Origin of the sequence: Candidatus Thiopontia autotrophica, assembly GCA_014384675.1 — a bacterium.
Taxonomy (GTDB): Bacteria; Pseudomonadota; Gammaproteobacteria.
In genome coordinates, this window is sequence record JACNFK010000030.1 from 1 (window position 1) to 42348 (window position 42348).

The following is a 42348-nucleotide window of genomic DNA, read 5'->3' on the forward strand; positions in this document are numbered from 1 at the left end:
TGGCGCGCCCGGAAGGATTCGAACCTCCGACACCTTAGTTCGTAGCCAAGTACTCTATCCAGCTGAGCTACGGGCGCATGAGCGGCGTATTATATAGAGGGAATGAATCTAGTCAAGCGATTTGACCCGACCGCAATGACGGCCGGGGTTCTGTTGCGGCAAGGTTATTCAGTTACAGCTCTTGCCTCTTCACGTTTTTGGGCAGCCGCGGCGCGGCGCTCTTCAACTGCCTTCCGATGTGCTTCATAGCCGGCTGTTGGGTTGTAAGCTGGGGCAGATGCATAGTAGCCATACTGATAAGGATAGGAGTGGGTGTTCCATCCGGTATCACCGTAATAGTCACCTCTCCAGTCACCATCAATATCACTCTTCATATCTGTGTGAGCACGTCCGCTGGCATTGATGGTCATGCTGAATGAACCATCCATGTCGGTAGATCCGCGTCCGTGACCACGACCCCGACCGTCAGAATAACCGTAACCATCCGTGTTACCCCAACCACCCCAACTATCATTGTCTCCGCCAAACCAACCAGAAGCGCTGGAGGCAACCAGTGTCAGTACGATGACAGCGATTACTTTTCTCATAACTCTTCTCCTAACCTTGTTGACAAGAAACCACATCTAACGCAACTTGATAATATAAGGTAATACCAATATATCAAATTAGTTTTATTTGTAGCCGGTGGTTAGTGATAAGTTAAAGTAATCAGGGAGCATATTTAGGCTCCCGGCCAGAATGGCTTGTGGTGTTATCTCAGTGAGAGTGAGATATGGATCTCTCTTCTGCCCTGTCGATAAGAATATCCTTAATGGCAAGATAGATGCTACGACCCAACCATAGCAGTGAGATGACCCCTATGGAGCCTATGATGACTGCGTCTAAATTGTGTTGAATGATGCTCATAATATGTCTCGGTAGCTATTTCTATACAGGTAAATCCAGTACCAAAGATATTACAGAGCATCTGGTTGTGAATAAATACGTAAAAATACGTATTTTTATGTGGTTACAGAAACTCTTTTGTTTTAATTGTATACATTAGATACATAACATATCATGCTGATTTATTAAGTATAATGCTAATGGATTTATAACATGCAGCCTGTGCGACTGCTGAGGTCACAGCCACACTTGACCCATACCCAAAGGCACAGTCAAGAGATAAACCCGGAACACCAGGTTTGGAGTAAGAGACCTCCCCTTCCGCCGATGGATAGCGCTGCTGTTCAGTTGAGTAGACACATGGAATACCGAAACTACGGGTGGGGTTTCTTGAAAAGTTGTAGTTTCTACGTAGTTCTGACCTGACCTTTGCAGCCAGTGGATCATTTGCAGTTTTGGCAAGATCACGTATGGTCACCTTTGTTGGATCAAGCAACCCACCCGCTCCACCGGTTGTCACGATTTTGATCTTGTTGCGTTTACAGTGGTAGATCATCCTGGCTTTTACATTAATTCCGTCAATGGCATCAATTACGCAGTCATATCCACGCTCCAGGATATCTCTCATGTTGTCGTGATCAAGATCCTTCTTAACCGCATCACACCAACACTGTGGATTTATCTCCATGATACGTTCACGCATCACCTCAACCTTTGGGCGATTCAGCGTACTTTCCAGAGTGTGAATCTGACGATTTGAGTTGCTTCTGGCAATTATATCGCCATCTACCAGGGTAATCTTGCCAACTGCAGAGCGCGCAAGGCTCTCGGCAACCCATGAACCGACCCCACCAATTCCAACCACACAAATATGAGAGGTAGTAAGCTTCTCTAGCCCGCGTTCACCGTATACCCGCGATAATGCACTAAACCGTTCTGAAAAATGTGACATACAACCATGTTTCTGATGATGATCTGAGAGGATACCTGATCTTTCTCTTAAGAGGTGGTTTGATGACGAGATCTCTCTGGTATAATTTCGCTCAATATGAGAATTAAATTCAACCGTAACGACAAGGGTGAGCTATCTGATGGCGACATCCTTCAGGACAAACACCCCATCAAGGTGCGGGTAACCGATCTGGATATATCCTTCCTCTCACTGGTGTGGCTAGTAATGAAATTCATGGTTGCATCCATAGTTGCCACAGCCATTATCATGGTGATTTTAGTGGTTATTGGAACCGGACTAGATCTGGATTTCCACTCGCTGCAATCATTCCAGTTGATTCAATCAACGGCACCATGATGTTGTGCTAACACAAAAGCAAAGACTCTACGCTTTTACTACCCTCCTGCTTCTGCTACTGACTGCCATCTTCCTTGGCAGTCTTGTGTTGTCTGCCGTCTCTATTGCCGGGTTAGTTACGGTCTATTTTTTCGCCCCTAAAAAAGAGGAGACAATAGAGTCGACCAAGCCACCGGACAGAGGGAATTTATCAGAAGAGATGATGGTAGATATCTCTGAAGATGTCGCGGAGGATGCCGATAAGGATGCCGATGAGGATGCCGATGAGGATACCGACGATGTTACTGACGATACAGTTGAGAACATTGCTGAGGAGTCCTCACTTACAGAAGATCCAGAAACCTTTGCTGCTGACGAAGTTGGACAAGAAGATGATGACCGGTGGCTCTCCACCAGAGAGCGGGCAGATGCTCTGTTTGAGATTTGCAATATCCATGACCGTTTCCGCCTGACCCCAACAGAGCTCCCCATATCTCTGCTGATTGGGCCAGTCGAGCCTGTTGATGTTGAACATTTAACTGGAGAGCAGCTTGGTGAGGCTATCTCATTCAAGGAGGATATGGATACACTCTCCTCTACTTTTGGGTTTGCCGATCCGCAGATGCTTTTTGACCACCTTCTATATGGGAGCATCAGCCAAGATCGAGACAGGCGTATTAAAGAGCTGCTCAACAGCATTACCCCAAGAGTCATCGAGAGCAAGTCCATTCAGAATAGAGAGACCAGAGAGATAGTCTACAGCTCAATTTTTGATGAACTGGTAGCAGCCGGAGAGTTTCTCCCGTCCGAACGGAATGATGTTGTTGAGAAGTGGCACCAGGAATTTGTGGATATTCCACCAGGAGACGAGACGGATGAAGACCCAGACAATGGTGATTCTGCTGAAAAGATTGATACCGCGCTGGATAGCATCGACAAGAGTATGGCAGGTGATCCTCCCTCCCATACCCCGCAAAAAATAGAGAAGAGGCCTCAAAAAAAGGCTGTTAATCCAAGAGTAAAAAAGATAGAGAAGGCTCAAAAACTTGCGAAACGGCACGGCATCACTCTGGAAAATCTGATTCATACAGAAGAGACAAGCGAAGAGGAGAGTGACAGACTGCTGGATCTGATTATCTCAGCACGAGGGGATATTGGTGAGGAGTACTCCGGATATACCAATGACAGTGCTGCAGACCTACTGATTGAATCACTGCTCCGAGTCCAGTTGCAAAACAGGACAGTTGACCTCTACAAGAGCTACCAGCATCTGTCTGATTACGAAACCATAGAGCAGAATGTGATGGACTCTCTGGTTCAGGAGTTTGGCTCCGTTGTTATTAACAACCACCGCTCCTCTATTGAACAGAACCTGGAGTGGGCAGCCAACGATGACGGTTAGAAAAAAAATGGTTACCGCATTGCTGGTTGGGTCCATTGGCGCAGTTGGTAGTGGCCTCTATTACATCACCTCTCTTCTTGGAGAGGTCGCTCAGCTAAAGGGTTATAAGCAGAGCGCAGAACGACTACTTAAAAAAAACAGAAAACTGGAATCAAAACTGGAAAAGAGTCGTGGAGATCTGGATAGAGAGAGAAGACGGTTAGCAACAACAGAAGAGCGACTTAATTCCACCAGAAAAGATCTCGACAAGGCACATCACAAGCTTGCGAAGATTGAGGCCGATAAACCGAAGGGAATCAGAAAGATTGCCAAGGGCGCATCAAAAATACCGATTGTAGGATCTATCGCTTCGGTAGGCTTGATTGCTGCAGATGCTGCTCAAGCAGCGGAGGAGTGCTACAAGGATCCAGAGCAGTGCAAAAAGGACGCCTCCGCATTCTATGAAGAGAGCAAGAAAAGCGCAGACAAGGGCGCCGAGAGCGCCAATGTCTGGATTTCAGAACAGGTGGAAGATGTTAAGAGCTACTTCTCTGAAGATGCAGGAGCCAGATAGCACTGGCCTGAGAAGGTTGTCTCTTTCTCTTTGTGACCACGAATCCTCAGATATGGTGATGGATCATAATGAACAGCACCCATAACTTTTCCGCTTGAGGCTTCAATAGAGCTGGTCTCAATCTTCAGCACATCACCATCCACAATTTTGCGATAACGATAATTTGAATGGGTAGGAGTGATCTCCCACTCTTCGATAATGCGGTCACTGTTGTAGTAGGTGAGCGCAGTCACGTTCTTGCTGCTCTGGTCTGGAACAGTGACAGTTACATTGTCAGTATGCGTAACCTCGCCAGTACCCTTGTTGATCTCATCCATACTGCAGATTAGATCGGTTGCCATAGCAGTTGTGCTAAAGGAGCCAATTGTTAAAATTAGTACACTAGCTGTTTTTCTCATTTTTGCTCTCCTGATAAAGTTCATCCTCAACACCTTGAGGATAGTCCACATCCTGCTGTTTTGTCCACATCTTATAAGCAAATAGAGCAGAGACACCCATCTATCCCCTGCTGCTGATAGATCCACCCAGAGAGCACAGTGCCCACCAATATCCCTCCCGCATTGGCCATGTAGTAGCAGCCAACATTCATGGCCCCTTGTCGTGATCAGAGAGTGCCAAAATCATAAAATCTAAACAGAGTCTATCTGTTATATTCCTGTAACCGCCATGAAAACGAGTATACTTTGAAGGTCTATCAATAATGACAAGGAGATAACAGGGATGAGTTATACGCAGGAGCTGGTCGACGAACTTAATCTTCTAATGCAATTTGACCTGCACTCTACACAAGAGGGAATAAAGATCCACAATAGTGCCGGGGTAGGCATGGTTAAAGCGGCAGAGCGACTTCACAAAAAAGGGATAACCTCACAGAAGGATGGCGGCTACCTGACGGACTTTGGTATTGAGTGTGCCGAGAGAGCACAGACACTACATGACATGCTCTCCTAGGAGCACAACCCACAAGGGTTACTAACTCCCCACTGGGGTGGTAGCAGCGCAAGATCCTCTTCGATATCGATATCGGACAGTGGAGAGAGCTCAGCCCACTCCAGCCCAGACCTGTCGAGAACCATGCGGGTCGCCTCCATCACCTGGTCACTGCCCCACTCTATCCCCCTGAACAGGGTTGGCAGGTGGTCCAGAAAAGCTCGCCTGAGCGCAATCAACACATAACCACCATCCAGCGCAGGAATCACCACCGCCTCTGAGCCCTGCAGTGCGGCATGGACCGCCTGAAACTGCTTGGCATCCAGCTGCGGGCAATCTGTACCCACCAGGATAGCCATCTCACTCTCTTTCAGCGTCTGCTCAAATCCATGCAACATCCGCTCACCAATATCCGCCCCCTGTTGTCTGCATATCCCCAGGCCATGGTCCTGCTGCAGCTGCTGAAAGAGTGGGTGATATGAATCTGGGGCGCAATAGAGGGTAACCGGCCCCACCCCAGATAGCCGCGCCTCTTCGACTACATGGTTGATCATACGCTGCTGTAGTGTGGCTGCCCCCTGCTCACCCAGTGCCGGAATCAGACGGGTTTTTGCGTATCCTGGAACAGGAGCCTTGGCGAAGATAAGCAGTGGAGAGCTCATCGATACATTCTGGCTAGTCGCTGTGGTGAGACTCCCGCCCAGTAGCCAAAACGGAGACCCCACATCAGTAGGATCGTTTTTATCACCCCTCTCTCCTCCCAGCGTCGGCTGGAGGTCACCACCCTCTGCCGAATGCAGAGTGGGCGTCCCCTCTTTCTCAGCTCTCTGCTGATGGCAACATCCTCCATTAACGGAATCTCCGGAAACCCTCCAAGCTCCAGAAACAGGGAGCGCGAAAGAAATATCCCCTGATCCCCGGTAGCGATCCCGCTCCAGCATGAGCGCAGATTCATCATCATCTCCACTAATCTCAGTAGCATCCTATCTCCGCTCAGGCGCACATTAAAGCGCCCCCATAACTGTTTTTGGAGTGCCTGCAGTATGGTCTGATCACTCTCCTCCGGTACCTGCGTGTCTGCATGAAGAAACCAGAGCACCTCCGCTCTGGCCAGTTCCGCCCCCCTGTTCATCTGCAGTGCGCGCCCGACAGAATCCGATTTAACCCAGCGGTCGATATAGGGCAGTGAGAGCTCTCTGGTCTGGTCACTGCTGCCACCATCCACGACAATAATCTCAACTCCCCGCTCCCGCATCGGTTGCAGTGGCCTGAGTGTTTTCTCAATTACTGTAGCCTCATTCACTACCGGAATGATGATTGAGATTGAAGGTAAGCCCAATATCCTACCCTTGGCTAAGCGCCCCGCCACAACTGGATCCCTGACCAGCAGTACAGCCGTAGCAGTGCCCCGCAACCCGTATGGAGAGCTCTGAGAGATCATCATCCAGCAGATCCTCAATATGCATAACCTGCTCATCCCCGCTGCGCAGTGGAAGTTTCAGCATCTGGTTGAAGTCACAATCATAGATCACCCCCTGCCAGTCAACACTGACGAGTGAACGGCACATCACTGTAGATAGATTCTCATCTCGATGTGCGCTCTGCAGCAGCTCCATATAACCATCAAACTCTCCCTTAGAGAGGAGTCGGCTGCCAAAACGGTGGATAGGCAGATTGGTGATAGTTAGCAGCTGGTTGAAGATAATCCCATAATTATCATGCAGATGTTTTTTGTAATCCGGCTCCAGCGCACCCTGTGAAGGTGGAAGGTGTGCCCCCTGCGGGTTGTATACAAGATTCAGGATCTTGCCACCGGCATCGTCACCATACCCCAGTCTATTCAACCGCTGGAGCCCCCTGATATTTAGATTGAATGTACCCTTGCCTCTCTGTGCATCTACGTTTTCCTCTAGATAACAAGGCATTGAGGCAACTATCTCAACTTGATTGTCTGATAAAAACTGAGCCAGTTCATGCTGCTCAGGCTCCTCCAGTATAGTGAGATTACAGCGATCAATCACCCGTATGCCGAGACTGGTTGCCGCCATAACCAGCTTACGGAACCAGGGATTCATCTCAGGGGCACCGCCTGTGAGGTCAAGAACCTTAACCCCCCCACTCTCCAGCACCTGAATTACCCTGTCGACTGTATCCCCATCCATCATCTCGGTACGGTTGGGACCGGCATTGACATGGCAGTGGGTACAGCTAAGGTTACAGCGGTAACCCAGGTTAACTTGCAGGGTCTCTAGTGGACTGCGCTGAATTGGAGGGAAGGGGATCTCCTTCAGATGGGGATAACTATCGAGCATAATCTATCAGCAACAGCTTCCCTCGGAAGCATGCTCTCCACTACCATCTTCATCAAACGGCATAGCGGTACCACAACCATTGAAGATTCCGTAGTGGGTATCCCCGCTGCCAAAAAATTCGAAGTGGTCGGCAAAGCGGCTATCACGCAGCATTCTCCAACTGTTGCCGCAGACTGGCTCCACCTTGCCCGTCTCGAAACGGTGCCCCTTATCGAGCTCAAACAGATCTGGATGGTTCTCTACCGTCCCCTTGTAGATAACAGCCTGACCGTAATCCTCACAGCTCCCCTCCAGCTCCGGAATCTTGAAGAGTCGGTAGGTTGCGGAGTAGAAACGGTGTGTCCCCAGCATCTCCTCAATCTTCGGATTGTCGATAGTTAGTGGGCGATCCTCCACCAGACGCGGATCTGCAAAGCCATTGTTTTTGGCCAGGGTCAGAAAATCATTCCAGTAAAGGGCCCCACTGAGACACTCCCCATATAGCAGAGGATCCTTTACCAGCTCCTCCGGCACCCTGCGCTCCGAATAGACATCAGAAAAGTAGAGCTCACCACCTGGCTTCAGCACCCGCCACGCCTCACGCAACACGGCATCCTTGTCAGGGGAGAGGTTAATGACACAGTTGGAGACAATAATATCGAAGCTCTCATCCTCAAGCTCGAGCTCATCCAGTCTCTCGATATACCCTTTGCGGAACTCCACGTTTGGAGTGGAGTAACAGTAGCGGTCGGCATGCCACTGAATATGGCGCTTAGCCACATCCAGTTGCTCATCAGTCATGTCGACACCCACCACATATCCATCCTCACCGGTAAGGCGCGCCAACAGGTAACAGTCTCGCCCCGAGCCACTACCGAGATCAAGAATCCTGGCCCCCTCCAGCTGTTGTGGTGCCACCAGACCACAGCCGTAATACTTGGCTGATACCTCATCGTGAATATCAGCCATTGCCGCTTTTAGCCATGGTGGCATCGATGCATCTGTACAACAGGCATCAGTCTGTAGATCACTGCTGGTAACCAGAATCTGACCGTAATATTTCTTTACCTCATCATGCATAAAAACGTGCCCTTAAATTACGTAACAACCATTTCAGAATAGCCGTTAATCATAAAAGATGCGAGCGATCAATACCCCAGAAAAAATGATAAAAATGGTTTTACATGCATAAATCTCATCAATTAAAATGCAATCTCTACTAAACAAAGAAACGACTTAACGATAGAAAATATACCCAAGGAGGGTAACTAAATGGGAAACTATTTTTCCGGAATATTTGCACGATCACCGATCAATCCACTACAGACTCACATGGCCAAGGTTCAGGCCTGTATCTCGGAGCTAGAGGCGCTGTTTGAGGCGGCCATAGAGAGAGATTTTGATAGCGTTGCCGCCACACAAAAGAGAATCTCCGACCTCGAACATGAAGCTGATGACATGAAAAAAGAGCTCCGTATCCACCTCCCCAAAGGGATGTTTATGCCGGTCTCCAGAGGCGATGTACTGAATGTACTGGCGATGCAGGACCGTATTGCCAACCGCTCCAAGGATATTGCAGGAATTATCACCGGACGCAAGATGGAGATCCCCGAAGCTATGGGCCCACTTTTCATTAAGTTCATAAGCCGTAGTGTTGATGCCTCGGCACAGGCACAGGTCGCAATCAATGAGCTTGACGAACTGGTAGAGACCGGCTTCCGTGGCGGTGAGGTCAGACTGGTGGAGAAGATGCTGACTGAGCTGGATGCCATCGAATCAGACACCGACACAATCGAACGTGAGATTCGCGCGATTCTATTTGGCATTGAGAATGAGCTACCGCCTGTGGAGGTTATGTTCCTCTACCAGCTGATTAACTGGACCGGTGACCTTGGTGACCTTGCTCAGCGAGTCGGTAGTCGTCTGCAACTAATGCTTGCTCGATAAGGGAGAATGTAATAATGGATTATTCATCAACTTATCTGATTCTGGTTGCCATCTTTGGTCTCTTTATGGCCTGGGGAATTGGTGCCAATGATGTAGCCAATGCAATAGGAACCTCTGTTGGATCTCGTGCGCTTACACTTAAACAGGCAGTTGTAGTTGCTGCCATCTTTGAGTTCCTGGGTGCCTACCTTGCAGGTGGTGAGGTAACCAAAACCATCCGTAAGGGGATCATCGACTCCAATATGCTGCAGAGCATGCCAAATGGGGCAGAGATTCTGATATTCGGGATGCTGGCAGCGCTATTGGCAGCCGCTATCTGGCTACTGGTTGCCTCATACTTTGGCTGGCCGGTCTCTACTACTCACTCCATTGTAGGTGCCATCGTCGGTTTTGCCGCTGTAGGAATCGGTGTAGATGCGGTTCAGTGGAGCAAGGTTGGATCTATTATTATGAGCTGGTTTGGCGCCCCCATGCTGGCCGCATTGCTATCCTTCACCATATTCCGCTCGGTACAAAAACTGATACTCGATACCGACAAACCTTTTGAGAATGCCAAACGCTTTGTCCCCATGTATATCTTTCTGACTGGATTTGTCATCTCACTGGTGACCATCGTCAAGGGGCTTAAACATGTAGGACTACACTTCACCACTGGCACCAGTTTTCAGCTCGCAGTGCTGGCTGGGGTTGTGATCATGGCTATAGGTATCTTCTTTATTCGCAGAATTGAGGTTGATGAGGAGGCTGACAAGGATTTCCACTTTGCCAACGTGGAGAAGGTCTTTGCTGTTCTGATGGTTGTTACTGCATCAGCAATGGCATTTGCTCATGGCTCCAACGATGTGGCCAATGCAGTTGGGCCTATTGCTGCAGTGGTTGGCGTGGTTCAGAGTGGAACCATTGAAACCAAATCAATTATGCCAAGCTGGGTGCTGCTACTTGGTGGTATTGGTATTGTGATTGGACTGCTTACCTATGGTGCCAGGGTTATGGCCACTATAGGACAGAAAATTACGGAACTAACCCCCAGTCGCGGGTTTGCTGCCGAGCTTGCCGCAGCCTCTACCGTTGTTATTGCGTCTGGTACTGGCCTCCCGGTATCGACCACCCAGACCCTGGTTGGCGCTGTTCTTGGTGTTGGCTTTGCCCGAGGTATTGCTGCACTGGATATGGGCACCATTCGCACCATCTTTATGTCCTGGGTAGTTACACTCCCAGCCGGGGCGCTCCTCTCTATCCTCTTCTTCTTCTTCCTGAAGGGGGTCTTTCTGTAATTGTTAACGTTACTGGATCACAAAAAACCGCTCCTGGCTTGTGCCGAGAGCGGTTTTTTTATTCATACCTTTCCACTCCAGATCCGCACCAAACGGATCAGCAACAGGGTAATCGGGGTGCCGTGAAGGAGGAGGTCAAAGATATCCAGCGGTTTCACAAGCACTCCGTCCGCCAGCATCTTTAGTTTTTCTACCAGATGTGGTTCAGGGTGAGGAGGGAAAATTGCAGGCATAACCGCCAGCATCAATGCAATCAACACTAGATGACCTAGTGGTATCTTATCAATCCATTTCATTTTTTATTCGATATATCAATTAGTTATTTATCTATATTCCAGTATTTTAGAGCGTATGCGGATGAAGTCACCATCTAGTGCCGGCTGCCCGTGCCACCACTGAAAATCTGGGGAGTGGTGAACAACTCCAAGGCGGAGATTGTGCCTGTGTCTCTTCACCGAATCTAGTAACTCTTTCTGCTCCTGTTGAGGGAGATCTCCCCCCTTCCACTTGAGAAGCCATTTCGCCTCCAGCACCTTCATCTCACCCACCTCCTCCATCGCCTCTCCACTGGAGGCCAGGGTCTTCAGGTAACGGGTAGAGTGGCACTTGCCACATATCTTGGGATCACCATCAGCCTTGGGTTCCATAGCATGGTCTCCATCCGATAGATGGCAGTAGGCGCATCCCGGGGTACGGACTGAGACCGTGGCAAGCGGTTTGGTGAGATCCCAGCTGGACTCCTCCAGGGTGAGGATAACGCCATGTTTGGAGGTCTCGTAACTTCTCTGCTCTACACCAGTGTGACACTGGGTACAGCTCTGGTTAGCTCTGGAGCGAGCCAGGGAATCGCTATGGCTACTCCCATGACAGTCGCTACACCCTACACTGCCCGAGCCATGTCTGCCCTGACGATGAGTATTCACTATCTTTGCGGAGACCTTATGGTGGCACTCGACGCACTCCTGTTCGCCATATACCTTGTCCAGCAGGAACTCCTCCGACACGGCCTGGGTGGAAGTCCATACCATCCACAGAGCAAACCAGAGATATCGCATCAGTTATTCTCCCTGTTGTAATCGGTATACCTGCCTTCAAGCCAGAGACCATCATCTTGCGGATGTGCAGCACTCTCCTCGCTGGCAGACGAGCGTAACTGTTCCGCCCTCTTCTCGATACCATTCAGATCACGCTCCATGGCCTTGTGTGCCTCCTCCACACCCGCCGGATCGCCATGAGCAGCGGCCTTGTATCCATGCAGATTATCGAAGTACCACATCTCAAAATAGTCACGTTCGATGCCCGAGACATTGTAGAAGGCGGAGGCCTGCCCCTCAAAAAAACCTATATGTGCCCGTGGCCAGAGCTGGTCCATCTTGTCGAGCGGGTATGGCGGACGCTCACCCGGAGCAGGGGTAATCTTGTCATCGGAACGGAGATCTTTCAGCACCCCTTCCGCCCTGTAGAGCATATTCCACGCCTCCTTGCGCTCCTCATCCATCTCTCTCAGCCACTGCCGCGACTCCTCCTCTTGGTGGCAATCCATGCATAGATTGACCCAGCGCTCTCGCAGAACCTTGTTGCCAGAGGTATTGGGATTAATTTCACGGATACCGAATTTCCAGATCGATTTATGGGCAACCGAATGAATACCCTCTTCCATATGGCAGTAAGCACAGGTTGGAGCCTTGTAGTTTCCTTTTTTGAGTGGCTGATTCCAGTCCCAGTCACCACCCTCCTCTCTGTAGATCTTGCCATGGGCAGAGGCAAAGTAGGTCTTGTCATCTGGATGAGGGGGGCCTGAGTGGCAGGTAATGCAGGACTCGCTGCGCCGCGCCTCTGCCGCACTGAAACGGTGACGGGTGTGACAGGAGTCACACTTGGTGGCGACTGAGTGACACTGCAGACAGGAGAGTACCTCCGGTTTTGGCTTGTCTACAAAGTGTTTGGCATCAACTGCTCGCTCCATGGCCAGGGCGTGGCTGGGGAATCCATATTTTTTCTCATCCTCAACCTGGGTCAGCTGCGTGGTGTGACAGCCACCACAGGTTGTTGGGTTGGGGAGATGGAGGTTGCCATGATCATCCCCATGACATGCTGGACACCTCACAACCTCCTCCCCATTGGTGGGAGCAGAGTGTCTACTCTCTCTCCAGTCACGCACAATTCCCGGGGTTATGCTCTGATGACACTGGATGCACTGATCCCCACTGAAAACGGCTTTGATCTTGCTGTTTGCATTATAGAAGTTTTCCGGATCCCAATACTGCTGCATTGGATCGGGCTCCCACTCATTTGAGTAGAGGCCAATCCCGGTTCCACTACGGCTGCTCTCCAGCATGGTAAACCCGGAGGGGATGGCAATGGCCACCATGACCACGGCAACGATCACATAACGTGGCACCCCCCTCCAGCGCAGCAACCCGATCAGAATCAGTGCCGCAACAAAGGAGATGGCAAACCACGCCCAAGGACCATCAACACCACCTGATTGGGCACCTACTCGAACTGCCTCCTCTACTCCCCCCATCAGCACCAGATGGTCATCAGTATGGTGGGCCAGCAGAGCCGTTGGGGAAATGAGCAGTGGCAATGATCCAAGTAGGTAGCTACCATTTACCAGTCGTGTCGCAACTCTTGGCACTCTCTCAATTACAGGTCGCTCAAGCACACTTCTGTGCCGCTCGTCTGTGGTGCAACTACTCATAACCGCTCCATAATCTCTGCAGCCGCCCTACGCCCATCTGCAATGGCTGTCACCACCAGATCGGGGCCACGACTGAGGTCTCCGCCCGTAAACACCTTGCTGTTCTCTCTCTGCAGGGTCTCCAGCCATGGGGCCTTCTCCTTGACCTGACCAAAGGCAAGAATAATGATGTCACACTCCAGCAGCTCCTCAAGTCCGGCAATACCGACACCGGGGTCACCACAAAGACCATCATCCCTGGTGGAGAGGCTCATCAGTTTTACCCCACTGACCCTGCCATCCTCCCCAACAATCTCGGTCTGCGTCTTGAGGTAGAGAAAGTTCACCCCCTCCTGACTGGCCGCCAAAGCCTCCTTGGGGGCGGCACGAATCTCCCCCTCTGCCTTGCGACAGACTACCGTTACCTCAGCTGCCCGCTGACGCACGGCGCTACGAGCACAATCCATAGCAGTGTCGCCCCCGCCAAGAACCACAACTCGCCGCCCCTCTATCTGCCGGTTATTGGGATTGTCGGAATTCGGATTGGCATGGCGCAGGTAACTCAGAGAATCAAATACCCCCTCCAGATCATCTCCAGAAATCGGTACCGAGCGTGGTTTCTGTGCCCCGGTTCCGAGGAAGAGAGCATCTGCACTCTCTGCCTGAGCCCTGATCTGCTCAGTCGAACAGTGCTCCCCAAGATGGAAGACAACCCCCATCTGCTCCAGCATCTTGCGGCGATGAGTCAGGATTGACTTCTCCAGCTTGAATGAGGGGACACCGCTCAACAGCAGCCCGCCAATCTCCGACTCCTGATCATAGATCGATACTCCACAACCAGACGCTGCCAACTGCTCCGCACAGGCCAGGCCAGCCGGACCAGCACCTACAACCGCAACACTCTTGTTACCGAATTTAGTGATCCGGCTTACAGATGGCTTGATGGATATGGGGCTCTCCAGCGCCATATCAGATACTGCCCTCTCCAGTGCACCAATGGCCACCGCCCCTTCGGGCTCTGTTGCTAGGGTACATCCTCCCTCACAGAGGCGATGCTGCGGACAGAGACGGCCACAGATCTCCGGAAATGGATTGGTCTGGTGAATCACTGCCGCCGCCTCCTGAATCCTGCCGGCGGCAGCTAATCCAAGCCACTCGGGAATTTTGTTGGAGAGTGGACAGCCGTTCCGACACCCCGGAACACCACAATTTAGACAGCGCCCCGCCTGCTCCATAACCCATGAGATCTTCTCCTCTGCCTCTTGAGTCGCACCAATCTCATCCCAGTTACCAATACGCTCTGCTGCCGGCAGCAACTCTGGAAGTCTGCGTGGCAGAGGTGGCTGCGCCGTACGCTTGAGCAGATAATCTGCATCCTGTCTCAGACCGCTACGCAGCAGATTTCTCACATCCCTGAACTCCAGTGCATTGGTTGGGCAGGAGACCACACAGCGGCCACACCCCATGCAGTCCTCCAGATCGGTGACCCTCCCCTCCGCCTTGCCCTCCTCCCAGACCCGGATACCCATGTCACAGACCTGCTCACAACGCCGGCAGTCATTGCACTGCTCCTGCTCCATCTCTATGCCGTAGAAACCGGCATGGTTAAGTAGTCCGAAGGTTGCGCCGTAGGGGCAGAGGTAACGGCAGTAGAATCGATTACCCACTGCAGGCATTAGAAAGAAGGTTCCAAAATAGGTAAGTCCAACCATTGCATAGAACATGCCGACAAAGGTTACGGTCCAGGCAGATGGTGGAAACAGGGTGGCAACCAGTACTCCCATGTAGATTACAAAGAAGAACCACTTGCTGTGACGCAAGCGATGCGCCCACTTGCCACGAATAGTGCGGTCTCTAAAGGCATAGCCAACAGTCTCACGGACACCTACGCAGGGGCAGCCCCAGCCACAGACCACACGACGACCAAAGAGAAATACCAACCCCAAAACCAGGAAGAAGGTTATGGTCCCGGGCACGTGGATACTGGGAAAGATGGGCTGACTCCAGAGATAACCTACATAGGGTTCGAATCTGGGAATTAGCCACGGGATCAACCACCAGAAAATGGTGACCACAGCCACCAGCACGATCAGCCGTTTTCTAGTGTAGCTATTCTTCTCGGCCCAGATGCGCCACACCCCAAAACCGAGAATGATGGCGTATTCAGTATAGCGATTTAACCAGATTGGGCTCTCAAACCAGTAAAACCATGATTCATTTAGCCACCCCATCAAGGCCAGGGTGAAGGCCGCCATTGAGAGCCATTGAAAAAACCTGGGGTAACGGCCAGGCAGGGAGTCCTGTTCAGATACAGGACGTTCTACTGGCTGGTATATGATGGGAAATCTGTTACTTTCCATCACCACTATCCTGTCGCATACGTGTCACCACGCGCGGAATGAATGCAACCAGCGCAATCAATGCCAGTGCAATAACCCCATTCTGGATCATCGATTCACTCCCCTTCAGCGCCTCTCCTCCAGCATACCCCAGATAGGTGTAGGCAAAACATGCAGGAAGCATAAAGATCCAGCTGGCAACCACGTAGTGGAGAAACGGGATTTTGGTCAACCCCAATACATAGTTGAGCAGATTGAATGGGAAAAGCGGAACCAGCCTGGTGAAGGCGACAAAACGCCATCCCTCCTCTTCCACTCCTTCGAGGATTTTTTTCATCTTGCCTGCCGCCTTCTGCTCCACCCAGTCGGAGGCGACATAACGGGATACCAGAAAAGCAAGGGTGGCACCGATAGTGGCACCGGTAAGGTTGATCAGTGCACCAAAGATGGGGCCAAAGAGTGCGCCGCCAGCCAGAGTCAAGACTGTGCCCGGCACAAAGAGAACGGTGGCAACCGCATAGAGTACTATAAAAAATATTGGTGCCCAGAGCCCTGCCTGTTCAATCCAGAGTTCAATCTGCTGCTGGTTGATATCGCCACGCCACTGCCATGCCATGATCAGTAGTGCGACAAGAGCAATTATTAGCAGAATTTTTTTCATCTGTTATCCATTACTTTTTTAATGATTCATAAAAAGGCTGGACAAGCATCCGATCCAGCCGGTTATCACCAAAGTGGCGAAACTGCGGTAGCCCAATCTCCATCCCCTGATGCCCCTCTTCCGGTTGGGCAATGTAGGTTCCCAGCAGACGATCCCACCACGGAAGATTAAAACCGAAATTGCTATCCGTCTCTCTACGAATCACAGAGTGGTGAACCCGGTGCATATCGGGGGTAACCACAATCCAGCGCAACCAGCTATCAATGGATAGCGGCAACCTAACATTGCCATGGTTAAACATTGCGGTGGCGTTCAGCAGCACCTCAAACAGAATAACCGCTACCACAGGTGCTCCAATTAGCAGGATCACCCCAAACTTGATAACCATCGAGAGGATAATCTCGATTGGATGAAACCGTGCCCCGGTGGTGACATCGTAATCGAGATCGGCATGGTGCATACGATGCAACCTCCATAGTAGTGGAACTGCATGAAACAGCCTATGCTGTAGGTATATTGCAAAATCCAGCACCAGAAGCGCCATCACAATCTTGGTAACCACACCCAGATCAACCTGATTCATGAGCCCCCAACCCTCATCGGAGACGACCATTGCAAACCCTGCAGCGGCAACAGGAAAGAGCAGGCGCACCAACACGGTATTGATTGCTACTATCCCCAGATTGCTGCCCCATCGCACCCCACGCCCCATAGAGAGCCTGCGCCGAGGTGCAGCTAGCTCCCATAGAGCCATAACTGCAAAAATCCCAAGGAAGGCGGAGAGTCTTATAACGCTCTCATTCGCCTGCACCTGAAGAGAAAATATCTCAACCATCCCAGCCTCCTTGACAGTTTAAGTGAAGTAATGGAGTATTCATATAAATGTGCTCACATATGAGCAGTAACGCATACGATGATTTAACCACAGATTATGGAACAGGTCAAAAAGCTCTCATCACTTTTCAAGGTACTATCCGAACCCAATCGGTTGCGTATTCTCACCTCATTGGGGCTTGAGTGCAGGCCGGTATCGGCCGTGATTGCAGATACCGGATTGAGCCAGACCAACGTCTCCTTTCACCTCAGAAAGCTGAGAGAGATGAATCTGGTGCGTGGTGAAAAGAATGGAAGCTTCGTCTTCTACTGTATATCTGACCATGAACTGCTTGATCTGCTGAACCGTTTTCGGGACTGGAGCACAAAGGATTAGAAATCACGCCTGATCTCAATAAATAGGCGGTCATTGTCGCCCCAGTTGGGCGGATACTTTGCTGCGTCATACCAAATACCCCCACCAGTAGCCGACCAATTATCATCCAGATCATACGCGGCCGAGAGTCGTAGATAACCACCATCATCCAGGGAGCTGCCATTACGTAACAGCACTCCTTTAAGATGGAGGGTCTCATTGTACATTTCACGACTGTAGGCAAATACACTCTGCCAGCTATTCTCATCCACATAGTCGGTACCATCGACCAGAGAGCTCTCATAACTGTTGATATGTCGTCTCAACACCTCAAAGGAGAGCGTGGTGTCGGTGATACCGCGATACTCTCCACCCAATAAAATATCCAGTCGTGACTTCTCGGCTGCACCTGTATTGAAGTAGCGTAGTCCATCTATCACTGCCACCTCCCCCTTCCAGAGCCAGCTTCCCTCGGCAATATTAACCGCACCACCTAAATGATTTATCCGAGCATTTCTCATGACCGCTGATAAGCCGGTACCATCCTTATAAGCAGTACCATAGTTGAATCTTCCTCCATATAAGGAGAGGTCCCAGCCGCTGAAACGGCCCATGGCTGAGAGAGCATACTCTGCATCATCCAGCCCATCTCCTGGAGTGTCTGAAGGAACGGCATCACTGTCACATTTTGACTGTGTCGCCACCCCAGCCAGTGAATACTCACTACCGCATGGTGCCGACAGATTAGAACGGTTCTCTGGAATCAGTAATGCACTCCAGCGCCATAGGCCACTATAATAGTCACTCTTGACCATACCCACGGGACGACGCAGAGTCTCGATATCAACCAACCCAGGCTCACGCAGATCAATTGGATTGATAATATCGTTGACCCGTAGATAGTCGGATTGTCCCCATACCACAATCTGCCGCCCCACCTTGAGATCCAGGTCAGGGGTCAGCGACCCACGGATCCAGAGCTCACCAATCTCCTCGTCACTCTCATAGGTATCGAGCACCCCGCTGGTGTACTGGTCGCGTCCATTGATCTCGTAGGCAAAGTCGTAGCGCAGGAAGCCATCACCATGAAATTTCCAGCCATCACCAATCTCACTCTCTGCCTCAAGCCATAGCTTGGTGGATAGCCTGGTCAGGCGGTCACTGGTTGGGCTCTCACCAGCTATATTCCAGGAGCTACCGGCAATCCAGTGACCACGAATCCCCATCCCCTGCTCCTCATCCGTCCCGAACAGCCACGGTCTGGTAACAACTTCCATCTCCTCCTCTAAATCGACCACCTCCTCTCTGCTATCACTCTCAAAGCCATCCAAAACATCATCGATAGAGAGATCAACTCCCGGGTAAGGCTCATCATCAAACCCTTCGAGAGCCCCTTCAACTGCAAGCTCCCCCTCTTCGCTGACATCAAATCCAGCCAGAGCATCTTCCAGAGAGAGCTCATCCTCAGCTGCAGTGACTGTTGCTGAAATTAGCAGTAACGCCAGAACAAGACATCTGGACATTAGTCAGCGCCCTTCTCCAGACGTCGCACACTGAATATGCCTTGATCAAGGTCTTGATCATATTTAACACTGGAGTAACTAATGACCGTCTTATGCTGGGTTCTCTTCCCCTGCTTGGTGGTCATAGTTGTCTCCGTCGGGGTCCAAATACCGTCAATCTGCTCCAGCTTCTTTACATCAAGATAACGAAGTTTTCCCTTCTTCTCCAGCCAGCGTACTGCACGCACCACCACATGGTTATCCTTGCGCACAAAGACGACTGATTGCCTGTATCCAGTCTCCTTAATAATCTCTTTGGATTTTGGAACAGATTTAATCTGCCATACGGGATGACCCTTCACCTCGGTCTCTTTCATCAGGTTAAAGGTATAGTCATCAAGATCCGGATCGGTCATATCCGAGTAGTTGAAGTCCGACCCCATAAAGCTGCCGCTCTTGTCATCATTGGCGATGCGCTTGGTCTTGCGTAGTGCCGGCAGATAGAGCCACTGATCATCATCCTTGCCCGGCTCATCGTAGTCATAGGTGAGGAATCCACTGTTTTTTACATCAGAGGGGGAGAGAAAAAAGAGCAGGCTGTAGCTATCCTCACCACGGTCCTGTGACCACTTCTTCAGCTTGCGAACTCGCTCCTTTCCTCTCTTGTCGATTAGGCGCATCTCCATCTGCATCACTGCATTGTCCCCATCATCACGATCGTTGACAGCCTCCATAATCTCTCGTGCCGTAGGGGTAGCAAACGCTGCTCCAGCAACCACGGCAAGTAGAAGCAGAGTTCCGAGTCTAGTACCCCGCCCAGTAAATCCCCCATAATTATAACGGCCTAAATCGCCGATAACTGCGTTGGGAAAACTTGAAATATACGCATATTCCTGCGTTTTTCCGCCTTGTTCTCGACAATTTATGCTCGCCCTAATTACAGGGCATTTACTGGGCGGGGTACTAGCTATATTTTTCATGGTGTTACCCCTTGCTGTGGATTATTGCTCTTGCCGAATATCAGCGTCATCAGTGCGGGAGCAAGCAGTATGTCAGCCGCTAGCGCCAGGATAATTGCCAGACCGGTAAGTCCACCAAAATTGAATAGATTACTCATCTCGGAACGCATAAAGATAAAGAAGCCCAGACTAAGTACAATCGTTGTCACCACCATTGCACGCCCCGAGGTGTGGAGGGTGTGGGTTATAGCCTCTACAGTATCACCACTCTTGCGGTAGTAACGCTGGAAATTGTGCATAAAGTGAACCGTGTCATCCACCGCCAACCCCAGTGCAATACTTCCAATCAGCATGGTAAATGCATCCAACGGAAGCCCGGTCAACCCCATAACCCCAAGCACAATGGTGATCGGCAACAGGTTAGGGATCATGCTGATTAGCCCAAGTCGAAAATGACCAACCAGCAAAATCATCATCAAGGTGATCACAATCGCTGCGATTGAGTAACTCTTCACCATGCTGGTCATCATTGCATCGAGGGTACGCGCAAAGATCATCATCAGACCAGTTACACTGCTTTTCACACCCTCCCCAAAAGCCTCGTCCACGCGTTGCTGCACCTCATCCACAAGCTCCGTATAGGCACCAGCATCACGCCATGGAAGCCTTAGAGTGAGTCTGGCAGTTCGCAACTCGCTATCAACCATCTTCTCCAGATCATCAGATCCACTATTCTCAAACAGCAGCAGCTCCTGTGCCAACAGCCCCCGTTCTGTTGGAACCTTGTAGTGACTACTTCGATTTTCATTAAGAGCCTGGTTTGTCTCTCGCAGGATATCAACCACCGATATACGTTTACCGCTCCTCAGCTGACTATCTCCCTCGCCCAGGGTATCAAGGCCATCCTGCAGCCCTGCCAGACTGGCCATTAGCTCTGGATCGTAGAGACCCTCTTGCTCCCCACTATCGACCAATATCTCAACCGAGATAGTTCCACCCATATCACGGTCAATATGTTCTGTTGCCTGGCGAATCGGTTGACTCTCCGGGAACCACTTCAGCACATCATGTTTGAACTCCAGCTGGGTAATTCCGGCGATTGCAACAACAAACAGCAGGGCAGCGGCCAACACCACCTTTGCTGAGTGGTTCGTGGCAACTGCAACAGCGTTGTTTAGCAGATGATCCATCCGGCTATTGGTTGTGTTTCCCTCCTCATCGCCCTCACCGTCCTTGATTGACACAGCACGTTGTCGAACTGGAAGAATAGCCAGTAGTAGCGGGAGCATGATAAGTGAGTAGATCATGGCAAAGAGCACACCAATACCACCAAATATTCCCAGCTCAGCCACTGCACCCAGCTCGGCAGTAGAGAAAGAGAAGAGCCCCGCAGCAGTTGTCAGGCTGGTCATCACCACCGCTAGCCCGGAGTGACTCAGAGCAAACTTAATCGCCTCACTCTTATCACCATTACGATCATAATGGCGAAAGAAGATGGAGAGAATATGGACAGAGTCACCAATACCGACTGCAAGAATAAAGGATGGCAGAATCTGGGTTGTAAGCTTGAGTGGCACCCCGGTTGCAGCCATCATGGCAATGGTTGCCGCAAGAGAGAGGATAACCACAACCAGTGGAACCACTACCCCACTCAGGCGACGAAATAGCAGAAAGAGAAAAATAAAGATGATCGCAACCATGGTGAGGGTGAACTGACGCATATCACTCTGCATCGACTTCTTGAGGATCTCCATCACTACAGGTGATCCGGCCACCTCCATAGGGAAATCCTCTCCCCGGTACTGCTCCACCAGTTTCATTACCGCCTGGACAACAGCACTGTTCTCCTCATCAGTAAGGAAGGTACGTTCAGCAGACTCGGCAATCACATCTGCCTCATCGAATCCTGCACTCAATTCATCTGTCACCTCCTCCTCAGAGAAAGCCTGGGTCTCAATCACAATGGTAGTTACAGTTCCATCCTCAGAGATCAACAGGTTTCTGTAGAAGGGGTGGGCCATGGCCGCCTCACGAAGCTGCTCCATCCCCTCCGGGGTATCGGGAAACGCCTCCATCAGATCCTCTACCAGCAGCTCATCTTCCTTGCCGATGGTGTAGCGCACATTGACCAGACTGGTTACTTCATCGAGATGAGGAACCTGCTCCTCGAGATCGTTGTGAAACTGCTTCAGTTTCTGTAGAAATGAGGGGGCAAAGAGATCGGTAGGACGCAGTGAGATAAGCACCACCTCCTCACGGCCAAACTGCTCACGAAAGCGGTTGTAATCGAGCAGAACGGGGTCATCAGCACGGAGAAAACCCTCATTTGAGGTATCGATGGTGATCTTTGGCAGATTGGATAGCAGCAGTGCCGTCAATACCAACATGGCAACCAGGGTCACCCACTTCCAGCGTATCAGTTTGCCGGCAAATGATACGAAGCCACGTTCAACAGCTGCTCTATTCATCATGATGTTCCCAAGGATTTATTGTTATTTTGGATGATCATAACAGTGAATTGTTTCCGCTGTATTTCTGAAGTTATGGTGTCTACAGTAATTCTGTTTTTCTGAGACGCAACGCATTAGTCACCACCGTTACCGAGCTCATACTCATGGCAGCAGCTGCAACTACCGGGCTCAGCATCACCCCGAAAAGCGGAAACAGCACCCCGGCGGCAACCGGAATACCCAGAGTGTTGTAGACAAAGGCACCAAACAGATTCTGTTTTATGTTGCGCATCGTGGCTCTGGAGAGGGCGATCGACTCAACCACTCCCTGCAGAGCCCCTTGCATCAGGGCAATATCTGCTGCCTCAATCGCAATATCGGTTCCGGTTCCAATGGCAATGCCCACATCTGCTTGAGCCAGTGCGGGGGCATCATTAATGCCATCCCCCACCATCGCTACCCGCTCTCCCTGCTGCTGCAGAAGTTTGATCTGATCAATCTTTGCAGATGGAAGAAGCTCTGCAGCAACCTCATCAACCCCAAGCCCCAGCTGACTGGCAACTGCCTCTGCGGTAGAGCGGTGGTCACCAGTAAGCATCATTATCCTAATCCCCATCTGACGCAGTTGATCAAGTGACTCCTTCGCACCCTCCTTGATCGGGTCTGCAATTGCCAACATTCCGGCAATCTCTCCATCATGTGCCAGATAGATTGGGGTCATCCCCGCTCTGCCCCACTCCAGGCTCTTCTCTATCCACTTATGTAGATTGACACCGTGCTCCTCCATCATTACACGGTTCCCCAGTAACAGCTTCCTGCCATCGACCTCCCCGCTGACCCCCTGCCCGGTCTCACTGTGAAAACTGGTTGCACTCTCCGATGAGATGCCACGCTCCTTTGCGGCATCCAGTATTGCCGTGGCCAGTGGATGTTCCGACCCCATCTCCAGTGAGGCCGCCATCTCCAGCAGCTCATCCTCACTCCTATTAATTGCAGGCAACATGGATACAAGACGCGGATTACCCTCGGTAATGGTGCCGGTCTTGTCCAGTACAACCGTCGTCACCTCACCAGATTGCTGCAGGGCCTCCCCATTACGAATCAGGATACCCATCCCCGCAGCACGCCCAACCCCAACCATAATGGAGATTGGAGTGGCCAGACCCAGGGCGCATGGACATGCGATAACCAACACCGTCATTGCTGCAACCATTGCATAACTGAGCTGTGGCTCCGGCCCAAACCAGAACCAGACAATAAAGCTAAGTGCTGCAACCACCACTACAATAGGTACAAACACAGCTGCAATACGATCCACCAGACGGCCAATCTCAGGCTTGCTGGCCTGTGCCTTGCGTACCATATCGATAATCTGCGCCAGTACGGTCTCTCTGCCAATATGGGTTGTGCGCATCAGGAATGTGCCGGATCCATTTATGGTGCCACCAACCACCTCACTCTCGGCCTCTTTGCCAACCGGCATCGGCTCCCCTGTCAACATCGACTCATCAACATGAGAGGAGCCCTCAAGCACCACCCCATCCAGAGGAATCTTCTCACCGGGCCGTACCCGCAGGGTCTCATCCAGCCCCACCTGTTCCAGAGGGAGATCAATCTCCTCCCCATTACGAATTACCCGTGCAGTTTTTGGCTGCAGACCAATCAGCTGTCGAATGGCAGCCGAGGTCTTGCCCCGGGCACGGGTCTCCAGTGCCGACCCGAGCGACACCAGGGCAATAATTATGACTGCCGCCTCGAAATAGGCGTGTCTGGCAAGTGATGGCACTACATTGGGATAGATCACGATAACAGTTGAGTAGAGCCAGGCGGTACCTGTCCCCATCGCAACCAGGGTATCCATGTTTCCACGACGGTTCTTGAGGGTGACCCAGGCCCCACTGAAGAAGTGACCCCCCACAACTATTAACACCAACAGGGTGATCAGGCTAATACCAAGCCAGACAACCTTCCCCTCTTCAACTGATGGCAGGAATCCTCCCATCCCCAAAATAAAAAGAATCAACCCGATAGCACCTGCAGAGATTGCCCGCCACCAGAGCCGTCTATACTCCTGTAGCTCGCGGTTCTCCTTCTCCTCCTCATCTGCCAGACTGACCAGCTCTGCCGCATTGAAGCCGGCCCCCTTGATCGCCGCAATCAGCTCCTCAACCTCAACCTCTCCCTCAATAATTGCACTGCGTTCACCAAGGTTGACGGAGGCCGCCTTGACCCCCTCAACCTGCTGCAGTGCATCCTCGACTGCAGAGACACAGCCTGCACAGACCATTCCGGAGATGGAGAGACGTGTTTCGGTACTCATTTCAGCAGCGGCCTAACAAACCACTCAAAGTGGCGTTCGGAGAATGAGCCATTCTGGCTCATGGAGACAGTGCCATCCTGGTCTACCACAAACAGATACGGGATCACCCCGGTTTCATTCCCCCAGCGTTTCATCAGTGTTGGATGCTGTTCAGGGTCGGCAACCAGTACTGGATAGGTGATCTCCAGTGAGCGGGCATAATTTTTTACCTTCTTACCCTCATCAAATCCAATCCCGATAATCTGCAACCCCTGGGGGCCATACTCCTCCTGCAACTTGATAAGATGTGGAACCTCATAACGGCATGGTGCACACCAGGTGGCGAAAAAGTTTACCATCAGCACCTTTCCTCTCCATTCGCTCAGATTTCTCTCATTGTCGGCATTATCCAGCAGCACAAATGGTGGGAGCTCACTCCAGACATTCTTGCCATCAATCTTCTCTGCCGCTACCGACAGAGAGACTATTGATAACAGCAGTACAGCCCACAATCTTTTCATCTACCCATTTCTCTCTTTCCATATCCCGTAAACCTTGTCTGACCAGTGCGTCTGTATCCATGCCAGAATAGAATCAATCTCTTCTGCAGACAACACATCCTTAAATGGCGGCATCTGTCCCCCCAAAGGAACCCCTCCATCCCTTACAGTTTTTTGCAACAAACTCAATGGATGATGCCATGCATGTGCACTACCATCGAGCGGTGGTGGTGGATAATTCCCATTCTCGTCAGTCTCTCTCCAGTTTGGTATGGATGCAGCTTCTGGCCCATGACAACTGGCACAATGAGTTTGAAATAACGGGCCACCCTCTGCAACCTGCCTCTCTGTGTACCAACGACCACTGGCACCTGCACCCTTATCCTCAGATAAAAATGGTTGAGCCACAATAAACCCCAAAACGAGAACCAGCACAGAGAGTGCCAACAATACTTTTCTATTCATTTTCAGTTATTCCTACCAATATTTTCTAGTATAGATTATTTGTCTGCTGTAGCCATCGTATAAAAGAGATGATTCGGGTTACATCTCTCTTTTTTATCCCCTCTACTGGCGGCATATCGCCAAACTTCCAGTGATGGGCTTTAACTCCGCTCATGGCTGCACGGTAGAAGGCGTTGTCACCATGATGTGAAGGCTTGTAATAGTTATGTATCAATGGCGGCCCCTGCTCCGTTCCCCGCGCCCACTCTCCGTGACACTGAGAACAGTTCTGTTTGAACTTACCCATTCCAACTGCCTGCTTGAATGGAACTCTAGTTCCATTATCAGTAGTTGCTGCACTGAGAACAGATGAAATTGTCAATAATATTGCCACTAAAGTCAGCTGTTTAATCATCATAAAATACCTCCCTGTTTCTGTTTTACTTAATAACACCAGCTTGCTGCTGTTCCTCTCTTACAAATGCCACAATATCTCCCACCTGTTCAGGAGAGATGCCAGTCAACATCGGCATGTCTCCATATTTCCAGTGGTGCTGCCTTACCCCATTTTTTACTGCGTGGAAGAACGCAAGATCCGCATGATGAGAAGGCGCATATGTACGGTCAAGCAGTGGTGGCCCCTCTGGACCACCATTCAATGCTGACCCATGACAGCGCGCACAGACCGCCTGATAACTAGCCTTACCATCTACCACACTGGCCTGATAACCAATGGCAGGAAGGAAGTTGCGTGCACGTACTTTTTCTGGATCCAGAAAATCACAGGCCGACAGAAGAATTGCTGAGAGAAGCAGCACAACAATCTTAACCATTAATATGAGGTCCTAATGTTTACCTTTTCACATAAACCGTAATCTTTTTGGATACCAGGTTCTCAAAATGGGTATGCTCTTCATCAGCCACAATCAACTGCAAGGTATGCTCACCTGGAGAGAGCTCAAGCGTGGTCTCACGCTCTCCTGCAGAAAATCGCAGATGCTTGTCTGATTCCATCATCGGCTCATCAAGTGTTGGAATGGCATCCGTATCCACCATCAGATGAAAGTGTCCGCTATTGTGTTTGTCTACGCCAGCCGGTGCAATCTTCACCTCAGGAGCTGAAAATATAACCTTGAATGGACTCTCTACCACTGCAAGATTTTGTGGGCTAGCAATGGCCACACGTTCACCACGTTCATAACTGCCGTGCGCGAGAACTGAACCACTCACCAAAGTCGCTATCATCATTGGTGTAATTACTATTTTTCCATATTTCATTTCTGGTTGATTCCTCTGGTCTGTTATTAATTTTATTTACATACATTGCATGTGTCGTGGTCCCTGACAATCTCTAATGCGCTCACCCCACAAACTTTTGATATAGGCAACAAGGTGGCTGGCATCTGCTTTTGTGACTCCAAGATCTCCCCAGGCAGGCATCCTGCTCTGTCGTGAAGATCCTTCAAGAATGGTTTTCATCAGTGCCTCATCAGTGTGATGCCAGGCATGTGCAGACTCATCAAGGGGTGGAGCCATCAGGTAGTCACGATTAGTCAGTGCCTCGATGGTATAGGTCTCGCCAATTCCGGCAATACCATGACAGCTTTGACACTTCTCGTTAAACAACTTTTCACCCCTTCTCTCCACCATGGTTTTGACTTTTGGAAAGCCATCCGCACGAACCCAGCTCTCTCCACCATCATCAGAGATAATTTGTTTGCCGTATTGGTTACGAGCAACCAATCTATTTATCTCCCCCTCTTCGCTAGAGAGTGAAACAAGAAACTGAGTACCCATTTGATTATTTATCAGCGACCACTCGGTCTCATCTCCTCGTATGCTAAACAACCCCTTACCAACCACAAAAGCATAGAGATTCTCATTGTCAAACGTGGTAATCATGGTTACCGGTAGTGGAAATGGATACGAGCGTTTCCAAAACTTGCCGCCATCCTCACTTACGAAGAGGCCACTCTCAGTTCCTGCATACTGTAGACCTGAAGCATGTTTAATAATGGTCTTTTGCTCTGGCAACTGTTCGAAGGAGAACTGTCGCTCCATATCAACTGGTTGTGTATGGTTAGCATAAACCTCATCCCCAGATAACAGAGAATATCCAGTCACCCCCGCTATCACGACTACTACCACAGCCAGCACTGTGACCATCCTTGATCTGGACTCCTTTCTATTCACTACTTGTTTCCTTATTCAAAAAAAAATCCTGCAAGAACTCTTAGGCTTGCAGAATTCAGGTTGTTTGACAGTTATCGATTACGCTGCAACTCAACAAGCTCCTTGAGTGATGCATCTATTCCAGCCAGATGGCCTTCAACTGCCTTCATATGGCTCTGCTTTGACGCCATCATCTGTTGCATCAGCTGAGGGTTCATCATTGAGCTGTGTCGGTTACCCATCATTCCATATGGATACTGTTGCTGATAACCCATGGGGTTTCTCCACTGCTGCCCACTCATCATCGGCATTTGTTGCCGATTACCCATCATTCCCTGCATCATCTGCGGGTTCATCCCCTGCATCATCTGAGGATTTATTGGCACCTGACTCTGCTCACTATCCGCCATAACAGGAACTGAAAACGCCATGGATGCTAGAGCTGCTATAACCATTTTTGAACTTTTCATAATACTTCTCCTTGTTTCATGATTAAAATATAGTGACTCGTAACGTGAGTCATACGGAACGCTTTACCCTTAGGGAGGAGTATGAACAGGGCTGGCGGCTCAAACCATTTGATCTTGCAACCCAGAATACTCCCCGAATGTAACTGCAGTTTGTCTCAAAACAGCTTTTTTGTAAGCGTATGTAACAATCCGCCACATAATTACAGCCGGTTACAAAACAGCAGAGATTTCTTCAATAACTGCGCTATGATGAGTGCATGAAGAGCAATCAAAACGCATGGCTGGTAAAGAGGGTGTTCCATGTTGCCTCCTCATCCGGGAGGTTGGAACAGCTTCCAGATGTGCTGGATATTGTCTGGAACAGTAGAGGTAACAAGCTCTATCTGACGTATGACATTCGCACCACGGATTACCTGACTGTTCTGAACCATCTCTCTAATGCCGACGTTATAGTACGGCAGACCTTCTGGTCCAGATTGCTCGGAAAATTTCATCAATACAGTGACAGGACCGGACGAGAAAATGCATCTGCTCGCCCTGCTCCCTGTTGCAACAAACCACCTAAATAGAGGATAGCACCATGATGGATACTTTTATGTCTGGCGGCTTCGGATGGATCTTCTGGATCCTCATCATCGCACTGATCTTCTGGCTGGCCAACACACGGGGTCAGGGAGGTGATAGCTCACACACTGCCCAGCAAAAGACGGCTCGAGAGATGCTCGATGAGGAGTATGCACTTGGGAAAATTGATCGGGACAGCTATCTGCAGAAGAGAGCGGATCTCTCCAGCTAGGACAGCTCAGTCGGATTTCTCTCTCCAGACGGTGACCTGATTGGCTGCAAAGTTAGCAACAAACAGGGTTCCGCTTGCATCCACATCCAGCGCGATTGCGCTGTGAGATGGCTCTTCGGCTGGCAACGTAAAGGACGTGATGAACTTCCCATCCGGGGTAAACTTTTGCACACGGTTATTGTAGAAATCAGCCACAAAAACATCTCCCTCTGGACCGACCGCGATACTGGTCACCACCGAGAACCAGCCATCCAGTGAGCCATGGATATTCATGGCAAAGGGGCCACCCCATTTGCGGATCAGTACCCCCTGAGCGGAAAACTGCTGAATACGATCATTGTAACCATCAGCCACGTAGAGGGTTCCATCCTCGCCCGTTGCAACATCGGTGGGATAGCTGAATTCACCCCCCCAGAACCCGCTCTCTCCCGGGGTTCCAATCTGGCTGATAAGTGCCCCCTCGGGGGTTAGCTCAGCAATCCGATGGTTGTAAAAATCGGCCACAAAGAGGTTCCCCTGTTTAGAGAAGGCAACACCTCCCGGCCCATTCAGCAACATATCTTCATCACTGGTCTGAATGGTGCGCAGATACTCCCCTTTCTGACTGTAGACCTGGATCCGCTCATGCCAGTAGTCCGCCACATAGAGCCGGCCATCGTGAAGCTCCAGATTCATCGGGCGCCCAAGACGCGCTTGCTTCTCTCCACTGTTTCCAAACTCTCTCAGAAAAGCACCCTGGTGGTTGAATACCTGAATTCTCCCATTCCGGGCATCACTGACAAACACCTCTGACTCACTGACCGCCACCCCGGTCGGCTCATTGAACTCCCCTGCTCCGGTACCGAAACTCCCCCATGCGTGAATCTGTTGATACTCCGCCGCCATAACTGTGGCAGGGAATGAGATCAGCAAAAGTGCGGTTATTATCCTACCTATATGAATAACTGCAGAGGTGATGGCACTCTTACACAGGCAACCGTCTGTGGTCAGGACGGCCACAGTCGAGCGCCACATGGATGTGCTTGAGTATGTTGCATGGGTAAGAGTGCCATCACCTCTGTAACTATTGATATTATCGAGCACGCTCAACAACCCCTCGATAGCTGAAGCCGGAATCATCAAAGATCTGTTTGAGCTGATCTTCGGTAAAACGCACCCCCTCTTGGGTATCCACAATCACCAACCCTCTTTTCAGGTCGATATCAACCCTCTCAACCCCCTCCGTTTTCATGAAGTTCTTCTCTATGCCATAGGCACAGAATGGGCAGGCCAATCCATCCACCCGCATCTCATATTGCACTCCTGCTGCAAACAGTGAGGTTGCCCAGCCACTCATCAAAAACATTGCGGCTATAACTATTCTCTTAACTATTCTATTCATTATCCTGCTCCTCATAGATGCCACTCAACCACCAGCTTTGCCCGTAGATCGGACTCCTCCTGAGCCCCATTCAGATCATGCGAAATGGGAATCTGCACCCCGGCTTTCACTGCCATATTGCGTTGTGTCCAGAAGATTCCCGGGGAGAGAAACCACTCATCTCCTCCTGTATTGGCAAGCGCTGCCCCATTCTGCTCATTTCTCTCTGACAGCTCCCCATTGAGCTCCAGCAACCAGACCGTATCCGGCTCACGATAAACAGGCGAGGTTGGACGATAACCACCCACCAAATCAACCATCCAGCGCCCCCCCTTGCGCAGCCCTGCCGAATTCTCGCCATTGTGGCGATAACGCAGCGCCCCCCAGCGGTACCATTTGATCCCCTCATAGCCATAGGAGAGACCTCCAATCCAGTCGGTTGTACCACTTCCCAGCGCGGGACTCTTGCCTCCTTTGGCGCTATCACTCTTTACCTTGAGATGAACCGCCGCAGCCTCTTGAAGCCCCAGGCTATCCTCCCGCCAGAATCGATATTTGGTAAAGAGTTTGAGATCACCAGCACCATCAGACTCAGCGCCATCCTCCTCTTTGGTCACATAGGGGATCTCCGCCCCCACTGCAAGATCTCCGGTTACCCCATAGAGCAGCTCTAACGCACTCTCCAGCTCCTTTTCTGAACCGGCCTTCTCATAGTGAACCTCGATGGCTGTCTCTACGCCCCCCTTGTAGATGGTGTGAGGACCGATCCCGAAGATGGGGTCATGGGCTAAAGCTGCCATTGGTAATATCAACAACAGTAGCAACCTCCAGAGACTGGCCCGCACTTTTCTACTACCCATTGAATACCCCCTGTTTTAGATGACTGTTATCTCCATCACGATCGTGGAATCTCAAGCTCTGCTGCCACCCCTCCCTCAGGGCGATTCTTAAGAATCAGTTCGCCGCCATGGGCGCGGGCAATATTTCTTGCAATGCTAAGACCTAGACCGGTTCCACCTGACTCCCTGCTTCTTGATTTTTCTACCCGATAGAAGGGCTCAAAGACCTTCTCCAACTCTTCTGCAGGAATTGTTGCCCCATCGCTATTTACAACAATCAATAATCGATCATCCAATTCATCCAGCTTTACCCAGACCCTCCCACCTCCATGACGGGTTCCATTCTCCAACAGGTTGGTGAGACAACGTTTGAGCTGAACCAGTCGGCCACGGATCGGCTCCGTCACCTGCCCCTTGATATCAAATCGAATACCGAGTGGCTCCAGATCCTCCTGCAGACTCTCCAGCAGTGCCTGCATGTCGATCTGCTGCATCGGCTCTGGGTTCTCTGTTCCCCGCATAAAATCAAGCGTGGAGACCACCATCTCCTCCATGTGATCAAGATCGGTTTCGATATCAGCACGGATGCGATCATCCTCCAGCATCTCGCTGCGCAGCCGCAGGCGGGTAATGGGTGTCTTTAGGTCGTGAGAGACGGCCGAGAGGATCCGTGCCCGATCCCCGATATAGCGACTCAGCCGCTGCTGCATGGTATTGAATGCCTCTGCCGCCTGCCTTACCTCTTTAGGTCCATTGATCTCCAGTGGAGATCGCCGAATATCCTTGCCCAGCGCCTCAGCCGCATCAGATAACAATGACAGTGGTCTTGTTACCCAACGAACTGCAATCCAGGTCAAAATAAGAACAGAAAAAAGTAGCAGAGAGAGTGCAACGACCATACGGGTAGGCCATGCAAAAACCTTCTTGGGAATATGGTAGTGGAAGTCGACCCATACCCCATCACTCAATCTGACCTGAACATGAAATGATTTAACCTTCTGCTGTTCCATCCCCCACATATTTTGCATTCTCATCCGATGAGACATCATTTCACGCATCCCGGTATGAGGCCCATTCATATCTTCATATCCAACAGCAACAGGAATTACCGTCTCAACTACCTCAACATGAGCCTCATGTCCTGGAGGTAGACTCTTCTGAAGATACTCCTTAAAAAGCAGATATAGCTGTTCATTCTCAACCTCTTTCTGCTTATGAAATTTAATATATTTTGAGGTCAACACCACTTCCAAAGGGAAACCATTTAGCGCTTCAACCATTTTTTCGCGCTCTATATCAGTCATCGGATCCAGCAACTCCACGATAGAGCCTATTCTCTCTGCACTGCCTGCACCCATGGTCTGGTGCAATACGGTGTCTCGATCATAAAGATGTACCAGTGCACTGAGCAGCTGCGGCACCATCAGTCCAATCAGCAGAATTGCCAATAGACGACCGTACAAGGATTCAGGTATCAATCTCATGGAAATCTACGCAAAAGTTATCTCGGGCACAAAACGGTACCCCTCTCCACGCATGGTATGAATGATTGCCGGCTTTTTGGGGTCCTCTCTCAATCTTTTCCTGAGACGCCCCACCAGCACATCAATGCTGCGATCAAATGGCTGTGCCTCTCTGCCCTGACTGAACTCCAGCAGCTGGTCCCGACTCAAGACTCGTCCAGGATGCTCTATAAAGACCTTCAGCAGACGGAATTCGCCACCACTGAGCGGAACAACAACTCCGTCAGGGGATATCAGGTGGTGTTGCTGGAGGTTCAGATGCCAGTCAGCAAAAAGAGCCTCTGTCGCCTCATCCTGCAGGGGGGCCTCCGGCAAGCTGGAGCTACGGCGAAGTACACTCTTGATCCTGGCCAGCAGCTCCCTGGGGTTGAACGGCTTGGAGATATAGTCATCTGCCCCCATCTCCAGTCCAAGAATTCGGTCAGTCTCCTCCCCCATGGCGGTCAACATAACCACCGGAATATTTGAGTGGCCACGCAGCTTTCTGAGCAGCTCCAGACCATCATCTCCGGGCATCATGAGGTCCAGAATAATCAGATCAATCGGGGCCTGTTCAAGAGCAGAGAACATCTCCCTGCCGCCCGCAGCGGTCGAGAGACGATAGCCTGCCCTCTCCAGATACTCTCTAAGCAGACGACGGATCTCTGGATCATCATCAACAACCAGCAGATGGCCAGATTTTGTCACTGTTACTGTACGGGATATCCAAGCTCAGCCAGCTTCTCTGTGACTGACTGCATCACACCCTCATCCAAACCAAGGGTTACCGTCTTATCTTCTACGTTGACCTTCACATAGTCGACTCCATCCATCTCCGAGAGGCTGGTCTCGATAGTGTTGGCACATCCACCACACATTACATTAGCCACAGTTACTGTCTGCATTTTATTATCCTATTTCATTTATATATCAAGTGATTATTTGGTTTATTTAATGTTATTTGCGCATCTTACCTGATGCGATATCCAGCATGGCAAGCGACACACGCTGCGGTTACCTGATTCAATGAATCATAAGCGGCCAGGCGATCTCCCTCTTCGGCAGTGCGAGCAAATCGGCTTGCGGCCCTGTGCATGCCAGTTCCAATTGCCCCCATCTGCTGCGGCATAAATTTTGCCATATGTCCCGCACCATGCAGACTCAGTGAACTCATACCCAGGCGCTCCTCTGCAATAGATGAGGCCTTGTCCAGCTCGTCTTTGGAGAGCGCAGTCAAAATCTCATGGATAGCCAACACATGGTCCCGCATGTTACCCATCATATGCTCCTGCATCATCTCCGGCATCTGCACCATCTCCCTGTTATCAGCCTGGGCGTTACCTGCAATAGTGGCAACGACAACTGTCGATAACAAAAAAACAACTTTTCTCATCAAAACTCTCCTTTGGACAAAAGATTAACGTTAGTATCTACATGAAACTGTATTAAAGGAAGACACTCTAACAGGACATTGGTTCCAATATAACTCAACTCAAGGAGGAGATCAGGATGAATCGAAACATAAAAATTATTGCTGCTATAACACTGTCAGCAACAGTAGCTTTTGTTGCCTGGATTGGTGCAGGCACAGAGACAGCCACCGCAGCCCCTATTGTCGAAGTTTACAAATCACCCACCTGCGGTTGCTGCAAGGACTGGGTAACTCATATGCGGGAGAATGGCTTTGAGGTAAATGTTCACAATACCAATGATGTAGCCCCCATTAAAAAAGAGGCTGGAGTCCCTCAACGTCTGAGCAGCTGCCACACTGCAATGGTTGATGGATATGTTATTGAAGGCCATGTTCCTGCTGATGATGTAAAACGAATGCTAACCGAACGTCCTGCAATTCTCGGGATCTCTGCTCCCGGTATGCCGGTTGGATCTCCAGGTATGGAGATGGGCGACAGAAAAGATCCTTATTCAGTTGTGACGTTTGATAATGACGGCAAGGTCACTCTGTTCAGTCGCCATTAGGGCATATCTGAAAAACCTCCAATATTGACCGATTCGATAACTCTGGGGGGGCTGTTTCTCTCTGCACTGCTCTCTTCCACCCTGTTGCCAGGTAGCTCAGAGGCTGTTTTGCTTCTGCTCGATCAAAATTCAACCCATACAGATTTCACCCTGTTATGGGTTGCTACTGTCGGCAACACAATTGGCGGCATCTCTACCTGGGGCATTGGATGGCTTGTCGCAAAAAAGTGGAACTCTGACAGACTGAAGCAGAAGGTTAATCCAAAATCACTCCACTGGATCAAACAGCATGGGGCACCTGTTCTCCTCCTGTCGTGGCTACCAGTGATTGGTGATGGACTCTGCCTGGCAGCAGGATGGTTTAGGTTGCCTTTTATCTCTGTTGCCATCTTTATCGGTATTGGCAAGGCGGCACGTTACGCAATCCTTTTGTGGCTTCTCTAAGGAGCTGTCCAGAAATATTTGAAAAACCAGTTCGGACACTACAGTTTACCCCCTATGGAATACGGATAACTGCGGAGACAATCCCAAGAATTTTAACATCCTCATTACGCAGAAATATTGGTGCCATTGTGGAGTTGGCCGGCTGTAGTCGCACCCCATCTTTCTCTATATATAGTTTTTTCAGGGTTACCTCTTCATTGTTTATCATCGCCACAACCGACTGACCATTGGCTGCGCTCTCCTGACGCTCAACTACAATAACATCTCCATCCTGAATATTATCTTCAACCATCGACTCTCCAACCACACGGAGCGCATAGGTATCCTTGCGCACCATATTCTGTGGTACCGAGATCATCTGCTGGTCTTCTACCGCCTCTATTGGTAGTCCAGCTGTAATCTTTCCCAGTAGTGGAATCTCTACCAGGGGCTCTGCAATAAACTCTTCCGACTCAAAATTTCCACTCCAGAGAGGACGAGCTCCCTTTGGGGTTAACAGATGCAGACTTGCGCTCATAACAATCTCCTCTTTGTTGCTTAGAAAGCTCTGATTAAGTCACTTCGTGACCCAATCAGATCTCCTTTACAAGTTATTCTATGGGGGAAGGGTTATGGTTCAGTATGTTACAACAACACCTATAGAGCCCTTCCCCCAAACCCCCATCCCATTAAGCTTTTTCAGAGGCTCCCTTACTATTGTTCTTTATTTGTTTTCCATGTATACTAACAGAACATAAAGAGAACGCAACTAATAGTTTAGATAAAAAATAGCGGAGAACCATGATGGAACTGCCACCCATTACCAGAAAACAGCGCGAGATCTACGAATACCTGCATGAACATCAGGATGAATTTCGTGACAATCCTCCCAGTCTGGATCAACTCTGTCACCACCTTGGACTTAAATCCAGAGGGTCACTCCACAAACATATTCACGCACTGATTGACGTTAACCTGGTAGAGCCACTTGAGGGTCTTCATAGAGGCATAAGATTGACCCCGCAACAGGATGATCACAGTGAAAATGAGCTTCCATTTGTTGGGCGTATCGCCGCTGGTCTTCCGATTGAGGCCATTGAGGATGTAGAGAGAATTGAGGTCCCTGAACAGTTGCGCACAGGAAATGAGTGTTTTGTTCTTCAGGTCAAGGGGGAGTCGATGATTGATGCTGGAATTCTGGAGGGAGACCACGTAATTATCGAAAAACGCAGCAGCGCAAGAAATGGGGATGTTGTTGTTGCACTAATTGATGGTGAGGAGGCCACACTGAAAACAATCGAACAACACCCAGAACAGGTAATTCTCCATCCAGCCAATTCAACCATGGAACCATTCACCTACCGTCCAGATCAGGTTGAGATTCAGGGGGTGCTGGTTGGACAGATGCGTAGTTATCTGTGACCTAACAGTAACCAATTTGGGGTATTTTTGACGCAGATCAATCCAGCAGAAGATATCAATTGTGGATGAGAGGATATACGTGTAAATTGTAAATCACATCATGACTTAGTTTCTGATGTAACTCCTTTGGTAGTGAAAGGTTTTGCCCTTTCAATTTAACCACCCCTCTCGGGGTGGTTTTTTTTATCCTGATTTAGCTTATCACTCAACTGACTCTGCTGGTGCGCTCTCCTCTGCCCTCTTTCTTGACGGAAAACGTTCGTCCAAAGATGGTAAATCTTTCAGAGGTGGCAACGGCTTAATATCTTCAAAAGAGTGTCGCTCTGCTGGTCTACCCCCCCAACCTTGTGGACCGCCCCATCCCCCCATCGGTGATGAGTTTCCACCCCAAGAAGGCATTCCTCCCCAGTTACCACCGCGATTGCCGCCCCAGGGCATCCCTCCCCAGTTACCGCCACGATTGCCGCCCCAGGGAACTCCTCCCCAGTTACCACCACGGTTTCCACCCCAGGGCATTCCCCCCCAGTTACCACCGCGATTTCCGCCTCCCCAAGGGTTCCCCCAACCACTTGGGCCACTGCCCCAGCCCCCAGGACCACCCCATCCACCACCAGGGTTACCCATATTCATATTGTTTGGCATACCCCACGAGCTTGGCCCATCCATATTCATACTGCTTGGACCATCTGGCATACCACCCCAATTGTCCCCTTTCATAGGTCCTCTCATATCTCCCATATCAAATGCATTCGCGGTAGTAGCAACAAAAGCGACTACTCCAAACAGGGTAACAACAGAGAGTTTCTTTGACTGTTTCATAGATATCCAAGCTCCTTAACGGCGTTATTATTAGATTCAGGCTTCTCAACAAAAGAGAGCACAATAGACAAGCTAACATCTTGTGGATGTCTATTCAAATCCTTTTCAATGAACACTTGACACCACTCCCAGATCCCATAAAAATGGGGGTATCTTTTTTGACAATTACCTGGGGGTTCATGATGAAGAAAATTCTACTTTCAACACTTGCTGCAGCATCTATTGCTATCACATCTACAGCTAGTGCCGGTTGGTTTGGCAGCAACAATGACGGCTGGGGTGGTTATGATGACGATAACGACTGGCCTGAGTGGACTCCAATGTACTGGATGGAGGAGATGATGGACGAGTGGGATGATGATGACGACGATGACTACTATCGTTACGGCTACGGCGGCTATGGAAACCCTGGATACGCTCCAGGATATGGTGGTTACGGTCCAGCACCTTATGCGCCAGCACCTCGCTACGCTCCACCAGCAGCACCTCGCGCACCAGCACCAGCTGCTCCTGAATAAATAGCGACAAAAACTTTATTCAACAAAACCGACTGAGTCACTCAGTCGGTTTTTTTGCGCCTCTCTATTCCCAACCATTACAGGAGATCGCCACCCATGTGGTTTAAAAATGTCACTCTTTTCCACCTAAGCAATCCATTTAGAGTATCCGTAGAGTCCCTGGAGGAGAAGCTCGCAAAGAAGGTATCACGGGAGTGTGGGGCACTGGAGATGTCGACATTGGGGTGGGGATCCCCCATACCAGACGGTGATGCATTAACTCTATCTCTTGATGGTGCCATTCTTGTTGCAGCAAAAAAGAGGGAGAAAATACTCCCTGCTACTGTTGTTCGTGAAGCACTAAATGAGCGAATTCAACAGATTGAGTCAACAGAAGAGCGTGAGGTTAAAAATAGAGAGAAGCAGAGACTACGTGACGAAATTACTGTGGAGATGCTACCCCGTGCCTTTTCCAGATCTCGTACAACATACGCAATTATCGACCCAGACAATGGTTGGTTGCTGGTAGATACAGCCAGCCGTTCCCGTGCAGAGGAGCTAACAGTTCTGCTGCGTGAAACCCTGGGGTCTCTGGAGATAACCAACCCCGATACAGAGCTGTCCCCTGCCGGAGCGATGAGTCAGTGGCTCTTCCATGATACTGCCCCTGCAGGCTTCACCCTGGATGATGAGTGTGAGATTCGTGAAAACGATGAGCATGGAGGAATAATCCGCTGTAAAAATATCGATATTACTCAGGGTGCTGTGCGCAAACATCTTGAATCACAGAGTCACGTGGTACGTCTGGCCATGAGTTGGGATGATCGTGTCTCATTTATTCTGGATCAAGACTTGACCATCAAAAGGATAAGACCACTTGAGCTTATTGATAATATGCGCCAGGAGACCAAGGATGAGGAAGATGCAGAGCTCTTTTTCCTGGCCGACATGATGTTATTTCATGATGAGATCAGTAATCTGCTGATACGGTTGTTTGAGCTGCTATCTACTGAACAAGCTTAAGAAGTCTGTTATTTAGTCTCTCCACCTGATCGCGCACCGTTGCGGCCTCCTCAAACTCCAGGTTTCTGGCATGTTGATACATCTCTTTCTCAAGTCGGTCGATCTCTCTCTGTATTAGCTTGGGATCATCTCCACCATAGACTGCGGACTCTTCTGCAACTTTTCTCCCACCTCTCCTGCCCTTGAGGGAGCCTGGTGAGGTCTCAAGAATATTGGAGACAGCCTTGCGGATGGTTTGAGGCGTAATGTTATGCTCTTCATTATACTGTCGCTGCTTCTGTCGTCTCCTCTCTGTCTCCTCAATTGCCCTCTGCATTGACCCTGTCATCTTCTCCCCATAGAGAATTGCCTTGCCATTTATGTTTCTTGCAGCACGGCCAATGGTCTGTATCAGTGATCTGTCGGAACGGAGAAAACCCTCCTTGTCAGCATCAAGAATAGCTACCAGAGATACCTCTGGCATATCCAACCCCTCACGCAGCAGGTTAATCCCCACCAACACATCAAACTCACCAAGTCGCAAGTCACGGATAATCTCGACGCGCTCCACTGTCTCGATATCTGAGTGGAGATACCGTACTGCCACCTGATGTTCCGCAAGATAATCTGTCAAATCCTCTGCCATACGCTTGGTCAAAGTAGTTACCAACACTCTCTCACCAACAGCAACACGTTTGCGGATTTCGCTCAAAAGATCATCCACCTGAGTGGTTGCCGGACGCACCTCAACCTCTGGATCGAGCAGCCCTGTGGGGCGCACCACCTGCTCAACAATATCATCCCCAGCATGCTCCAGCTCGTACTGCCCCGGGGTTGCCGAGACATGAATAATCTGTGGGGCCAGCAACTCAAACTCATCAAATTTTAGTGGGCGATTATCTAGCGCCGACGGTAGCCGGAACCCATGTTCCACCAGAGTCTCTTTTCTTGATCTGTCACCACGGTACATGCCACCAATCTGCGGAATAGTTACATGGCTCTCATCCGCAACCAGCAGGGCGTTATCTGGCAGGTAATCCATCAGGGTTGGCGGAGATTCACCCGGATTTCGACCAGACAGATACCTGGAGTAGTTCTCGATACCGGAGCAGTATCCCAGCTCCAGCATCATCTCAATATCATATTTTACCCGCTGCTCCAGTCTCTGTGCCTCAACCAGCTTGTTAAGGTCACGCAACTGAGCAAGACGCTCTTTTAGCTCTACCTTTATCTTTTCAATAGCATCAAGAATTGTTTGACGGGGTGTAACGTAATGGCTCTTTGGATAGATCGTAACTCTTGGTAGTTTATGAAGAACCTCTCCTGTCAGGGGATCAAAACGTGATATCCCCTCCAGCTCCTCGTCGAACAGCTCCAGCCTTATGGCCTCCCTCTCGGAGTCTGCCGGAAAGATATCAATAATCTCCCCTCTCACCCTAAAGGTGCCGCGTCGCAATTCGACATCATTACGTGTGTACTGCAACTCAGCAAGACGACGCAGGATAGAGTGGCGATCAACCAGCTCCCCGCGTGACAGATGGAGCACCATTCCCAGATAGAGTTTTGGATCACCCAGGCCATAAATTGCAGAAACTGTTGCAACTATTATGGAGTCATCTCTCTCCAGCAGTGACTTGGTGGCAGAGAGGCGCATCTGCTCAATATGCTCATTGATTGATGCATCCTTCTCAATAAAGGTATCAGTGGTCGGAACATAGGCCTCCGGTTGATAGTAGTCATAATAGGAGACGAAATACTCAACCGAATTGTTGGGGAAAAACTCCTTCATCTCTCCATACAACTGTGCAGCCAGGGTCTTGTTTGGGGCCATTAAAACGGTTGGGCGCTGTGTCTGCTCAATTACATTGGCAATGGTATATGTCTTGCCTGAACCTGTTACCCCCAATAGAACCTGATGCGCCAACCCGTCATTCAGCCCTTCCACCAACGCCTTGATTGCAGCGGGTTGATCACCGGATGGTTTGAATGTGGAGACAAGCTGTAGAGGACGTTCACTCATTGCTTTATTGTAACTGTGCAGAATAGAGGGCGTTGAAGTATAGTATCGTCCATTAGTTAAACCACCTTTTTTACCAATTTATTTTCTGGAGAATCTGCCTTGAGCTCTCTGCATGACATACCGCTTTCTGATCGAGTACAACGCGTAAAACCATCCCCTACACTTGCTGTTACAGCACTGGCTGCAAGGCTGCGAAGTGAGGGCAAGGATATTATTGGGCTGGGGGCAGGTGAGCCTGACTTTGACACCCCAGACCATATTAAATCGTCTGCTAAAGATGCAATTACAGATGGCTTTACCAAATATACAGCGGTCGATGGCACCCCCTCTCTGAAACAGGCCGTAATCAACAAATTCAAAAGAGAGAATGGCGTTGGGTATGAGATGAATCAGGTTATGGTGAGCACTGGAGGCAAACAGGTTTTCTACAATCTATGCCAGGCCCTGCTTAATCCTGGTGATGAGGTAATCATTCCTGCCCCATACTGGGTCTCATATCCAGATATAGTGATGCTTGCAGATGCTACTCCTGTAATTGTCTCTGCTGGAATTGAGCAGGAGTTCAAGATTACCCCTGAGCAGCTAGAGGCCGCAATCACCCCGAATACCAAACTTTTTGTCCACAACACCCCATCCAACCCAACCAGCGTCATGTATACGGCAGATGAACTGGCTGCACTGGGTGAGGTACTAGAACATCACCCCCACGTAATTGTTGCGACTGATGACATCTATGAACATATCCTTCTGGGGGATATTCCTTTCAGCAACCTGTTGATGGCAAATCCCAACCTCTATGACCGTACAGTCATGATGAACGGGGTCTCCAAAGGGTACTCCATGACTGGATGGAGAATAGGATATGCCGGCGGCCCGCCAAAACTGATTGGTGCAATGAAAAAGGTTCAGTCACAAAGCACATCAAACCCCACATCAATCGCACAGGTCGCTGCTGAGACCGCCCTGAATGGGGACCGTGAATGTATAGACATCATGAATGAGTCATTTCGTGAGCGTAACCACTTTGTGGTCGAGAGCCTGAACAATATTCCTGGCGTCCACTGCCTGCTATCACAAGGAGCCTTCTATGCATTTGCCAATGTAGAGGGAGTTATTAACCGTATGGATGATATCTCCAACGATACAGAATTATCAGAGATGCTACTGAGTGAGGCCGAGGTTGCTGTTGTGCCTGGCGCAGCATTTGGTGCCGAGGGATATATCCGGCTCTCATTTGCCACCAGCATGGAAAACCTGAAAACTGCATTAGAGCGTATTACCAACGCCCTTGGTGAATAGTAAAAAACGGACTAAATCCAACAGTTTCTGTTGACCAAATCGAGCGGTAAATGTACCATCTGCGCCACTATTCCCCTGTAGCTCAGTTGGTAGAGCAAAGGACTGTTAATCCTTGGGTCACAAGTTCGAGTCTTGTCGGGGGAGCCATATAAAA

General features: G+C 50.1%; 50 protein-coding genes and 2 tRNA genes. 16 read left to right on the plus strand and 36 right to left on the minus strand.

The features are described from left to right. The 4 genes from H8D24_05925 to H8D24_05940 all read right to left on the minus strand — a co-directional run bounded on the left by H8D24_05925 (nucleotide 1) and on the right by H8D24_05940 (nucleotide 1837). Nucleotides 1-77 (minus strand) — tRNA-Arg (locus tag H8D24_05925). An 87-nt stretch (nucleotides 78-164) separates the two neighbouring features. Beyond that, complete coding sequence (locus H8D24_05930) at nucleotides 165-587, minus strand: sulfur globule family protein (protein ID MBC8519925.1); 423 nt, start codon at nucleotides 585-587, stop codon at nucleotides 165-167. A gap of 169 nt (nucleotides 588-756) precedes the next feature. Continuing rightward, nucleotides 757-906, minus strand: a complete 150-nt coding sequence (locus H8D24_05935) for a hypothetical protein (protein ID MBC8519926.1) — start codon at nucleotides 904-906, stop codon at nucleotides 757-759. A 151-nt stretch (nucleotides 907-1057) separates the two neighbouring features. Continuing rightward, complete coding sequence (locus H8D24_05940) at nucleotides 1058-1837, minus strand: tRNA threonylcarbamoyladenosine dehydratase (GenBank protein ID MBC8519927.1); 780 nt, start codon at nucleotides 1835-1837, stop codon at nucleotides 1058-1060. 96 nt (nucleotides 1838-1933) lie between these two features. On the opposite strand from H8D24_05940, the gene H8D24_05945 reads away from it, so the two are divergent. The 3 genes from H8D24_05945 to H8D24_05955 are packed head-to-tail and all read left to right on the plus strand — an operon-like array spanning nucleotide 1934 to nucleotide 4128. Continuing rightward, entirely contained in the window at nucleotides 1934-2194 is a 261-nt protein-coding gene (locus tag H8D24_05945) for a hypothetical protein (GenBank protein ID MBC8519928.1), read from the plus strand. 4 nt (nucleotides 2195-2198) lie between these two features. Continuing rightward, entirely contained in the window at nucleotides 2199-3575 is a 1377-nt protein-coding gene (locus H8D24_05950; GenBank protein MBC8519929.1) for a hypothetical protein, read from the plus strand. Further along, a complete protein-coding gene (locus H8D24_05955) occupies nucleotides 3565-4128 on the plus strand; it encodes a transposase (protein ID MBC8519930.1) in 564 nt (187 codons plus the stop codon). The genes H8D24_05950 and H8D24_05955 overlap by 11 nt, the downstream gene beginning before the upstream one ends. Here the strand turns inward: H8D24_05955 and H8D24_05960 are convergent. Next, on the minus strand, nucleotides 4098-4526 hold the full coding sequence (locus tag H8D24_05960) for a hypothetical protein (protein ID MBC8519931.1): 429 nt from the start codon (nucleotides 4524-4526) through the stop codon (nucleotides 4098-4100). The genes H8D24_05955 and H8D24_05960 overlap by 31 nt on opposite strands. 322 nt (nucleotides 4527-4848) lie before the next feature. Between H8D24_05960 and H8D24_05965 the strand changes: the two genes are divergently transcribed. Next, nucleotides 4849-5079: a TIGR02647 family protein gene (locus H8D24_05965; protein MBC8519932.1), complete on the plus strand. Its 231-nt coding sequence runs from the start codon at nucleotides 4849-4851 to the stop codon at nucleotides 5077-5079. Here the strand turns inward: H8D24_05965 and H8D24_05970 are convergent. Genes H8D24_05970 through H8D24_05985 form a run of 4 tightly spaced genes read right to left on the minus strand, consistent with a single transcriptional unit; the run spans nucleotide 5076 to nucleotide 8429 of the window. Continuing rightward, a complete protein-coding gene (locus H8D24_05970) occupies nucleotides 5076-5720 on the minus strand; it encodes a TIGR04282 family arsenosugar biosynthesis glycosyltransferase (GenBank protein ID MBC8519933.1) in 645 nt (214 codons plus the stop codon). The genes H8D24_05965 and H8D24_05970 overlap by 4 nt on opposite strands. After that, nucleotides 5717-6499 carry a TIGR04283 family arsenosugar biosynthesis glycosyltransferase gene (locus tag H8D24_05975; protein ID MBC8519934.1) on the minus strand — a complete coding sequence of 261 codons (783 nt, stop codon included), beginning with the start codon at nucleotides 6497-6499 and terminating at the stop codon, nucleotides 5717-5719. Before H8D24_05975 ends, H8D24_05970 begins: the two co-directional genes overlap by 4 nt. Next, nucleotides 6402-7370, minus strand: coding sequence for an arsenosugar biosynthesis radical SAM protein ArsS (arsS, locus tag H8D24_05980; GenBank protein ID MBC8519935.1), 969 nt, complete (start codon nucleotides 7368-7370; stop codon nucleotides 6402-6404). Before arsS ends, H8D24_05975 begins: the two co-directional genes overlap by 98 nt. A 6-nt stretch (nucleotides 7371-7376) precedes the next feature. After that, complete coding sequence (locus H8D24_05985; protein MBC8519936.1) at nucleotides 7377-8429, minus strand: methyltransferase domain-containing protein; 1053 nt, start codon at nucleotides 8427-8429, stop codon at nucleotides 7377-7379. 192 nt (nucleotides 8430-8621) lie between these two features. Here H8D24_05985 and H8D24_05990 point away from each other — a divergent pair, with 192 nt between their 5' ends. Together H8D24_05990 and H8D24_05995 are read left to right on the plus strand one after the other, a co-directional pair. After that, nucleotides 8622-9296, plus strand: coding sequence for a TIGR00153 family protein (locus tag H8D24_05990; GenBank protein MBC8519937.1), 675 nt, complete (start codon nucleotides 8622-8624; stop codon nucleotides 9294-9296). Between the two features lie 14 nt (nucleotides 9297-9310). Continuing rightward, a complete protein-coding gene (locus tag H8D24_05995; GenBank protein ID MBC8519938.1) occupies nucleotides 9311-10570 on the plus strand; it encodes an inorganic phosphate transporter in 1260 nt (419 codons plus the stop codon). A 62-nt stretch (nucleotides 10571-10632) separates the two neighbouring features. Here H8D24_05995 and H8D24_06000 read toward each other — a convergent pair whose 3' ends face one another. From H8D24_06000 to H8D24_06025, 6 genes are all read right to left on the minus strand, one after another. Continuing rightward, the gene (locus H8D24_06000; protein MBC8519939.1) at nucleotides 10633-10866 is read right to left on the minus strand and encodes an RND transporter; all 234 of its coding nucleotides are present in this window, start codon (nucleotides 10864-10866) and stop codon (nucleotides 10633-10635) included. Nucleotides 10867-10893: 27 nt separating this feature from the next. Further along, on the minus strand, nucleotides 10894-11625 hold the full coding sequence (locus H8D24_06005; GenBank protein ID MBC8519940.1) for a cytochrome c3 family protein: 732 nt from the start codon (nucleotides 11623-11625) through the stop codon (nucleotides 10894-10896). Beyond that, on the minus strand, nucleotides 11625-12971 hold the full coding sequence (locus H8D24_06010; protein ID MBC8519941.1) for a hydroxylamine oxidoreductase: 1347 nt from the start codon (nucleotides 12969-12971) through the stop codon (nucleotides 11625-11627). The genes H8D24_06005 and H8D24_06010 overlap by 1 nt, the downstream gene beginning before the upstream one ends. 299 nt (nucleotides 12972-13270) lie before the next feature. After that, the gene (locus H8D24_06015; protein ID MBC8519942.1) at nucleotides 13271-15613 is read right to left on the minus strand and encodes an FAD-dependent oxidoreductase; all 2343 of its coding nucleotides are present in this window, start codon (nucleotides 15611-15613) and stop codon (nucleotides 13271-13273) included. Then, entirely contained in the window at nucleotides 15603-16253 is a 651-nt protein-coding gene (locus H8D24_06020) for a TVP38/TMEM64 family protein (GenBank protein ID MBC8519943.1), read from the minus strand. Before H8D24_06020 ends, H8D24_06015 begins: the two co-directional genes overlap by 11 nt. A 10-nt stretch (nucleotides 16254-16263) precedes the next feature. Then, nucleotides 16264-17088, minus strand: a complete 825-nt coding sequence (locus H8D24_06025) for a sterol desaturase family protein (GenBank protein MBC8519944.1) — start codon at nucleotides 17086-17088, stop codon at nucleotides 16264-16266. 96 nt (nucleotides 17089-17184) lie between these two features. Between H8D24_06025 and H8D24_06030 the strand changes: the two genes are divergently transcribed. Continuing rightward, the gene (locus H8D24_06030; protein MBC8519945.1) at nucleotides 17185-17463 is read left to right on the plus strand and encodes a winged helix-turn-helix transcriptional regulator; all 279 of its coding nucleotides are present in this window, start codon (nucleotides 17185-17187) and stop codon (nucleotides 17461-17463) included. Here H8D24_06030 and H8D24_06035 read toward each other — a convergent pair. The 11 genes from H8D24_06035 to H8D24_06085 all read right to left on the minus strand — a co-directional run bounded on the left by H8D24_06035 (nucleotide 17460) and on the right by H8D24_06085 (nucleotide 28238). Beyond that, on the minus strand, nucleotides 17460-18965 hold the full coding sequence (locus tag H8D24_06035; protein MBC8519946.1) for a hypothetical protein: 1506 nt from the start codon (nucleotides 18963-18965) through the stop codon (nucleotides 17460-17462). The two genes, H8D24_06030 and H8D24_06035, sit on opposite strands and share 4 nt — an antisense overlap. Next, entirely contained in the window at nucleotides 18965-19678 is a 714-nt protein-coding gene (locus H8D24_06040; protein ID MBC8519947.1) for an outer membrane lipoprotein-sorting protein, read from the minus strand. The genes H8D24_06035 and H8D24_06040 overlap by 1 nt, the downstream gene beginning before the upstream one ends. 242 nt (nucleotides 19679-19920) lie before the next feature. Next, nucleotides 19921-22374 carry an MMPL family transporter gene (locus H8D24_06045; GenBank protein MBC8519948.1) on the minus strand — a complete coding sequence of 818 codons (2454 nt, stop codon included), beginning with the start codon at nucleotides 22372-22374 and terminating at the stop codon, nucleotides 19921-19923. 79 nt (nucleotides 22375-22453) lie between these two features. Then, entirely contained in the window at nucleotides 22454-24640 is a 2187-nt protein-coding gene (locus tag H8D24_06050) for a copper-translocating P-type ATPase (protein ID MBC8519949.1), read from the minus strand. 29 nt (nucleotides 24641-24669) lie between these two features. Further along, nucleotides 24670-25173, minus strand: a complete 504-nt coding sequence (locus tag H8D24_06055; protein ID MBC8519950.1) for a TlpA family protein disulfide reductase — start codon at nucleotides 25171-25173, stop codon at nucleotides 24670-24672. Continuing rightward, nucleotides 25174-25617: a cytochrome c gene (locus H8D24_06060; GenBank protein MBC8519951.1), complete on the minus strand. Its 444-nt coding sequence runs from the start codon at nucleotides 25615-25617 to the stop codon at nucleotides 25174-25176. A gap of 25 nt (nucleotides 25618-25642) precedes the next feature. Further along, nucleotides 25643-26014: a cytochrome c gene (locus H8D24_06065; protein ID MBC8519952.1), complete on the minus strand. Its 372-nt coding sequence runs from the start codon at nucleotides 26012-26014 to the stop codon at nucleotides 25643-25645. Between the two features lie 22 nt (nucleotides 26015-26036). Next, nucleotides 26037-26429: a cytochrome c gene (locus tag H8D24_06070; protein ID MBC8519953.1), complete on the minus strand. Its 393-nt coding sequence runs from the start codon at nucleotides 26427-26429 to the stop codon at nucleotides 26037-26039. Nucleotides 26430-26448: 19 nt separating this feature from the next. Beyond that, entirely contained in the window at nucleotides 26449-26874 is a 426-nt protein-coding gene (locus tag H8D24_06075; GenBank protein MBC8519954.1) for a DUF4399 domain-containing protein, read from the minus strand. Between the two features lie 36 nt (nucleotides 26875-26910). Next, nucleotides 26911-27789, minus strand: a complete 879-nt coding sequence (locus H8D24_06080) for a cytochrome c (GenBank protein MBC8519955.1) — start codon at nucleotides 27787-27789, stop codon at nucleotides 26911-26913. Nucleotides 27790-27860: 71 nt separating this feature from the next. Then, complete coding sequence (locus tag H8D24_06085; GenBank protein ID MBC8519956.1) at nucleotides 27861-28238, minus strand: hypothetical protein; 378 nt, start codon at nucleotides 28236-28238, stop codon at nucleotides 27861-27863. A 257-nt stretch (nucleotides 28239-28495) separates the two neighbouring features. Here H8D24_06085 and H8D24_06090 point away from each other — a divergent pair, with 257 nt between their 5' ends. Together H8D24_06090 and H8D24_06095 are read left to right on the plus strand one after the other, a co-directional pair. Next, nucleotides 28496-28807 carry a hypothetical protein gene (locus H8D24_06090; GenBank protein ID MBC8519957.1) on the plus strand — a complete coding sequence of 104 codons (312 nt, stop codon included), beginning with the start codon at nucleotides 28496-28498 and terminating at the stop codon, nucleotides 28805-28807. 11 nt (nucleotides 28808-28818) lie between these two features. Next, nucleotides 28819-29034, plus strand: coding sequence for an SHOCT domain-containing protein (locus H8D24_06095; GenBank protein MBC8519958.1), 216 nt, complete (start codon nucleotides 28819-28821; stop codon nucleotides 29032-29034). Nucleotides 29035-29040: 6 nt separating this feature from the next. Here H8D24_06095 and H8D24_06100 read toward each other — a convergent pair whose 3' ends face one another. From H8D24_06100 to H8D24_06130, 7 genes are all read right to left on the minus strand, one after another. Further along, nucleotides 29041-30153: a 6-bladed beta-propeller gene (locus tag H8D24_06100; GenBank protein MBC8519959.1), complete on the minus strand. Its 1113-nt coding sequence runs from the start codon at nucleotides 30151-30153 to the stop codon at nucleotides 29041-29043. After that, nucleotides 30107-30379 carry a heavy-metal-associated domain-containing protein gene (locus H8D24_06105; GenBank protein MBC8519960.1) on the minus strand — a complete coding sequence of 91 codons (273 nt, stop codon included), beginning with the start codon at nucleotides 30377-30379 and terminating at the stop codon, nucleotides 30107-30109. Before H8D24_06105 ends, H8D24_06100 begins: the two co-directional genes overlap by 47 nt. Before the next feature lie 47 nt (nucleotides 30380-30426). Next, nucleotides 30427-31254 carry a hypothetical protein gene (locus H8D24_06110; GenBank protein MBC8519961.1) on the minus strand — a complete coding sequence of 276 codons (828 nt, stop codon included), beginning with the start codon at nucleotides 31252-31254 and terminating at the stop codon, nucleotides 30427-30429. A gap of 35 nt (nucleotides 31255-31289) precedes the next feature. Next, complete coding sequence (locus H8D24_06115) at nucleotides 31290-32717, minus strand: HAMP domain-containing protein (GenBank protein MBC8519962.1); 1428 nt, start codon at nucleotides 32715-32717, stop codon at nucleotides 31290-31292. A 6-nt stretch (nucleotides 32718-32723) separates the two neighbouring features. Further along, on the minus strand, nucleotides 32724-33443 hold the full coding sequence (locus H8D24_06120; GenBank protein MBC8519963.1) for a response regulator: 720 nt from the start codon (nucleotides 33441-33443) through the stop codon (nucleotides 32724-32726). Nucleotides 33444-33445: 2 nt separating this feature from the next. Beyond that, nucleotides 33446-33640, minus strand: coding sequence for a heavy-metal-associated domain-containing protein (locus tag H8D24_06125; protein ID MBC8519964.1), 195 nt, complete (start codon nucleotides 33638-33640; stop codon nucleotides 33446-33448). A gap of 65 nt (nucleotides 33641-33705) precedes the next feature. Next, nucleotides 33706-34128 carry a cytochrome c gene (locus H8D24_06130; GenBank protein ID MBC8519965.1) on the minus strand — a complete coding sequence of 141 codons (423 nt, stop codon included), beginning with the start codon at nucleotides 34126-34128 and terminating at the stop codon, nucleotides 33706-33708. Between the two features lie 116 nt (nucleotides 34129-34244). Here H8D24_06130 and H8D24_06135 point away from each other — a divergent pair, with 116 nt between their 5' ends. Continuing rightward, a complete protein-coding gene (locus tag H8D24_06135; GenBank protein ID MBC8519966.1) occupies nucleotides 34245-34712 on the plus strand; it encodes a DUF411 domain-containing protein in 468 nt (155 codons plus the stop codon). Between the two features lie 21 nt (nucleotides 34713-34733). Continuing rightward, nucleotides 34734-35156: a DedA family protein gene (locus tag H8D24_06140; GenBank protein MBC8519967.1), complete on the plus strand. Its 423-nt coding sequence runs from the start codon at nucleotides 34734-34736 to the stop codon at nucleotides 35154-35156. A 52-nt stretch (nucleotides 35157-35208) separates the two neighbouring features. Here H8D24_06140 and lexA (H8D24_06145) read toward each other — a convergent pair whose 3' ends face one another. Further along, nucleotides 35209-35673 (minus strand): repressor LexA, encoded by a 465-nt coding sequence (gene lexA, locus H8D24_06145; protein ID MBC8519968.1) that lies wholly within the window; start codon nucleotides 35671-35673, stop codon nucleotides 35209-35211. A 272-nt stretch (nucleotides 35674-35945) separates the two neighbouring features. On the opposite strand from lexA (H8D24_06145), the gene lexA (H8D24_06150) reads away from it, so the two are divergent. Next, on the plus strand, nucleotides 35946-36557 hold the full coding sequence (lexA, locus tag H8D24_06150) for a transcriptional repressor LexA (GenBank protein MBC8519969.1): 612 nt from the start codon (nucleotides 35946-35948) through the stop codon (nucleotides 36555-36557). A 201-nt stretch (nucleotides 36558-36758) separates the two neighbouring features. On the opposite strand, the gene H8D24_06155 is transcribed toward lexA (H8D24_06150), so the two are convergent. Next, the gene (locus H8D24_06155; GenBank protein ID MBC8519970.1) at nucleotides 36759-37376 is read right to left on the minus strand and encodes a hypothetical protein; all 618 of its coding nucleotides are present in this window, start codon (nucleotides 37374-37376) and stop codon (nucleotides 36759-36761) included. 182 nt (nucleotides 37377-37558) lie between these two features. Here H8D24_06155 and H8D24_06160 point away from each other — a divergent pair, with 182 nt between their 5' ends. Together H8D24_06160 and H8D24_06165 are read left to right on the plus strand one after the other, a co-directional pair. Beyond that, on the plus strand, nucleotides 37559-37894 hold the full coding sequence (locus H8D24_06160; GenBank protein MBC8519971.1) for a hypothetical protein: 336 nt from the start codon (nucleotides 37559-37561) through the stop codon (nucleotides 37892-37894). Between the two features lie 96 nt (nucleotides 37895-37990). Then, nucleotides 37991-38896: a recombination-associated protein RdgC gene (locus tag H8D24_06165; GenBank protein MBC8519972.1), complete on the plus strand. Its 906-nt coding sequence runs from the start codon at nucleotides 37991-37993 to the stop codon at nucleotides 38894-38896. Here the strand turns inward: H8D24_06165 and uvrB are convergent. Then, nucleotides 38880-40895, minus strand: a complete 2016-nt coding sequence (gene uvrB, locus H8D24_06170; GenBank protein ID MBC8519973.1) for an excinuclease ABC subunit UvrB — start codon at nucleotides 40893-40895, stop codon at nucleotides 38880-38882. The genes H8D24_06165 and uvrB overlap by 17 nt on opposite strands. A gap of 117 nt (nucleotides 40896-41012) precedes the next feature. Between uvrB and H8D24_06175 the strand changes: the two genes are divergently transcribed. Together H8D24_06175 and H8D24_06180 are read left to right on the plus strand one after the other, a co-directional pair. After that, complete coding sequence (locus H8D24_06175) at nucleotides 41013-42194, plus strand: pyridoxal phosphate-dependent aminotransferase (GenBank protein ID MBC8519974.1); 1182 nt, start codon at nucleotides 41013-41015, stop codon at nucleotides 42192-42194. 71 nt (nucleotides 42195-42265) lie between these two features. Continuing rightward, nucleotides 42266-42341: transfer RNA gene (locus H8D24_06180), tRNA-Asn, on the plus strand. Nucleotides 42342-42348 lie beyond the last annotated feature (7 nt).

What these genes read in the sequence shown, in the direction of transcription:
- H8D24_05985 (MBC8519936.1), bottom strand. Translation starts at nt 8,429, where the DNA reads ATGCATGATGAGGTAAAGAAATATTACGGTCAGATTCTGGTTACCAGC.
- uvrB (MBC8519973.1), bottom strand. Translation starts at nt 40,895, where the DNA reads ATGAGTGAACGTCCTCTACAGCTTGTCTCCACATTCAAACCATCCGGT.
- H8D24_06155 (MBC8519970.1), bottom strand. Translation starts at nt 37,376, where the DNA reads ATGAAACAGTCAAAGAAACTCTCTGTTGTTACCCTGTTTGGAGTAGTC.
- H8D24_06075 (MBC8519954.1), bottom strand. Translation starts at nt 26,874, where the DNA reads ATGAAATATGGAAAAATAGTAATTACACCAATGATGATAGCGACTTTG.
- H8D24_06005 (MBC8519940.1), bottom strand. Translation starts at nt 11,625, where the DNA reads ATGCGATATCTCTGGTTTGCTCTGTGGATGGTATGGACTTCCACCCAG.
- H8D24_05995 (MBC8519938.1), top strand. Translation starts at nt 9,311, where the DNA reads ATGGATTATTCATCAACTTATCTGATTCTGGTTGCCATCTTTGGTCTC.
- H8D24_06070 (MBC8519953.1), bottom strand. Translation starts at nt 26,429, where the DNA reads ATGGTTAAGATTGTTGTGCTGCTTCTCTCAGCAATTCTTCTGTCGGCC.
- H8D24_06165 (MBC8519972.1), top strand. Translation starts at nt 37,991, where the DNA reads ATGTGGTTTAAAAATGTCACTCTTTTCCACCTAAGCAATCCATTTAGA.
- H8D24_06110 (MBC8519961.1), bottom strand. Translation starts at nt 31,254, where the DNA reads ATGGGTAGTAGAAAAGTGCGGGCCAGTCTCTGGAGGTTGCTACTGTTG.
- H8D24_06100 (MBC8519959.1), bottom strand. Translation starts at nt 30,153, where the DNA reads ATGATTCCGGCTTCAGCTATCGAGGGGTTGTTGAGCGTGCTCGATAAT.
- H8D24_06035 (MBC8519946.1), bottom strand. Translation starts at nt 18,965, where the DNA reads ATGTCCAGATGTCTTGTTCTGGCGTTACTGCTAATTTCAGCAACAGTC.
- lexA (MBC8519968.1), bottom strand. Translation starts at nt 35,673, where the DNA reads ATGAGCGCAAGTCTGCATCTGTTAACCCCAAAGGGAGCTCGTCCTCTC.
- H8D24_05945 (MBC8519928.1), top strand. Translation starts at nt 1,934, where the DNA reads ATGAGAATTAAATTCAACCGTAACGACAAGGGTGAGCTATCTGATGGC.
- H8D24_06115 (MBC8519962.1), bottom strand. Translation starts at nt 32,717, where the DNA reads ATGAGATTGATACCTGAATCCTTGTACGGTCGTCTATTGGCAATTCTG.
- H8D24_05965 (MBC8519932.1), top strand. Translation starts at nt 4,849, where the DNA reads ATGAGTTATACGCAGGAGCTGGTCGACGAACTTAATCTTCTAATGCAA.
- H8D24_06160 (MBC8519971.1), top strand. Translation starts at nt 37,559, where the DNA reads ATGAAGAAAATTCTACTTTCAACACTTGCTGCAGCATCTATTGCTATC.
- arsS (MBC8519935.1), bottom strand. Translation starts at nt 7,370, where the DNA reads ATGCTCGATAGTTATCCCCATCTGAAGGAGATCCCCTTCCCTCCAATT.
- H8D24_06050 (MBC8519949.1), bottom strand. Translation starts at nt 24,640, where the DNA reads ATGGTCTGTGCAGGCTGTGTCTCTGCAGTCGAGGATGCACTGCAGCAG.
- H8D24_06125 (MBC8519964.1), bottom strand. Translation starts at nt 33,640, where the DNA reads ATGCAGACAGTAACTGTGGCTAATGTAATGTGTGGTGGATGTGCCAAC.
- H8D24_06015 (MBC8519942.1), bottom strand. Translation starts at nt 15,613, where the DNA reads ATGGAAAGTAACAGATTTCCCATCATATACCAGCCAGTAGAACGTCCT.
- H8D24_06105 (MBC8519960.1), bottom strand. Translation starts at nt 30,379, where the DNA reads ATGTTTTTGATGAGTGGCTGGGCAACCTCACTGTTTGCAGCAGGAGTG.
- H8D24_06095 (MBC8519958.1), top strand. Translation starts at nt 28,819, where the DNA reads ATGATGGATACTTTTATGTCTGGCGGCTTCGGATGGATCTTCTGGATC.
- H8D24_06065 (MBC8519952.1), bottom strand. Translation starts at nt 26,014, where the DNA reads ATGATGATTAAACAGCTGACTTTAGTGGCAATATTATTGACAATTTCA.
- H8D24_06060 (MBC8519951.1), bottom strand. Translation starts at nt 25,617, where the DNA reads ATGAATAGAAAAGTATTGTTGGCACTCTCTGTGCTGGTTCTCGTTTTG.
- H8D24_06135 (MBC8519966.1), top strand. Translation starts at nt 34,245, where the DNA reads ATGAATCGAAACATAAAAATTATTGCTGCTATAACACTGTCAGCAACA.
- H8D24_06045 (MBC8519948.1), bottom strand. Translation starts at nt 22,374, where the DNA reads ATGATGAATAGAGCAGCTGTTGAACGTGGCTTCGTATCATTTGCCGGC.
- H8D24_05940 (MBC8519927.1), bottom strand. Translation starts at nt 1,837, where the DNA reads ATGTCACATTTTTCAGAACGGTTTAGTGCATTATCGCGGGTATACGGT.
- H8D24_06090 (MBC8519957.1), top strand. Translation starts at nt 28,496, where the DNA reads ATGAAGAGCAATCAAAACGCATGGCTGGTAAAGAGGGTGTTCCATGTT.
- H8D24_05960 (MBC8519931.1), bottom strand. Translation starts at nt 4,526, where the DNA reads ATGAGAAAAACAGCTAGTGTACTAATTTTAACAATTGGCTCCTTTAGC.
- H8D24_06085 (MBC8519956.1), bottom strand. Translation starts at nt 28,238, where the DNA reads ATGAAAAGTTCAAAAATGGTTATAGCAGCTCTAGCATCCATGGCGTTT.
- H8D24_06055 (MBC8519950.1), bottom strand. Translation starts at nt 25,173, where the DNA reads ATGAAAAGATTGTGGGCTGTACTGCTGTTATCAATAGTCTCTCTGTCG.
- H8D24_06020 (MBC8519943.1), bottom strand. Translation starts at nt 16,253, where the DNA reads ATGAAAAAAATTCTGCTAATAATTGCTCTTGTCGCACTACTGATCATG.
- H8D24_05990 (MBC8519937.1), top strand. Translation starts at nt 8,622, where the DNA reads ATGGGAAACTATTTTTCCGGAATATTTGCACGATCACCGATCAATCCA.
- H8D24_05975 (MBC8519934.1), bottom strand. Translation starts at nt 6,499, where the DNA reads ATGATCTCTCAGAGCTCTCCATACGGGTTGCGGGGCACTGCTACGGCT.
- H8D24_06030 (MBC8519945.1), top strand. Translation starts at nt 17,185, where the DNA reads ATGGAACAGGTCAAAAAGCTCTCATCACTTTTCAAGGTACTATCCGAA.
- H8D24_06000 (MBC8519939.1), bottom strand. Translation starts at nt 10,866, where the DNA reads ATGAAATGGATTGATAAGATACCACTAGGTCATCTAGTGTTGATTGCA.
- H8D24_05935 (MBC8519926.1), bottom strand. Translation starts at nt 906, where the DNA reads ATGAGCATCATTCAACACAATTTAGACGCAGTCATCATAGGCTCCATA.
- H8D24_06040 (MBC8519947.1), bottom strand. Translation starts at nt 19,678, where the DNA reads ATGGAGGCTGTCAACGATCGTGATGATGGGGACAATGCAGTGATGCAG.
- H8D24_05970 (MBC8519933.1), bottom strand. Translation starts at nt 5,720, where the DNA reads ATGAGCTCTCCACTGCTTATCTTCGCCAAGGCTCCTGTTCCAGGATAC.
- H8D24_06025 (MBC8519944.1), bottom strand. Translation starts at nt 17,088, where the DNA reads ATGGTTGAGATATTTTCTCTTCAGGTGCAGGCGAATGAGAGCGTTATA.
- H8D24_05930 (MBC8519925.1), bottom strand. Translation starts at nt 587, where the DNA reads ATGAGAAAAGTAATCGCTGTCATCGTACTGACACTGGTTGCCTCCAGC.
- H8D24_05955 (MBC8519930.1), top strand. Translation starts at nt 3,565, where the DNA reads ATGACGGTTAGAAAAAAAATGGTTACCGCATTGCTGGTTGGGTCCATT.
- H8D24_06130 (MBC8519965.1), bottom strand. Translation starts at nt 34,128, where the DNA reads ATGAGAAAAGTTGTTTTTTTGTTATCGACAGTTGTCGTTGCCACTATT.